51 protein-coding genes and 1 pseudogene (2 of these 52 running past the window's edge) are annotated in these 57,671 nt (G+C 56.9%); 30 read left to right on the forward strand and 22 right to left on the reverse strand.

Annotated elements, in window-relative coordinates:
* The 3 genes in view from ADG72_RS03925 to ADG72_RS03935 are tightly spaced (at most 45 nt apart) and all read right to left on the reverse strand, a layout consistent with a single transcriptional unit that may run on beyond the window.
* Positions 1–311 carry the 5' portion of a low molecular weight protein-tyrosine-phosphatase gene (locus ADG72_RS03925; RefSeq protein ID WP_048713011.1) on the reverse strand. The gene continues 160 nt to the left of window position 1, outside the view, so the window shows 311 of its 471 coding nt (coding positions 1–311); the start codon lies at positions 309–311; its stop codon lies off the left edge, out of view.
* Between the two features lie 27 nt (positions 312–338).
* Positions 339–1,103, reverse strand: coding sequence for a 5'-methylthioadenosine/S-adenosylhomocysteine nucleosidase (gene mtnN, locus ADG72_RS03930; protein ID WP_048712409.1), 765 nt, complete (start codon positions 1,101–1,103; stop codon positions 339–341).
* Positions 1,104–1,148: 45 nt separating this feature from the next.
* Positions 1,149–1,631, reverse strand: a complete 483-nt coding sequence (locus ADG72_RS03935; RefSeq protein WP_048713013.1) for an S-ribosylhomocysteine lyase — start codon at positions 1,629–1,631, stop codon at positions 1,149–1,151.
* A gap of 173 nt (positions 1,632–1,804) precedes the next feature.
* Here ADG72_RS03935 and ADG72_RS03940 point away from each other — a divergent pair, with 173 nt between their 5' ends.
* Entirely contained in the window at positions 1,805–3,445 is a 1,641-nt protein-coding gene (locus tag ADG72_RS03940; RefSeq protein ID WP_048712416.1) for an L-serine ammonia-lyase, iron-sulfur-dependent, subunit alpha, read from the forward strand.
* On the opposite strand, the gene ADG72_RS03945 is transcribed toward ADG72_RS03940, so the two are convergent.
* On the reverse strand, positions 3,426–4,454 hold the full coding sequence (locus ADG72_RS03945) for a class C sortase (RefSeq protein WP_080978652.1): 1,029 nt from the start codon (positions 4,452–4,454) through the stop codon (positions 3,426–3,428). The two genes, ADG72_RS03940 and ADG72_RS03945, sit on opposite strands and share 20 nt — an antisense overlap.
* Positions 4,455–4,550: 96 nt before the next feature.
* Complete coding sequence (locus ADG72_RS03950; RefSeq protein ID WP_048712417.1) at positions 4,551–6,155, reverse strand: SpaH/EbpB family LPXTG-anchored major pilin; 1,605 nt, start codon at positions 6,153–6,155, stop codon at positions 4,551–4,553.
* Between the two features lie 502 nt (positions 6,156–6,657).
* On the opposite strand from ADG72_RS03950, the gene nrdH reads away from it, so the two are divergent.
* From nrdH to ADG72_RS03985, 7 genes are all read left to right on the forward strand, one after another.
* Positions 6,658–6,918 carry a glutaredoxin-like protein NrdH gene (gene nrdH / locus ADG72_RS03955; RefSeq protein ID WP_009407829.1) on the forward strand — a complete coding sequence of 87 codons (261 nt, stop codon included), beginning with the start codon at positions 6,658–6,660 and terminating at the stop codon, positions 6,916–6,918.
* Between the two features lie 91 nt (positions 6,919–7,009).
* Positions 7,010–7,426, forward strand: a complete 417-nt coding sequence (gene nrdI, locus ADG72_RS03960) for a class Ib ribonucleoside-diphosphate reductase assembly flavoprotein NrdI (protein ID WP_048712420.1) — start codon at positions 7,010–7,012, stop codon at positions 7,424–7,426.
* Positions 7,396–9,552: a class 1b ribonucleoside-diphosphate reductase subunit alpha gene (gene nrdE, locus ADG72_RS03965; RefSeq protein WP_048712422.1), complete on the forward strand. Its 2,157-nt coding sequence runs from the start codon at positions 7,396–7,398 to the stop codon at positions 9,550–9,552. The genes nrdI and nrdE overlap by 31 nt, the downstream gene beginning before the upstream one ends.
* A 261-nt stretch (positions 9,553–9,813) precedes the next feature.
* Positions 9,814–10,293 (forward strand): hypothetical protein, encoded by a 480-nt coding sequence (locus ADG72_RS03970; RefSeq protein ID WP_048712424.1) that lies wholly within the window; start codon positions 9,814–9,816, stop codon positions 10,291–10,293.
* A 4-nt stretch (positions 10,294–10,297) separates the two neighbouring features.
* Positions 10,298–12,091 (forward strand): ABC-ATPase domain-containing protein, encoded by a 1,794-nt coding sequence (locus tag ADG72_RS03975; RefSeq protein ID WP_048712426.1) that lies wholly within the window; start codon positions 10,298–10,300, stop codon positions 12,089–12,091.
* Between the two features lie 81 nt (positions 12,092–12,172).
* Positions 12,173–12,904, forward strand: coding sequence for an ABC transporter ATP-binding protein (locus ADG72_RS03980; RefSeq protein ID WP_048712427.1), 732 nt, complete (start codon positions 12,173–12,175; stop codon positions 12,902–12,904).
* Positions 12,905–12,909: 5 nt separating this feature from the next.
* Complete coding sequence (locus ADG72_RS03985) at positions 12,910–15,456, forward strand: ABC transporter permease (protein ID WP_048712428.1); 2,547 nt, start codon at positions 12,910–12,912, stop codon at positions 15,454–15,456.
* A gap of 131 nt (positions 15,457–15,587) precedes the next feature.
* On the opposite strand, the gene ADG72_RS03990 is transcribed toward ADG72_RS03985, so the two are convergent.
* On the reverse strand, positions 15,588–16,484 hold the full coding sequence (locus ADG72_RS03990) for a patatin-like phospholipase family protein (protein WP_048712430.1): 897 nt from the start codon (positions 16,482–16,484) through the stop codon (positions 15,588–15,590).
* Between the two features lie 63 nt (positions 16,485–16,547).
* Positions 16,548–17,027 (reverse strand): GtrA family protein, encoded by a 480-nt coding sequence (locus ADG72_RS03995; RefSeq protein ID WP_048712432.1) that lies wholly within the window; start codon positions 17,025–17,027, stop codon positions 16,548–16,550.
* 90 nt (positions 17,028–17,117) lie between these two features.
* Here ADG72_RS03995 and ADG72_RS04000 point away from each other — a divergent pair, with 90 nt between their 5' ends.
* The 6 genes from ADG72_RS04000 to nrdF all read left to right on the forward strand — a co-directional run bounded on the left by ADG72_RS04000 (position 17,118) and on the right by nrdF (position 24,035).
* The gene (locus tag ADG72_RS04000) at positions 17,118–19,301 is read left to right on the forward strand and encodes a S9 family peptidase (RefSeq protein ID WP_048712434.1); all 2,184 of its coding nucleotides are present in this window, start codon (positions 17,118–17,120) and stop codon (positions 19,299–19,301) included.
* 11 nt (positions 19,302–19,312) lie between these two features.
* Positions 19,313–20,236, forward strand: coding sequence for a ribonuclease H family protein (locus ADG72_RS04005; RefSeq protein WP_048712435.1), 924 nt, complete (start codon positions 19,313–19,315; stop codon positions 20,234–20,236).
* Between the two features lie 104 nt (positions 20,237–20,340).
* Entirely contained in the window at positions 20,341–21,030 is a 690-nt protein-coding gene (locus ADG72_RS04010) for an AzlC family ABC transporter permease (protein ID WP_048712436.1), read from the forward strand.
* On the forward strand, positions 21,030–21,359 hold the full coding sequence (locus tag ADG72_RS04015) for a branched-chain amino acid transporter permease (RefSeq protein ID WP_048712437.1): 330 nt from the start codon (positions 21,030–21,032) through the stop codon (positions 21,357–21,359). The genes ADG72_RS04010 and ADG72_RS04015 overlap by 1 nt, the downstream gene beginning before the upstream one ends.
* Before the next feature lie 262 nt (positions 21,360–21,621).
* Positions 21,622–22,932, forward strand: a complete 1,311-nt coding sequence (locus tag ADG72_RS04020) for an alpha/beta fold hydrolase (protein ID WP_048712439.1) — start codon at positions 21,622–21,624, stop codon at positions 22,930–22,932.
* 140 nt (positions 22,933–23,072) lie between these two features.
* Positions 23,073–24,035 carry a class 1b ribonucleoside-diphosphate reductase subunit beta gene (nrdF, locus tag ADG72_RS04025; protein ID WP_019126625.1) on the forward strand — a complete coding sequence of 321 codons (963 nt, stop codon included), beginning with the start codon at positions 23,073–23,075 and terminating at the stop codon, positions 24,033–24,035.
* 84 nt (positions 24,036–24,119) lie between these two features.
* On the opposite strand, the gene ADG72_RS04030 is transcribed toward nrdF, so the two are convergent.
* On the reverse strand, positions 24,120–26,759 hold the full coding sequence (locus tag ADG72_RS04030; protein WP_048712440.1) for a SpaA isopeptide-forming pilin-related protein: 2,640 nt from the start codon (positions 26,757–26,759) through the stop codon (positions 24,120–24,122).
* A gap of 221 nt (positions 26,760–26,980) precedes the next feature.
* Between ADG72_RS04030 and ADG72_RS04035 the strand changes: the two genes are divergently transcribed.
* Genes ADG72_RS04035 through pknB form a run of 7 tightly spaced genes read left to right on the forward strand, consistent with a single transcriptional unit; the run spans position 26,981 to position 35,949 of the window.
* Positions 26,981–27,682, forward strand: a complete 702-nt coding sequence (locus tag ADG72_RS04035) for an FhaA domain-containing protein (protein ID WP_048712442.1) — start codon at positions 26,981–26,983, stop codon at positions 27,680–27,682.
* The gene (locus tag ADG72_RS04040; protein ID WP_009408012.1) at positions 27,679–28,155 is read left to right on the forward strand and encodes an FHA domain-containing protein FhaB/FipA; all 477 of its coding nucleotides are present in this window, start codon (positions 27,679–27,681) and stop codon (positions 28,153–28,155) included. Before ADG72_RS04035 ends, ADG72_RS04040 begins: the two co-directional genes overlap by 4 nt.
* A gap of 1 nt (position 28,156) precedes the next feature.
* Positions 28,157–29,521 carry a PP2C family protein-serine/threonine phosphatase gene (locus ADG72_RS04045; protein WP_048712444.1) on the forward strand — a complete coding sequence of 455 codons (1,365 nt, stop codon included), beginning with the start codon at positions 28,157–28,159 and terminating at the stop codon, positions 29,519–29,521.
* Positions 29,521–30,939: an FtsW/RodA/SpoVE family cell cycle protein gene (locus ADG72_RS04050; RefSeq protein WP_048712445.1), complete on the forward strand. Its 1,419-nt coding sequence runs from the start codon at positions 29,521–29,523 to the stop codon at positions 30,937–30,939. The genes ADG72_RS04045 and ADG72_RS04050 overlap by 1 nt, the downstream gene beginning before the upstream one ends.
* Positions 30,936–32,393, forward strand: a complete 1,458-nt coding sequence (locus ADG72_RS04055) for a peptidoglycan D,D-transpeptidase FtsI family protein (protein ID WP_048712446.1) — start codon at positions 30,936–30,938, stop codon at positions 32,391–32,393. The genes ADG72_RS04050 and ADG72_RS04055 overlap by 4 nt, the downstream gene beginning before the upstream one ends.
* On the forward strand, positions 32,390–33,979 hold the full coding sequence (locus ADG72_RS04060) for a serine/threonine-protein kinase (protein WP_053090550.1): 1,590 nt from the start codon (positions 32,390–32,392) through the stop codon (positions 33,977–33,979). The genes ADG72_RS04055 and ADG72_RS04060 overlap by 4 nt, the downstream gene beginning before the upstream one ends.
* Positions 33,952–35,949 carry a Stk1 family PASTA domain-containing Ser/Thr kinase gene (gene pknB / locus ADG72_RS04065; protein WP_048712448.1) on the forward strand — a complete coding sequence of 666 codons (1,998 nt, stop codon included), beginning with the start codon at positions 33,952–33,954 and terminating at the stop codon, positions 35,947–35,949. Before ADG72_RS04060 ends, pknB begins: the two co-directional genes overlap by 28 nt.
* A 131-nt stretch (positions 35,950–36,080) precedes the next feature.
* On the opposite strand, the gene ADG72_RS08700 is transcribed toward pknB, so the two are convergent.
* Genes ADG72_RS08700 through ADG72_RS04080 form a run of 3 tightly spaced genes read right to left on the reverse strand, consistent with a single transcriptional unit; the run spans position 36,081 to position 37,715 of the window.
* Complete coding sequence (locus tag ADG72_RS08700) at positions 36,081–36,233, reverse strand: hypothetical protein (RefSeq protein WP_019126632.1); 153 nt, start codon at positions 36,231–36,233, stop codon at positions 36,081–36,083.
* A gap of 14 nt (positions 36,234–36,247) precedes the next feature.
* Complete coding sequence (locus ADG72_RS04075; protein ID WP_009408019.1) at positions 36,248–36,994, reverse strand: class E sortase; 747 nt, start codon at positions 36,992–36,994, stop codon at positions 36,248–36,250.
* Positions 36,987–37,715 carry a DUF881 domain-containing protein gene (locus ADG72_RS04080; protein WP_239667653.1) on the reverse strand — a complete coding sequence of 243 codons (729 nt, stop codon included), beginning with the start codon at positions 37,713–37,715 and terminating at the stop codon, positions 36,987–36,989. Before ADG72_RS04080 ends, ADG72_RS04075 begins: the two co-directional genes overlap by 8 nt.
* A 311-nt stretch (positions 37,716–38,026) precedes the next feature.
* Here ADG72_RS04080 and ADG72_RS08910 point away from each other — a divergent pair.
* A pseudogene (locus tag ADG72_RS08910) lies at positions 38,027–38,296 on the forward strand (cell division protein CrgA); the annotation flags it as partial.
* Between the two features lie 575 nt (positions 38,297–38,871).
* Here ADG72_RS08910 and ADG72_RS04090 read toward each other — a convergent pair.
* From ADG72_RS04090 to ADG72_RS04100, 3 genes are read right to left on the reverse strand one after another with little or no spacing between them, the layout of a single operon-like run.
* Entirely contained in the window at positions 38,872–39,633 is a 762-nt protein-coding gene (locus ADG72_RS04090; RefSeq protein WP_048712450.1) for a Rossmann-like domain-containing protein, read from the reverse strand.
* A gap of 12 nt (positions 39,634–39,645) precedes the next feature.
* Positions 39,646–40,548, reverse strand: coding sequence for a rhomboid family intramembrane serine protease (locus tag ADG72_RS04095; RefSeq protein ID WP_048712451.1), 903 nt, complete (start codon positions 40,546–40,548; stop codon positions 39,646–39,648).
* A 20-nt stretch (positions 40,549–40,568) separates the two neighbouring features.
* The gene (locus tag ADG72_RS04100) at positions 40,569–41,090 is read right to left on the reverse strand and encodes a peptidylprolyl isomerase (RefSeq protein WP_019126637.1); all 522 of its coding nucleotides are present in this window, start codon (positions 41,088–41,090) and stop codon (positions 40,569–40,571) included.
* Positions 41,091–41,241: 151 nt separating this feature from the next.
* Here ADG72_RS04100 and ADG72_RS04105 point away from each other — a divergent pair, with 151 nt between their 5' ends.
* Positions 41,242–41,841 (forward strand): hypothetical protein, encoded by a 600-nt coding sequence (locus ADG72_RS04105; RefSeq protein WP_048712452.1) that lies wholly within the window; start codon positions 41,242–41,244, stop codon positions 41,839–41,841.
* A 118-nt stretch (positions 41,842–41,959) separates the two neighbouring features.
* Here ADG72_RS04105 and ADG72_RS04110 read toward each other — a convergent pair whose 3' ends face one another.
* Together ADG72_RS04110 and ADG72_RS04115 are read right to left on the reverse strand one after the other, a co-directional pair.
* The gene (locus tag ADG72_RS04110; protein ID WP_048712454.1) at positions 41,960–42,346 is read right to left on the reverse strand and encodes a hypothetical protein; all 387 of its coding nucleotides are present in this window, start codon (positions 42,344–42,346) and stop codon (positions 41,960–41,962) included.
* A 69-nt stretch (positions 42,347–42,415) separates the two neighbouring features.
* Positions 42,416–43,351 carry an HAD hydrolase family protein gene (locus ADG72_RS04115; protein ID WP_239667654.1) on the reverse strand — a complete coding sequence of 312 codons (936 nt, stop codon included), beginning with the start codon at positions 43,349–43,351 and terminating at the stop codon, positions 42,416–42,418.
* Between the two features lie 152 nt (positions 43,352–43,503).
* Between ADG72_RS04115 and ADG72_RS04120 the strand changes: the two genes are divergently transcribed.
* From ADG72_RS04120 to ADG72_RS04150, 7 genes are all read left to right on the forward strand, one after another.
* A complete protein-coding gene (locus tag ADG72_RS04120; protein WP_048712455.1) occupies positions 43,504–44,961 on the forward strand; it encodes an adenosylhomocysteinase in 1,458 nt (485 codons plus the stop codon).
* Between the two features lie 4 nt (positions 44,962–44,965).
* The gene (locus ADG72_RS04125) at positions 44,966–46,342 is read left to right on the forward strand and encodes an amidohydrolase family protein (RefSeq protein ID WP_048712457.1); all 1,377 of its coding nucleotides are present in this window, start codon (positions 44,966–44,968) and stop codon (positions 46,340–46,342) included.
* Entirely contained in the window at positions 46,339–46,815 is a 477-nt protein-coding gene (locus tag ADG72_RS04130; RefSeq protein ID WP_048712458.1) for a cupin domain-containing protein, read from the forward strand. The genes ADG72_RS04125 and ADG72_RS04130 overlap by 4 nt, the downstream gene beginning before the upstream one ends.
* A 94-nt stretch (positions 46,816–46,909) precedes the next feature.
* Positions 46,910–47,155, forward strand: a complete 246-nt coding sequence (locus tag ADG72_RS04135; RefSeq protein WP_048712459.1) for a hypothetical protein — start codon at positions 46,910–46,912, stop codon at positions 47,153–47,155.
* A 225-nt stretch (positions 47,156–47,380) separates the two neighbouring features.
* Positions 47,381–48,262 (forward strand): ABC transporter substrate-binding protein, encoded by an 882-nt coding sequence (locus tag ADG72_RS04140; protein WP_009408034.1) that lies wholly within the window; start codon positions 47,381–47,383, stop codon positions 48,260–48,262.
* Between the two features lie 126 nt (positions 48,263–48,388).
* On the forward strand, positions 48,389–49,237 hold the full coding sequence (locus tag ADG72_RS04145) for an amino acid ABC transporter permease (protein ID WP_048713028.1): 849 nt from the start codon (positions 48,389–48,391) through the stop codon (positions 49,235–49,237).
* Positions 49,237–50,019 (forward strand): amino acid ABC transporter ATP-binding protein, encoded by a 783-nt coding sequence (locus ADG72_RS04150; protein WP_048712464.1) that lies wholly within the window; start codon positions 49,237–49,239, stop codon positions 50,017–50,019. Before ADG72_RS04145 ends, ADG72_RS04150 begins: the two co-directional genes overlap by 1 nt.
* A 72-nt stretch (positions 50,020–50,091) precedes the next feature.
* Here ADG72_RS04150 and ADG72_RS04155 read toward each other — a convergent pair whose 3' ends face one another.
* From ADG72_RS04155 to modA, 6 genes are all read right to left on the reverse strand, one after another.
* Entirely contained in the window at positions 50,092–51,027 is a 936-nt protein-coding gene (locus ADG72_RS04155; protein ID WP_048712467.1) for an alpha/beta fold hydrolase, read from the reverse strand.
* 87 nt (positions 51,028–51,114) lie between these two features.
* Positions 51,115–53,019, reverse strand: a complete 1,905-nt coding sequence (locus ADG72_RS04160) for an ABC transporter ATP-binding protein (RefSeq protein WP_048713034.1) — start codon at positions 53,017–53,019, stop codon at positions 51,115–51,117.
* Between the two features lie 142 nt (positions 53,020–53,161).
* Positions 53,162–54,910, reverse strand: coding sequence for an ABC transporter ATP-binding protein (locus ADG72_RS04165; protein WP_048712469.1), 1,749 nt, complete (start codon positions 54,908–54,910; stop codon positions 53,162–53,164).
* A 412-nt stretch (positions 54,911–55,322) separates the two neighbouring features.
* Positions 55,323–55,949 (reverse strand): hypothetical protein, encoded by a 627-nt coding sequence (locus ADG72_RS04170; RefSeq protein ID WP_107070841.1) that lies wholly within the window; start codon positions 55,947–55,949, stop codon positions 55,323–55,325.
* A 2-nt stretch (positions 55,950–55,951) separates the two neighbouring features.
* Positions 55,952–57,604, reverse strand: coding sequence for an ABC transporter permease (locus ADG72_RS04175; RefSeq protein ID WP_048712472.1), 1,653 nt, complete (start codon positions 57,602–57,604; stop codon positions 55,952–55,954).
* A gap of 40 nt (positions 57,605–57,644) precedes the next feature.
* A protein-coding gene (gene modA, locus ADG72_RS04180; protein ID WP_048712474.1) for a molybdate ABC transporter substrate-binding protein crosses the window boundary here: on the reverse strand, positions 57,645–57,671 show its end. Its footprint extends 798 nt past the window's final position; 27 of the gene's 825 nt are visible here — the last part of the coding sequence; its start codon lies off the right edge, out of view — the gene reads right to left on this strand; it ends in the stop codon at positions 57,645–57,647.

Below are 57,671 nucleotides of genomic sequence, written 5' to 3' on the forward strand. Positions count from 1 at the left end.
CGGAACATGCGAATCTTCGGATCAGGTCCGCCTGCAAGCCTTTCGAGGGCGCGAAGGTGCGAGGAGGTCATCGCAAGAATCAAGTCCCAACGTTGAAGCTCCCTCACCTCGACTTGGCGGGCTCGATGCGAGGGCACGCGGTACCCTCCCTCTCGCAGTGCTCGGGCAGCGCGAGAGTCGATCCCGTGTCCATGTTCCTCATCGCTGATCCCGGCCGAATCAACCACAACATCAAGCCCGCGCTGTTCGACGGCTTCACGCAGGATTTCTTCGGCCATGACCGAGCGGCAAATATTGCCGGTACACACCATAAGGACGCGATAGGACACGGGATCAGCTCACTTGCAGAAAAGTGAGAGGTAGGCGCAAATCGCCTCGAAGGAGTGGTATGCGGCCTTCTCACCATTCATGTGGAAGTCCTCGTCAGCACCTTCTCCCGTCAGATCCGAAATCGCGCGCAGGCAGATCCAATCCACGCCGTTGGACCAGCACACCTGGGCCATGCCACAGGTTTCCATGTCAACAGCCAGCGCATCGGGGAAGCCGGCGCGAATACGGGCAACAACCTTTTCCGAGGCGAAGGAGTCGCCGGTAACGATGCGGCCGGTGCGCACGTGGTGCGGCTGGGCATCATTGAGGCCCGCGAGCGCGTCGATTGCCCGCTGCGAGGAGTGGTAGTCGACGGGCATACGCGGAATCTGGCCGAGCTCGTAGCCGAAAACGGTGGCGTCGGCATCGTTGTAGATCGTGGAGATCGCGCCCGCGATGTCGCCCACTTGGATTCCTCCCTCAAGACCGCCCGCGGTGCCACCCGCGATGACGATCTTCGGGGTGGCCAGGGTTAGGCCTCGGGCCACTGCTGCTGCCGCATTCGCAATGCCAACACCCGAGGTGATGACGACGACGGTGTGACCTTCGAGCTGGCCAAGGGCATAGCTCTGCTGGTGATGTCCATCGGCGCCCACAACAAGGGTTTCAACCGCGTCAGAACCGGGAAGAGGCGCAAGAGCGTCCAAGAAGGGCTGCGCTTCCATCACCATCGCGCACTGAATGAAGGCGTCGACCTCGGGAAGCTGACGCGAAGGGGTCAAGGTCAGGGACATGAGTACCTCTCTGAGAAGTGTCTGGGGGCCGTCAGGTCTGAATAATTACTCTGCTGCCGCAGCGTCATCCTGGGTAACAACCAGCCACTTGTCGCGATGATTCAGGAACTCGCGAACGGCTTGTTGCGCACCTTCCAGGGAGTGGTTTGCACCCCACCCACACTGAACCTCGTTTGCAGCGGGAACTTCAGTGGCATTGAGGATGTCTTCGAAAGTTGCCTGCAAGATGGGCAGAAACTCCTCAGTCTCAACGCCTAGGAGCAGGGCATAGAAGCCGGTCTGGCAACCCATGGGGCCGAAGTCGATGAGCTTATCGGTGTGGTTGCGCATCAGTTCAGCGCTGAGGTGCTCAATGGAGTGAACCGTGGGCATCTCAAGGTGTGCCTTATTGGGCTGGGTAAAACGGACGTCGTACTTGATCAGGACGTCGCCGCCGGGAAGAGTCTTCCGATCTGCGACGCGGACGTAGGGAGCAAGGACAGTGCGGTGGTCGAGGTTAAAGGACTCAACATTCATACGTTCACTCATGAAACCCAGTTTATCGGGATTTAGATGGCGTGCTCGGGCGAGTCTCGGATGCCGCACGTTGTGTAGAACACCATCATTGGTCGGTTTTTCGCTGAAAACACCGCTTCGTCGCGGCAGGTGAAAGGAGTGATCACCGTCGTTCATCTCCAGTTATTTTCAGGCACAATAGAGGTATGGATCTTCAGCCGTCGATTGATGTCACCTCTCCGGATCAGTACAGCGCAGGCACCCCTACACCTGCAGCCATCGTCGCCGGTGAAGTTCCCGCCAGCGAGGCCCCTCGCCCGCTCTCCGCTTTCGATATGTTTTCGATCGGTATTGGCCCCTCTTCATCGCATACAGTCGGTCCGATGCGCGCGGGCCTTGCCTTCTCCACGGAGCTGTGTGCGCTTCCCGATTATTCACATCTATCTCACGTAACCATCGACCTTTTTGGCTCCCTTGGCGCAACGGGACGAGGTCACAACACCGACCGTGCAGTGCTGCTGGGTTTAGCGGGCTATGACCCGGAAACCGTGTCGATTGAAACAGTCGAGAGTCTGATTCCCCAGATTGCTTCCAGCGGTAGTCTTCCCTTCGCGGGTGGCCGGGAAATTCCTTTTGATATCGAGTCCGATATCCGTTTTCTTCCGCGCACGGTCCTGAGTTACCACGTCAACGCGCTCACAATCACTGCTTACGCAGGAGAGAGCTTGGTCCTTGAGCGCACCTACTATTCGGTGGGTGGCGGCTTCGTTATGGCCCAGACGAATAACGATCCCGAACACCCCAAGATCGCATCCTTGGCCTCTGCGCAAGAGACAACGGGAATGTGCACCCCCGCGCCCTATCCCTTCTCGACGGCCGCACAGCTTTTGACGCAATGCGCGCGCTCGGGTCTATCCATCGCCGAGGTTGTCCGTGCAAACGAACTTTCTGCGCGCTCTGAGGTGGCCTTGGACGCCTACCTCGACCAGATCGCGCACACGATGTTCCACGCAATTGAGGCGGGGATTTCCTCCACCGGTATTTTGCCCGGTGGACTGGACGTTCCTCGTCGTGCGAACGCTTTGGCCACACAATTGCGCGCGCGCGCTGAAAAGGCTTTTTCGGCCGGCGAGCGCCGAGGCTGGGCCGGGGTCATGCAAGATCCCCTGCGTGCCATGGACTGGGTCAACCTCTACGCACTGGCGGTGAATGAAGAAAACGCTGCCGGCCACAGAATCGTCACCGCACCAACCAATGGCGCAGCCGGCGTGATCCCAGCGGTGTTGGGCTACCTCGTTGCTTTTTGTCCCGAAGCCGGAGCAAGTTTCCCCGACTTCTCCCCCTCAAATTTGGCTGGGATTTCAGAACTTCCTCTGGACGAGTCCTCAGAGTCCGCAACTTGCCGTCGCGCATCAGTTCACGAGTTTTTGCTGGCTGCAACTGCAATTGGTGCTTTGATCAAGACGAACGCGTCGATTGCCGGCGCTGAGGTTGGCTGTCAAGGAGAGGTCGGTTCGGCCTCGGCAATGGCGGCTGCAGGGCTTGCTCAGGCTCTGGGCGGCACCCCACAGCAGGTAGAGAACGCTGCTGAGATCGCCATGGAGCATTCTCTGGGATTGACCTGCGATCCCGTTGGAGGCCTTGTTCAGATCCCCTGCATCGAACGCAATGCGATTGCTGCTGTTAAGGCAATTAACGCTGCTCGCATGGCCCTGTGGGGCGATGGCCGCCACACCGTATCCTTGGATGTCGCGATCGAGACAATGCGTCAGACAGGGAACGACATGCTCTCGAAGTACAAGGAGACCTCAGCGGGCGGCTTGGCCGTCAACGTTGTGGAGTGTTGATCGCAGTTTCTTCGCCGTTTTCGCTTGCTGCAGATACTTCTGCTGCTGCGGCTGCTTCAGCCTCACGCTTCTTGCGGTTCTTGCGGGCAAAGCCCCATAGGACTGCGGTCGCAATGAGCACGGCAATAATGCCGACGACAACGGCAATCATCCAGGTCTGAACGACTGCGGGTTCAACCTTTGCCGATTCTGCAGCAACTTGCTGATCATCCATGGGAACACGCTCACCGGTGACGAGCAGTCGGTGAGTATTAATGCCGTAGGGCGTACAGGTAATCAGAGTTGCAAGGTCTTTTCCTGCGACCTTGTTCAGGCTCTCTGTTTCATTGGGAAGAACAGTCCGAATATCAGTGACCTTGTATTTGAGGTGACGGCCTAGAACTTCAATGTAAAAGACATCGCCGACTTTAACGCGGTTGAGGTGATCGAACATAGTTGCACTGCCCAGTCCGGAGTGGCCGGTCAGAACCGTGTGAGTTCCTTCGCCACCAACAGGGAGCGCCGTTCCAAAGAGGTGTCCAACGCCTTTTTCAAGAGTTGAGGTTTCGGTGCCGTGATAGATCGGAAGGCTGATATCTGCCGAAGGGACCTTAACGGTTGCCATCACGGGGTTGACATCGAGCTGCGAGAGGTAGTTGGAGTACTGGGGAGTGTTGGGGCGCTGCGATTCCAACCAGGGGTCCAGAATGGGAGCTTCAGCCGCCTGACGGTTGTATTCGTCAGCGCGTGCGAGTTCGTCTTTCAGTACATCGGGACCAAGGTTGGTTTGTTCGGCACTGAAGGCCTTGGCAATGCGCTGTTGTTCGAGGTTGTTCTGATAGGTCGCGATAACGGGGTAAAGCAGAACCAGAATCCCCAGCACCAGCAGAACGGGCGGAAGAATTGTGAAGAGGCGACGGCGACGTTGGGCCTTGCGAATGCGTTGATCACGTTCTCCCACAGTTTCAGGTGCCTCCTGAACCTGGGTGCTTGAGAGGCTGTCGTCTGCGTGGATCTCGTTCTCACTCATGAGTCGCCTTTTAAATGGGGGTTGCGTTGATTGTATAGAAACGGGTGCGGGAAGACCCACGGGTCTTCCCGCACCCAGCTAAATCTCACTTAGAGATCAGTCGTTTTCCTTGCGACGCTTGTTCGCAATGGCGATAGCACCAGCGCCGATAACAAGTGCGGAGCCAGCTGCGATCAGCACGCCCACACCGGCAGCACCGGTAATGGGCAAGCGGAATCCACCATTGTGAGGAGCATCCTTGACCGTGGTCTCCAGGGTGTAGTGGTTATCAGCGGTCGAGTTGGTCTCGAGGACCTGGAAGGCAATCGGGCGAGTCTGAAGCTCGAAGCCTTCGGGAGCCTTGGTCTCAACGAGGCAGTACCAACGGGGGTTGGCGACCTTGGCGTTGTTGGCCCAGTCGTTGTTGCGCAGACCATCGATGACGACCTCACCGTTTGCGTCGGTCACGTAGGTGGTAACGCCAGCGGGGCTTAGCTTCGTGTCCAGGCTTGCGTCAACCGAGTCGAAGTTCTTGGCGGGAGTGTTCTGAGGCGTGCACTGGTACACCTCGAACTCTGCGCCCTTGAGCTTCGCGCTTGTATCTGCTGCAGAAACCTTAGTGATCTTCACCTTGCCGAACTTGGAGACAACCTCAGAATTCGGGTAATCCGGCGGGGGAACCTCACCCGAGTTAGGCTTCCAACCGTTGGCGGGAGCGTTGGGGAGCAGGATGCCCTTGTTCTTGAAGATACCGTCGGTGCCGACCTTTTCCTTGACGGTACCAGCCAGGTCCATCTGGACCTTGGTGGTGTCGTCCTTACGGTTCGCAACCAGCTTGGCGCGGCCGGCCTCGGTGAATTCTGCGGTCCAGAACATGGTCTTAGTGTCGGTGCCGGTGGCGCCGATCAGCTTGTAGTCAGTGCCCTTGGTCAGAGCAACCTCACCGGTCTTGCCGTTGATGATCTTCAGCGTGATACCGGCTTCGGGCAGTTCCACACGCTTGTCGTACTGGTCGACGACGTCGTAGAAGTCAAAGCCCTCAACTGCAGGAACGTCAGACTTGATGGTGTAGGAGATCTCCGAGCCCACCGCGGGGGTGTTCTCGTCGACAAGGGTCTTCTCGATGCCGGCCTTGGCGTTCTTCGGGTATGCGTGAACGTCGTAGACCCACGTGTTCAGGTCCTTCGGGTTCGTCATCGGAACGGTGATGATGAAGGGCTTGGAGCCGACGTAGCCCGCGGGGGTTTCGGTTTCGGTCACGACGTAGGCGCCCAGGGGCAGGTTGGAGAAGGTGGCCAGACCGCCGCCAGAGGTGGTCTTCTCAACTGCTGCGTCAATGCCGTCTGCCTTGGCGGTGGCAACGTCCCCGTCGAAACCAACGAGCTTCTCCCACCCAGCCTGAGTGCTCAGGTCGACATTGATCAGACGCTCGACGGTGAACTTTGCGCCGTCAAGCGGGGTACCGGTGACGGTGCTGTCCTCAAGACCGGTGCCTTCGGTGGTGCCGTTGGTAGCATCCTTCACCAGCTTGTGGATGGTAATGGAGCCGGTCTTGTTGGTATCCAGATCAACCAGTGAGGGAAGACGCTCAGCGGTGGCAACAACACCGAATGCCGATGCCGAGGGGGCTGCCGTAGCCATACCAGGAACCGCTGCGGCGCCGGCGGCAACCGCGATGACGGCGAGGAGGCTGACGCCTCGACGGGTCTGAAGAGTTGTCATTTTATGTTCTCCTGTTGTACGGGATCTTTAAACAGATTAAGTGATGGTGATTGAACTAGTCGTTTACAGGATTCCGTGTCTCAGGCAAATTTATCTTTCTGAGACACTGTTTCATGGTGACCAGCGGCGATCCATTCGGAACAAAGCCCCAAATACTCATGTGGTAGGTGCGACACGCCGACATGGGCGCAAAATTTTTCGAATTTTTCGTGCGCTTACCCACAGCCTCAACCCACTCTGTGGAGAAATTGAAGAGCTCTATCCACAGGCCCCCTCGGGCACAATTTCCTCAAATTACACCGATGTAAGCCACCCTCATCCACACCCCATCCACAGGGGACCAGTCACCTATCCACATCTAGGGTTAGGAACACAGTTAGACACAACATATTGGGTCTCGTGACGAAAGCACACACAAGGTGTAGTGTTGTCGCATGTTCCGCTCCCCCGGGTAAACAGCGGAGAAAACACACATCAACACACGACATTGAAAGGTCCGACCATGTCTATCACCGTCTACTCCAAGCCCATGTGTGTCCAGTGCGATGCGACCTACCGCGCACTCGACAAGCAGGGACTGGACTACACGAAGGTCGACCTCACCGAAGACCCCTCGGCACTCGAGTTCATTAAGGGCCTGGGCTACCAGCAAGCTCCCGTCGTTATCGCCGGCGAAGACCACTGGAGCGGCTACCGCCCCGACCTCATCAAGGCCGCAGCACAGGCCTCGGCAATGGGAACGGCACGCGTCGTCAACGCCTAAAAGCAACCCACCCGGTCCCCCAAGCAAACCGGGGGACCGGGTCACTTTTTGCTCCCTGCCCAGGGGCGACCTCGTGAAAGGAAAAGACCAGATGGTCAACGTCGTCTACTTCTCGTCGGCGACGGGCAATACCCGCCGTTTCGTGGAAAAACTCGGATTCCCCGCTCAGCGAATCCCACTTCTCCCCCGCGACGGATTCCTTCACGTCAATCAACCCTACGTCCTCATCGTTCCTACCTACGGCGGAGGCAACGTCAAGGGAGCAGTCCCCAAGCAAGTCATCAAGTTCCTCAACGATGAACACAACCGCGGCCTCTGCCGCGGAGTGATCTCTTCTGGGAACACCAACTTCGGCACGGCCTACTGCCTGGCCGGAGACATCATCTCCGCAAAATTACACATCCCCCACATGTACAAATTTGAGCTCCTCGGCACTGCCGAAGACGTCTCACGAGTTCGCGAAGGATTGAGCGAGTTTTGGCAGAAAACCTCACTGACACAGGAGTAGAACCAGCCCCCTCCCCCGAGCTGGATTACCACGCGCTCAACGCGCAACTGAACCTCTACGACGCCGACGGCAAGATCCAATTCGAAGCCGATCGACAGGCGGCACGTCAGTACTTCCTCCAGCACGTCAACCAGAACACCGTGTTCTTCCACGACCTGGAAGAGAAGATGGAATACCTGGTCGAGCAGGGCTACTACGAGAAGCACGTCCTGGACCAGTACGACTTCCAGGACATTAAGGACCTTCACAAGCAGGCCTACGCTCACAAGTTCCGTTTCCCCACCTTCTTGGGCGCTTTCAAGTACTACACCTCGTACACGCTCAAGACTTTCGATGGAACTCGCTACCTGGAGCGCTTTGAAGACCGCGTTGTCATGGTCGCGCTCTACCTAGCACAGGGCAACATCGAGATGGCGCGCCACCTGGTCGACGAAATGATGACCGGACGCTTCCAACCCGCAACCCCGACCTTCCTCAATGCCGGCAAGGCCGCCCGAGGCGAGCTCGTCTCCTGCTTCCTCCTGCGCATCGAAGACAACATGGAATCCATCGCCCGCGGCATCAACTCCGCACTGCAGCTGTCAAAGCGCGGCGGTGGCGTGGCCCTGCAGCTCACCAACCTTCGCGAGGCCGGCGCCCCGATCAAGAAGATTCAGAACCAGTCCAGTGGCGTGGTTCCCGTTATGAAGCTTCTCGAGGACTCCTTCTCCTACGCGAACCAGCTGGGCGCACGTCAGGGCGCGGGTGCCGTCTACCTGCACGCGCACCACCCGGACATCATGCAGTTCCTGGACACCAAGCGCGAGAACGCGGACGAGAAGATCCGTATTAAGACCCTTTCCTTGGGTGTGGTCATCCCCGACATCACCTTCGAACTGGCCCGCAAGAACGAGGACATGTACCTCTTCAGCCCCTACGACGTCGAACGCGTCTACGGTGTGCCTTTCTCGGAAATTTCGGTCACCGAGAAGTACCACGAGATGGTCGACGATGGTCGTATCCACAAGAAGAAGATCAACGCACGTCGCTTCTTCCAGACCATCGCTGAAATCCAGTTCGAGTCCGGCTACCCCTACATCGTCTTCGAAGACACGGTCAACGCTGCGAACCCCATCAAGGGCCGCATCACCATGTCGAACCTGTGCTCGGAGATCCTCCAGGTGTCCGAGGCCTCGACCTACAACGATGACCTTTCCTACTCGCACATTGGTAAGGACATTTCCTGCAACCTTGGCTCGCTCAATATCGCGAAAACCATGGATTCCCCGGACTTCTCCAAGACCATTGAGACCGCGATCCGCGGTTTGACCGCCGTCTCCGATCTGTCCGATATCGAGTCGGTGCCCTCGATCGCCCGCGGTAACGCCATGAGCCACGCCATCGGCCTGGGTCAAATGAACCTCCACGGCTACCTCGCTCGCGAGCACGTCTACTACGGCAGCGAAGAAGCCCTGGACTTCACGAATATGTACTTCATGGCCGTCGCCTACGAGGCCATTAAGGCCTCGTGCACAATTGCCCGCGAGCGCGGCGTGAGCTTCGAAGGCTTTGAGGATTCCCAGTACGCCTCGGGCGAGTACTTCCGCAAGTACATCGACCAGGTGTGGGAGCCGCAAACTGAGCGTTGCCGCGAACTTCTTGCGGCCTCGACAATCCACCTGCCCACGCAGGAGGATTGGGCGGCTCTGGCTGCCGACGTCGCCCAGTACGGTATGTACAACCAGAACCTGCAGGCGGTCCCGCCGACCGGTTCTATCTCGTACATCAACGGCTCGACCTCGTCGATTCACCCGATCGTCTCGCGCATCGAAATCCGCAAGGAAGGCAAGATCGGTCGCGTCTACTACCCGGCGCCCTACATGACGAACGAAAACCTGGAGTACTACCAGGACGCGTACGAAATCGGCCCCGAGAAGATCATCGACACCTACGCGGTGGCGACCCAGCACGTCGATCAGGGCCTGTCGCTCACGCTGTTCTACCCCGATACGGTAACCACGCGTGACCTCAACAAGTCCTACATCTACGCGTGGAGGAAGGGCATCAAGACCCTGTACTACATGCGACTGCGCCAAATGGCACTGGAAGGCACTGAAGTTTCGGGCTGCGTGTCCTGCATGCTGTGACGTCAGGTCCGTATAGCGGGTAAAGCGGGGGTCGGGAAACCGGCCCCCGCTCTGCATGTGTGCTGGTGCGGGGGCTCGCGGCCTCGTCCGAGGCCACGGGAAGACACACGGGGGGCGGCCTCGTCCACGGCCACGGAAAGTCACACGAAGTCAGGAAAAGACACAGGGCATAACCTGTGACAAACACCGACTTCGTGTGGAGCAGGCTTAGAGGATGCTTGGAACGCGCCTGAACCTCAAGCCATTGCCTATGATGGAGGCATGACGCAACCTGATCCGCAAAACTCCGGACCATTCACAGCCCCCGTCCCAATGAACGCTCCGGGATACGCGGAATCCGCGCAGGTACCGCAAGTGCCAGCGCCGTCCCCTGCAATGCCAGCGCCAACTCCCGCTGCACCCCAGCAGCCCCCGGTTTCCTCTCAGCCCCAAGTCGGCGCACCTCAATTCACCTACACGCCGACCACCCCGACGCTGGAAGCACGCGCAGTCCCCAGCAACGGCCCACTGGTTCTTGCTCTTCTCGGCCTGTTCCTCATCGGTCTTTTCGGCTCGATTCCAGCGTGGGCATGGAGCACTTCCGCGATCAAGAACGCTCGCTCGGCGTCACTTCCCGAAAACTCTTATCAGAAGGCCCTTATGGCCCGTTCTCTGGGCATCGCGGGCACAATCATTCACTCTTGCCTGGTAGTTTTCCTCATCATTTACGCGATCATCACGATCTCGCACGCGATTGGCTGAACTCATGAGCACCTCAACCAATCCAGAGCGCGCACAGCGTCTTTCCGGCCAGAGTTCTACCGCTGAGTTCCGTAAACACACCGGCAGCGATGAAGAGCTCATCCGCACGCTTCACAAACTTGATGGACGTTCGTATCCGGCTTACAAGTCCGTCGTTGGAATGTGGGATTTCGGGAGTTTCTCGCTTTCAATCGACCGAATTCAGGCTGATCCCTATGCTCCGCCTTCAAAGGTACGTGCCATTTCAACCCCGCAGGAAATGGGGCTTCCGCAGGCAGCGATCGCCTCACCCGATGCTCGGGCAGCGTGTGCGGATTACTTACTCCGTGCTTTTAACCGTTCTCTGCGCGAGCGACGCCTTCATGACATTCAGGTCATGTCCCCCAGCGTCGAGATTCTTGATCGCAGTGCCTGCACCGTCAAGCCCGACCGTGTTGAATTGCGTTTTGAAGTTCGCATGCCCGCACGAGGCCGCACAATCCTTGGCCACCGCGCCGCACAGATTTTCGACCTCGACGTTCCGGATGCGGTCCAGGACACTTTCGACTACCTGAGCGATATTCCCGAAGTTGAGCGCGAACGCGAGGGCTTGTTGCGTCATATCGCGGTTTATGAAGACTACCGGACCCTGCAGCAGATCCTCATTGATCGCGGCTGGGTATCCTTCATCGCCAACGGTTCTGTTCTTGCCCGCCGCAGCGGAGTCTCGCAGTCCCCCATGGAGGGTGCACTTCCCTTCACCTCCCCCGCTACTCTCGAGGCCGAGGTCGAGCTTCCCCACGCGGGCATCCTTCGCGGGATGGCAATCGAGCCCGGAGTCACGGTGATTGTCGGCGGTGGATATCACGGTAAGTCCACGCTTTTGGGCGCGATTCAGCGCGGCGTTTATGCACACATTCCTGGAGATGGCCGCGAATACGTCGCGACCCTTGAGGATGCGATGAAGGTACGCGCTGCCGATGGTCGGGCGGTCACTGGCGTTGATGTTTCATCCTTCATCACTCATCTTCCGGGAAATGCCGACACAACGCGTTTCTCCACCGAGAATGCCTCAGGTTCGACGTCGCAGGCAGCATCCTTAGTTGAGTCAATCCAATTGGGTTCAACGCTCCTACTGATTGACGAAGACACCAGCGCAACGAACCTCATGATCCGTGATGCCCGTATGCGCGAGCTAGTCCAAGCCGAGAAGGAGCCGATCACTCCCCTGGTTGATCGGATTTCCTCTCTTCACAAAGACCTGGGTGTCTCAACGATCCTCGTCATGGGAGGATCGGGAGATTATCTCGATCAGGCTGATCGAGTCTTGATGATGGACCACTATCGCTGCCTAGACGTGAGCGATCGGGCCCGTCAAGTCATCGAAGAGCTTCCTCGCGTACATCAGAACCTGACAATGAGCGCTCCTTTAGCGCGGCGCACTCCTGCGCGCTTGCATTCCTCCGATCGTCCGAAGACAAAGGCAGCAGGTTTATCCTCGATCACCATCGACAAGATCAACCTTGACTTGGGCGATGTTGAGCAGATTGTGGATCCGGGACAGACCGAGGCGATTGCGTGGATGCTTCGCGGATTGCTGTATTCCTACGCGAATGGGACAAGTAGCCTCACTGATCTTTTGGCACGCCTTGAACGCACACTGAACTCTGAAGGTTTAGATGCTGTCGTCAAGTTCGGAGCGCACGGCCTGCCGGGACGCCTTGCTCGCCCACGCCTCGTCGATGTCGCGGCGGCGCTCAATCGCTTCCGGGGACTGAGGCTGAGCGAGGAAGAACCCTCCAGCACCACCAAAGACTAAGGGACGCACCGGGGGAAATCAGGGAAGGCCCAGGGCATCCCCCCATAGCACTCGCTCTACTCGGACAGCCATGATGGAGGCATGAATACAGATCCATCTGCGACCCCGATCGTTCGCCTCGCTAACGTTTCCAAGGTTTACGGCATGGGCGATACCCAGGTCACCGCCCTCAATAACGTCACCGTTGACTTCTACTCTGGTGAATTCACCGCAATCATGGGCCCCTCCGGCTCGGGTAAGTCCACCATGATGCATATTCTTGCGGGACTCGATTCGCTGACCTCAGGTCGCGTGCTTATCGAAAAAACAGAGATTACCGCTTTGAAAGATGCTGATCTGACGAAACTTCGCCGCGATCGCATCGGCTTCATCTTCCAGAGCTTCAACTTGATTCCCACCCTGGATGCCAAGGCAAACATCCTTCTCCCCTTGGAACTTGCGGGGCAGAAAGTCGATGAAGATTGGTTCACCTTCATTGTTTCTTCGCTGGGGCTCGAACAACGCCTCAGCCACAGACCATCAGAACTTTCGGGTGGCCAGCAGCAGCGCGTGGCCGTTGCTCGTGCACTGATGAGCCGTCCGGCAGTCATCGTTGCTGATGAACCGACCGGTAACCTAGATTCTCACTCGACCTCAGAGGTTCTTGATCTATTGCGTCGAGCGGTTACCGAGCTGGGTCAGTCCGTCATTATGGTCACTCACGATGTTCACGCCGCAACCTACGCTGATCGGGTCTTGGTTGTCCGTGACGGCCAAATTGTCTCTGACCTGCGCAATGCTAGTGAAGAGCAGCTGAACGCTGCGTTGAGGTGACATCCGTGAGCGCAACAACACGGCTGTTGAAAGCCAATCTTCATTCCCACGGTCGCCGCTATTTCTCAACTGGCTTGGCGGTTGCCATCTCCACCGCGTTCATCGTCATCACGCTTTTGTTCTCAAATACGATGACCTCCTCGCTTACCGGTAACGTCCGTAATTCCTATCGCGGGACCACATCGGTGGTCACCTACAGCCCTTCAGAAGACGAGGCGCTGAACATGACGGCCGCCCAGGTCGGCAATGATTTCGATGCCATCACCCAAAAGATCGCAAAGATCCAGGGCGTGACGGCGGTTGGAATTACAACGCAACACCCCATTGCAGTGAAGGCCGGCAACGATCAGACAACGCTCTTCCTCTCTCCAGCGCTCGCGGACCCCCTCAGCGCAGTGAAGATGAGTGAAGGCAAAGCCCCTGCCACGGCCTCGGAAATCGTCATTCCCCAGCGCACGGCAAAGGAATCTTCCCTCAAAATTGGCGACAAACTGACAAGCCTGTCCCGTGACGATGCGGTTTCTACGCACGAGTTCACCATCGTCGGAATCTACTCTTCTGGAAATCGCGCTTTTGCACCGTCCTATGTGACGACAGAAGGTTTCGAGGCGAGCACGGGAATGAAGCCGACCGGCGAAATTCACGTTGCGACCAATGCGCCTGCGGTGAATAAGTACGGCAATCCCTCAACCGATGATCAGGAACAGTGGACCCACAAGCTCACAACTGAACTGGCTTCAGTCAAGGGCGTCAAGGTAACGAGTGTTTCCGCAACCGTGGATAAAAGCCTGCGAGAGATTCAAGTCTCAGCGGCGATGCTCACCGCGATTGCGCTGATCTTCCCCGCAATTGCGATCTTGGTTGCCTCGGTTGTCGTCTCTTCGACCTTCCGAGTACTGCTCCAACAGCGCAGGCGTGAATTGGCACTTCTGCGCGCACTGGGAGGAAGCACGAAGCAGGTGCGTTCTCTGGTTCGACGCGAGACCTATGCGGTTGGCGGGATTTCCTCGCTCGTCGGCATCGTCTTGGGACTCCTACTGGGCGGCTTGCTGAGCACACTCACAGAGGACACAAGTTTTATCGATGTGGTCTCTTCGATTTCGCCCCTCTATGTCGTGCTCGTGTGGCTCTTCGGTACCCTACTGACCGTTTTCGTTGGCCGCCGACCTGCCCGCGCGGTTTCTCAAGTTCCACCGATCGCTGCCCTTTCCCCGATTAACGAGGCCGATGCGACTTCCCAGAAGAGCCACCGTTTCGCGTTGACCCTGGGACTGCTGATGACGGTGCTGAGCGGTGGAAGTTTGTTCGCCTCACTTCGTATTCACAATGATTCGCAGAAATTCTTGGCCTCTTTCGGCCTGTCATTGCTGTGCTTGGTGGGCATTCTCATTACCTGCACCGTCATTGTCCCCGCGGCAACAAAGCTCTTTGGGAAGCTGTGGCCGGGAATGCTTGCGCGAATGGCACGCGAAAACACGGTCCGTAACCCCGGTCGAACAGCCGCAACCGGTACATCGATTGTCATTGGCGTCACCTTAGTTGTCACCATGATGGTCGGCGCCTCGTCGATGCGCGACTCCCTGATTAACGAAGTCAATGAGCGTCGTCCTTTCGATATTTCGGTGTCGAGCTTCAGCGACGAGGCCCTGAGTAGCGATATCCAGTCGCGCATCTCTTCGACCGATGGAGTTGCCGCTACAGTCCCTGTCTATTCCACCGTCGGCGGCGCTAATGCAGAGGATGGAACCATTGCCCCCGGCGGTAGTGGTTCTGAAGAGCCCGGAGCGATGCAAATTTTAGGAGAGCCCAACTACTCAACGGTCGCGCACTCGAGCGTCGACCAGATCGACGATGCGACTGTGATGGTCAGTTTGGGTTCCCTGGATGGGAAGAACATCAAGCTGTGTGCAGCCGAAGGGTCTTGCATGACCCTGAAGGCAAAGTACGACAAGAATTCCACAGCACCGTATAAGGTCAGTCAGGCGAATCTACTGAAAATTGCTCCCAAGGCTCCAATTACCGGAATGATTGTCAAGCTCAAGGATGGTGCCTCTGCGACAACTGTCCAGAAGAACCTGGAAAAGATTGACACCGGTCTGTCTGTTGGCGGTTCAGCGATCGAACGTGAGATGTACACGGGCATCATTAACCGGATGCTGCTCATTGTCGTCGCTCTACTGGGAGTGTCTGTCCTGGTTGCACTGGTGGGCGTTGCGAACACTCTGTCACTGTCAGTTGCCGAACGCACCCGCGAAAATGGCCTGCTTCGAGCCCTTGGCCTGACCAAGAGGCAGATGAAATCCATGCTCGCTCTTGAAGCATTGTTCATCTCGGTGACAGGAGCGCTTATTGGAACCGCCTGCGGAATCTTCTTTGGAGCGATCGGCATCCTTGCGCTTCCCCTGGAAGGCGTAACGGTCTTCATCACCATCCCATGGATGCAGATCCTTGCGGTGGTCATGATCGCGATCCTTGCTGCACTCCTTGCCTCGTGGCTACCTGGTCGCAGAGCAGCAAAGGTCAGTCCTTCGGTCGCCCTGGCTACCGAATAAGACCGGAATATTCAGGCTTTCTGCCAGATCACAAGTAAGGGTGTGGGGCCGGGCGGTTTTCCGTCCGGCCCCACACCCTTGTTATTCAAGGTGCTGAGTTTCTTCACCGCTGATGAGCGCTGAAGACTACCTTAGAGCCCCAAAAAAGCTTCCCAACGGGGAAGATCCCGACGTGCCAGAGCAACTCCGGCGTCAAAGGCATCTTCAAGGCGGTCAACATTCATCTCCATCTTGTCGATGGCTAGATCTTCGGGGGTCACGATCAGCGCACGTCCCTGTTCCTCCAGCTCAAATAGCTTCCGGCGGGCAGCGTTGTAGGCAACGGTACGGCGGGCCACGGCCTCGGCAATGGAGGGAAGATGGGGGAAAGCCAGCCTGAGGGTGGAGTAAACGCCGGGCTTGATCGGGGACTTGACGAATTCTCGCGGGCGCGTAAGGACGACGAAGAACTTGCGGTAGCCATCGCGCATGGGTGCATCCAGCGGGATTCCGCCATCGGGCCCAAGGGCTCCATCAACGTAGGTATCGCCATCGATCGTGACCGTCGGCATGATGATCGGCAGCGTCGAGGAGGCGCGAACGCAGCGGCCTATTTCTTCCACCGTGCGCATATCCTCCTTGGTGAACCAGACTTCTTCACCTCGGGTCGCATTGAAAGCTCCGATGCGAACCTCTGCTGGATTCGAAAGGAAAGTATCGAGGTCCAAAGGTGCATCGCCGTCGGGCTGAGCGATTTCGTCATACAGATAGTCGACGTTAAACATCCCACGGCCGTGCACCCAGTGCTTGATACCCCCAAATTCGGGGCTGTCGGCGACTGTCGTGAAAGTATCGTGAGCACGCTGAGCATCACGAGACACATAGTTAACGGTGTTCGATGAACCCGCCGAAATCCCCGAAACATGAGGGAAATCAATTCCTTCGTCGATCAGGGTTGCGGTGATTCCAGCGGTGAAAGCACCGCGCATACCGCCACCTTCAAAAACCAGGGCTGTGTCATCAATGTGCTTGAGAGTTTTCGCGTTCACCCTTCGACTCTACGGCGCAAAGTGGGGGCACGCGAAGGGCTGGGGACGAATATATGGCGAAAATTACCTGTTTTTTGTTCCCGTGAATACGACGTAGTGATAGAAAACGAAACGGAAAGCCGTTCCCAGTGCAAAGCCGACGACATAGGCAGAAATATTGTCAGCCAGAGGTGAATTCAAACCGAGGATGTGGTGCGTGAACAGCAGGCAGAACTGCGTAATTCCAATGCCGCACACATTCGCAAAGAAGAATAGAAATGCTTCACGTCCCGCGTTTTCCTGAGTACGCCCGCGGTAGGTCCACACGCGGTTCATGATCCACGAGTAGATGGTTGCAATGCTGGCTGCAAGCGCGTTCGCGGTGTTGACATGGCCTGAAAGGAATCCCAGCGGTCCGTGCTGAAAAAGGTTGAACAGCCCCATGTCGATGACGAAAGCGGTTGCTCCAACCAAACCGAATTGGATGAATTCTTTAATCCACGCGCGCAGAGTTTCAGCGAGGCTCTGGGGGGGTTGTGTAGTGATGTGTTGATCTGTGGGCACGGTACTGATTTTAACGTTTAATTTAAGGGCGTTTGGCCAGCATGTCCCGAACGGTCTCCAGATGCGTGTGCACTCCCTTACAGTATCCGTATGACTAAAGAAGCAGCTCCTCTTGCCCCGCAGCGTTTTGGGACGCGAATTCGTTCCATCCATGGGGACTACTTTGATGACCCCTGGGATTGGCTGCGAGACCGTAATGATCCGCAGGTTGAGGCTCATATCCAGGCGGAAAACCGCTGGGCTGACAAGGTGTGCGAACCTACACGGGAATTGGCCGACACTCTTGTTTCGGAGTTCGATTCTTTCACTGCACCGGTTGTGTATTCGGCTCCTCAGCGGATTGGTGACTGGTGGTACTTCCAGCGCCAACTCCACGAAGATTCCTATGCGAAGCATTATCGAGTTTCCGCCTTGCAATACACCGAAACTCCGGTGCTGGCAGATGAGGAAACCCTGGAAGGTGAGCAGCTCCTTCTCGACGAAAACCTGTGTGCCCAGGGCGAAGAGTTCTTCAAAGTTGGGGAATTGGTTCCAACCGCAGATGGGCGCTTGATCGCCTGGTCTCGCGATACCGAAGGGGACGAACGCTGGACGTGGATCATTCAGGACGCATCCAGCGGCGACATCATTGACCAGGTCGTGAGTGACGCCGGCTATGGCTTTGCGTGGGCGGCTGATTCACAGTCCTTCATCTACACGCGGGTTGATGATGCGTGGCGGCAGTTCCAGCTCTGGCATCACCGCGTGGGTATGGATGCCGACGGGGATTCCCTGCTGTTGGAAGAGCCGGACGAGGCCTTCGATCTGTGGTTTTCCGCATCGAACGACCCGTGGCACGTCGTTGTTCATTCGACCTCGACAACCAGTGGTGGTGCATGGCTGTGGGATCCTTACGCACCCAGTGCTTCTCCACTTCCCCTTGTCGCCAAGCGTGATGACGTCCAGATCAACGTTGAACCCGCAGGCGATCATCTGCTTGTCATTCACACAGCACTTTCACGCGAAGGAAGTTTGGCGTGTATCCCTTTGCCTTCAGCGGGCGACGCTGATTCGATCATTGACCCCGATCGCTGGGTGACGCTCTATACCGCCCACGATGGCGAGCGTCTGACGGATATAGAGGCCTATCGCGATTTCTTCACCCTGTCCTACAGGCGTGACGCGCTTCCCCAGGCGCGCTACTACCGACGCACGCGCCCTCTTGAAATTGCTGACGGAAAGCCGGTTCCTGCCTCAGATTGCAGTGATCTGTGGGCACTGGGAGAAGAACTCAATAAGGAAGGGACAATCCGCAGCCTCTACCCCCTCAGTTCTGGGCGTTTTGAAGACTGCCTTGTTCGTGTGGGGTATCAGAGTGTTTTGACTTCACCCACCGTGGAAGAACTCGATCTTCAAAACGGGAAGACTCGCATCCTCAAGGTTACTGAGGTCCCCAACTGGGATCCGTCTAATTTCACGGAAGAACGAGTGTGGGTGTGTGCCCTGGATGGGCACACACAGATTCCCGTGACCTTGGTTCATCGACGTGATGCCCAGCCTGACGGAACACATGCGGGGTGGATCCACGGCTACGGATCCTATGAAATTTCCTTCGATCCCGAGTTCGATATCTTGCGTCTTCCTGCCCTTAAACGAGGGGTCGTGCACGCAATCGCCCATATCCGCGGCGGCGGAGAAATGGGACGCGCATGGTACGAAGACGGCAAGAAACTGGTGAAAACCCACACCTTCACCGATTTCCTGGACGTTTCGAACTACCTGGTCAACTCCGGATGGGTTCACCCCGATCGTCTGATCGCCGAGGGCCGTAGCGCGGGGGGACTTCTCATGGGTGCGGTCACGAACGCACAGCCCGATCGTTTTGCCGCGATAATCGCGGGAGTACCTTTTGTTGACGCATTGACAACAATCTTGGATCCCTCACTTCCCCTGACTGTTGGCGAGTGGGAAGAATGGGGAAATCCCATCGAGGATCCTGACGTTTTCGCGCTCATGCGCTCATACACCCCCTATGAAAATGTCCGCCAAGACGTGCGCTATCCGGCAATCATGGCAACGACCTCAATCAATGACACACGCGTCTTCTACGTTGAGCCCCATAAGTGGGTTCAACGTCTTCGACAAGCTACCGCTCAAGTCCCCGATCAACCACCCATCGTGATCCGAACCGAAATGGTCGCTGGACACGCGGGGGCATCTGGACGCAAGGGACGCTGGAATGCCAGGGCGCAAGAATTCGCCTTCGTGCTGCACCAGGTCGGTATTACCAAGTAGAGGAATTTTCTATGACAATCACAGCTGCAGTAGACGGTTCTTCTTTAGGCAACCCCGGACCTGCTGGATGGGCATGGGTAATCTCAGAGGACTGTTGGGATGCGGGTGGTTGGCCCAGCGGTACCAACAATTTGGGCGAACTCAACGCAGTCCTTGAGCTGCTCAATGCCACCGCTCAGGCCGGCTTGGCCGACGAAGACCTCCACATCCTCGCGGACTCTCAGTACGCAATTAATGTGATCTCCAAGTGGTCACCGGGGTGGAAGAAACGCGGGTGGGTTAAGGCCGATAAGAAACCCATCAAAAACCTTGAGCTCATTCAAGAAATCGACCGAGCCATGCAGGGGCGCACAGTCACCTTCGAGTGGGTCAAGGGCCATGCCGGACATCCGCTCAACGAGCGCGCCGATGACGCAGCACGTTCCTGCGCGGAAGCTTACCGCGATGGTCGGGCTATTCCTCGAGGCCCGGGGTTCGCTTCACCTGCGGAAAGCGCGGCGACGGAATTCGAACCGTCCACGCCCACAGCTGAGGCTGCCTCGGCAGGCAGAGAAATTCCGGGAGACTCAACGGATGTGCAAACGCCGGAAGAAGCACTCGAACGCCAATTCCTTGAGGCTTGGCTTCGCGCAAACTCTCTTGCCCTCAAAGCGCTCGAAGCCCCTGGCTGCATACGCATCTGGCACAACGGTTCACTTACTCGGGGTTTGGAAGGACGTGCACCCGAGCATGTGGAGTGCTCGAATTTCCAGGTCAGCCGCGTGCAGAGCGCAAACGACCATCACAACACCGCTGAAAGCTATCCGGACGCATGGGTTATCACTTACGTTTTGACCTGGACGGGCGGAAAACTGCGCGAAAGCAGCACCTGGGTTACAGGGGAAAACGGGCCTCGAATTCTCATGCACCAGTCATCACCAATTTCAGCTCGATAACTCGTATCGCTAAAGAGCTTCGTCCTTCCGGGTTAACGGATTGATGCTGTTCCGATGTGTGAACAGCGAATGCACATCCTGTTTTGGCCGAGAAAAATAGAGGGATGCCATCTTCAACCCGAGCGGAAATCCTCACCGGAATCCGCATGACCGCACCCATTGCGGCGGGCTACATTCCTCTGGGGATTGCATATGGCATTTTAGTCATGCAGCTTGGTATGCCCTGGTGGATGGCACCGGCACTCTCTCTCGCTGCCTATTCGGGGTCGGCGGAGCTCTTGGTCATTACTTTGGCGGCTTCGCACACCCCCATCGCCGTCATTGCGGTGACGATGTTGCTCGTCAACTTCCGACATCTCTTCTATGCGTTTTCATTCCCTCTTCACATAGTTGAGGGCAAGCTCGCGCGCCTATTTTCCATGTACGCCCTGGTTGACGAGGCCTACGCGATCACCGCTGCACGTCCCGAAGGCTGGACGAAACCTCGTCTTCTTGCCATGCAAGTCACCTACAACGCGACGTGGGTGGCCTCGGGTTTAATTGGCGTTCTTGCGGGCTCGTTCATCCCCACTCAGATCCAGGGCTTGGATTTTGCTCTCACGGCACTGTTCATTACTTTGACCCTTGACTCAATTCGTTCCCTCAAGGACATTCCCTCGGTTGTTTTGGCGGCCGGATCATTCCTCATCGCAATGCTGGTCTGGCCACAACAACGGCTTTTGCTGGCACTGCTGCTATTTGTCGGCTCCCTTGTAGTGCGCCACATGTTTGCAGCAAGACGTGAGGAGGCCTGATGTCCCCCTCACTCCCCTACCTCCTCGGAATCCTCCTGGTCGTCTTCGTCATTGACTTCACCTTGCGAGCGCTCCCCTTCAAAATCCTTGAGCCACTGCGCGAGTCTAGCTTTGTTCGCAATATGGCTGTGTGGATGCCCCCAGGAATTTTGCTGATCCTTGTTCTGGCAACCCTGAGTGACAACGCAGGCACTGCGGGCTCCCAGTGGTGGGCAGCCATTGTCGCAACCGCCATTACTGTTGTTGTCCACCTCGCAACAAAACGACGCCTCCTGTGGAGCGTCGGCCTCGGGACCCTCAGCTACATCCTCATGCTGAACTGGCTCTAGAAGCCTGACGTACGCTGCCCGCGCCGCGTTCGACGCCTCAGCCACCGCCTCGCCCTCCACACGAAGTCAACGAATGACACAGCTTATTTCCCTCGACATTCACAGACTTCGTGTGACATTGCGGCAGGAGACGCGCCGCACTCCCCGCCACCCACCGTTTCCAAGCCGACTTCGTGTGATTTTCGGGGAGCGGCAGGCGGAACGGCGCCCGCAGCCGACTCCGCGGCGCACGCCGCGCGCTCCGCGGCGCTACCCTTGTCCCATGCGTACGACCTCTTACACTCACCACGCTCACACCGTTTACGAGCACCGCCTTGACGTTCCCCTCGATCACACTCGCCCCCTGGGCGCTGACAACCCCAGTATCGAGATCTTCGCGCGCGAGGTCGTGCGTCCCGGCAAGGAAAACGCGCCCTACGCAGTCTTCCTCCAAGGCGGCCCCGGCTACCCCAGCCCTCGTTTCGGCACCTTTGACAGCGGGTGGATGAACCGCCTGCTGCAGGATTACCGCGTGGTCCTTCTCGATCAACGAGGCACCGGCCAGTCCACCCGCATGGACGCCCAATCCCTTTCCTTCCTTCCTTCGGCGCAGGAAAAGGCCAACTACCTGCGTTACTTCCGGCAAGACCAGATCGTCTACGATGCCGAGGCCTTCCGTCGCGAGCTCGCCGGAGAAGAGCCGTGGACAACCCTGGGCCAATCTTTCGGCGGATTCATCACCACGTCTTACCTCTCGCTTGCTCCCCAAGGCCTCAAGGCCAGCCTCATCACGGGAGGCCTACCCGGCCTCGTCCATGTCGATGAGATCTACCGCCTGACCTACCAGCGAACGGCTGCGCGCAACCGCGTTTTCTTCCAGCGTCACCCCGAGGACGAAACAACAGTCCGCGAGATCGCCGCACACCTGCGCGATACCGAAGAGCTTCTTCCCACCGGCGAGCGCCTCAGCAGCGCACGCTTCCGCCAGATCGGCATGATGCTGGGCGGACAGGGACGCACCGACCAGCTCCACTACCTGCTCGAGGGCCCGTGGGTGACCGTCAAGGGCCAGCGCCGTCTCTCCACCCAATTCCTCGAAGCAATCGCAGACGCAACGAACGTCGCCCCGATTTACGGTGTTTTCCAAGAATTCATCTACGCCTGCGCAACACCCGAATTGCACGGAACCGCAACGAATTGGTCGGCTGATCGCCTTGCTGAAGAGATCCCCGGATTCGCGAAAGATGCAGATCCCCTGGATACTTCCGAGCCCTATTACCTGACGGGCGAGCACTTTATGCGCCGAGTCTTCGACGAGGACCCGGGACTCGCTCCCCTGGCGGAGGTTGCCGATATCCTCGCGCAGGTGAAGGATGCAGCGCCGGTTTATCTTCCCGAGGCCTTGGCTGAGAATTCCGTTCCCATCGCCGCCGCGGTCTACTACGACGACATGTTTGTGCCGCGCGAGCTCTCGCTTCAGACGGGCGAACTCATGGGCGCTCACCACTACATCACGAATGAGTACCAACACGACGGCTCTGCCTATTCGGGAGGAAAGGTTGTCGACCACCTGCTGGGACTGCTCGCAGACTAATGCCTAGAGGCAGTGAGACACTTTCGTGAATATTCTGACGAGGCGCAGACGTGCGCGCGTCAACACGGTAATCTTAAAAACTGTCAGGCCCGCCGACCATCACGCCGAGGCCGTGGAAAACATTCGTGTCAGGAGGACGCGTGAGCGTAACGCCCGCTTTTGAAGCGATTAACTGGAACCGCATTGAGGACGAGAAGGACCTTGAGGTCTGGGATCGTCTCACCGGTAATTTCTGGCTTCCCGAAAAGGTGCCCTTGAGCAACGACTTGGCATCATGGAAGACTCTGAACGCCGAAGAACAGCGCATGACGAACCGCGTTTTCACGGGTCTGACGCTGCTTGACACCCTTCAAGGAACCATTGGTGCGGTCTCTTTGATCCCCGATGCTCGCACTCCCCACGAAGAGGCCGTTTACACGAATATCGCCTTCATGGAGTCGGTGCACGCGAAGTCCTACTCGTCGATCTTCTCCACCCTGCTGTCCACGGAGGAAATCAACGAATCCTTCCGCTGGTCGAACGAGAACGAGGCCCTGCAGCGCAAGGCAGAGATCGTGAAGTCCTACTACCAGGGCGACGATCCCGAGAAGCGCAAGGTCGCTTCGACCATGCTTGAGTCCTTCCTGTTCTACTCGGGCTTCTACGCTCCCATGTACTGGAGTGCTCACGCAAAGCTCACCAACACTGCTGACCTGATCCGTCTGATCATCCGCGACGAGGCAGTTCACGGCTACTACATTGGCTACAAGTACCAGTTGGCCGTTAACGAATCCGATGAAGCACGTCGTCAGGAACTCAAGGATTACACCTTCTCCCTGCTCTTCGAACTCTACGAAAACGAAGAGGAATACACCGAGGACCTTTACGATCCCCTTGGCCTGACCGAGGACGTCAAGAAGTTCCTGCGCTACAACGCCAACAAGGCCTTGATGAACCTGGGTTACGAGGCCCTCTTCCCCGCCGATGCGACGAACGTGAACCCCGCGATTCTTGCGGCCCTGAGCCCGAACGCGGATGAGAACCACGATTTCTTCTCTGGTTCTGGTTCTTCCTACGTTATGGGTGAAGTTGTCGACACCGAAGATGAGGACTGGGACTTCTGAGCTGCGCTCTACCAGTTCACCTGACTGAGCGTTAAAGGAGGGGGCGCCCGCCACACGGCGGGCGCCCCCTCCTTCATCTATTTCTTAGGCTTCAAGCCCTTCACGACGCTTCATCCACAGAATCGCACCGGCTGCGACCATCAGTACCGCACCGGCACCGAGGTACGGGTAGATACCCGTTGACCCCGACAAAGGCAGATGTCCAACTTGCGTATCGACGACGCGGATACCCGGAAGAGCCGTATCCCCACTACCGGCCTTTGCGGGCAGAACTCGCACGGAGGTGAATCCTTCGTCGGGGTCGAAATCGGTCGAAATTACAGTCGAGGCAGCGGAATCAGTTCCAACGCTGATATGGAAGGGAATGGGACGCGGTAACAAAACATGGCCGGCAGGGGCACGCGTTTCGACCAACCAATACGAACGGCCGACTTCTAGTGGCGCACTGACGAAAGCAGATCCACCCTCGAGGACGCTCACGGGGGTACCGCTCAGAGCCTCGTTGTCATAGATCGCAAAAGCCGCACCCTCCAAGGGGTAGGTCCCGTCCTCGTTCCTCTGACCGATGGGCTGAGTCCCGGCCTTCTCGACGCGGATGGTACGCGGACGAACCGGAGCACATGCCTCGTTATTGCTCACACCATCATGGTCATAGGGGCCGTTAACGACGTTATACAGACCATTCTTAGGAGTCAGGCGCTCCTTCGTCATCTTGCAGTCCAAGGACGCCTCGTTGTAACCCGATGCATTGCGATCCCTGCGGACCTTCATACGGATATACCAAGTAGCAGACTTGCCAGCTTCAACATTGGTCCCCGTTGTGAGCACGTAGGAGGAGGCACTACCTTGCTGGCGTGCGCGCCCAAGACCATCAAGAGATTCAGCAATCGCTACTGAACGTAATGAAAGTCCGGGGGCAAACTGCGGGGCATCAACCAGGCGGCCGGTTGTTCCTGCGATAGTGCCATCATTGGTTGCAGTAATGCGGTAGGTAACGGTGATATCGTCCGTCGTCGCACCTTCAACGCTCTCAAGAGCCTTCTCAATGCGCAGCTTGGGAGCCTTTTGTTCATTGGTGAAGGTACAGGTGATGGGCAGCGCAGCGACAGAATGTGCCGGCGCAACCTCTGAGAAGTCCACGCCACCAGTGAAGGCATCACGAGAGACATTCACGCGCTCGCCCACGCCATTCAGGCAGGTCACATCTTTGAGCTGCCAGCGAGCAGCGTTTGGGTCGTCGCTCACCTTCCATGGGCCAAAGTAGCCGGGTTCACCAAATCGCAGGGGTCTTCTACCCGGGATCGTCGGACCGGTTTCTGCAATAACAAACTCTGAATACCCGGGAATGAAGGCCTGGTAGCCACTTGTGACGATACCGTTTTCGCCATAGCCGGTTGGGGTCAGTGGCGAATCCGCAAAAGAAGACCAGTCGACGAAGGAGTCCACCTGTTCATAGAGCGACAGAGGGGTCCCGGTCGGAGAAGTCCAGTCCCCCACACCCAGGGTTGTAAAGCCGAATCGGGGAATTGTCGTCCCAACTGCCGCAGACTCGTCGCTAATCTTCTTCGCCACTCGCACGTAACGTTCTTGACTAAAAGAGCCGTAGAGGCAGCCGAAGGAACTCTGGTTTTCCTTCGTCGTAAAGGTAGAAACCGGCGTTGCATCCGCCGGGGGCTTTGCGGGGCAGGTTCCATCGGCACTGGGGACAAAACCAAAAAGCACTAGGCGGTAAGGGATCCCGTCAACAGTAATGGTCCGATCGGAGGTCGTCTTCGTAATGGATAAGACGTCATCAGATGCGGGCGTCTGATCGGGCTTCCCCGCTGACTGCGGATAGTAGTTGGGGTGATCGGTGTAGATATCGCGGTCGCCCTTACCTTCACCCACAAAGCTATAGCAGTACCAGACTCCGTCGCCATTTTCGCGGGTCAGAGCATAGTAGGGAGCGTTCGTTGGACAGGTTCGGGGAGCAGAAGCACGCGAAATCAACTTATAGGGACCACCCGTGCGAGCAACCGCAGTCGTGTCGGTGTCGTTGTCGGTTTCATGTTGATCGAAAGGGAAAGATTCTTCGAGGTCTCCCAGACGGATATCGAAGGAGGAATGAACCCAGTGGATCTTTGAGGAGATCGGGAAGTTGTTGTGTCGCACCGTGCCAATGAGGAAGGTGTCATTCAAGGACACTGTTCCGGGATTATTGGGCTTATAGCCCAGCGCACTGGTCGTTGATGCGGAAATTGCGTAAGGAGTGTAATCACCGTAATAGGGGTACTGGTCGACACTGGCCAGGTGATACTCCCATGCAATACCGCGAGTGATGTAGGACCAGTAGTCATTCTGCGCAACAGATGCATCCAACCACTTTTGGGAATACCCAGCCCTGTAAGGAACAGAGCTTTCATTCGAATCAGCGGAATTGTAGGATTCCATCCCTTTGATCACGCCGAAGTAGGAATTATCCGGCACAACCGTTGTGCGGTCGGTTTCTGAGTCATTGAGGACGGCCTGACCAATACGCCCCTGAGAACGCGAGAGTGTAATGCTTGCGGCACCCGGTGTCTCTAGGGGAGCATCTGCTTCTGCCCTTGATTGAAAACTCGCTACTCCCGGAAGAGCAACCAGCGTTGTCAGGATGCACGAAACCAGAGCATTGCGAGCACGATTCCTCCGTCGAGGACTATGCTGCGCATGCTGCGGTTGGGGGGCACTACTGAGCCGGTTCATGCGTCTCCATTTCAGTGATCTTCCACGAGTTTAACAGCGCTAGTTGATACAGCAAACAGGTGGCAAAACACATTTCGACAACACCTTGACATGGCTCCACACGGTGACTTCACCCCGCCCAATTAGCACCGAAACGGTAAAATACCCGTGTAGACCTGTCGATACATTGAGCGTCGATATGTCTGAGGAAAGAAGAAGACCGCGAACAAGGAACAGATGACATGGGCATTTTTGACCGTTTTGAAAACGCCGTTGAGCGCGGCGTAAACGGTGCTTTTTCTCGTGTGTTCCGTTCTGGGATCAAAGCCGTTGACGTCACCTCTGCACTCAAACGAGCGATGGACGACCATGTCCAGGAACTGTCTACGGACCGCGCAATCGCACCGAATCACTTCACCATTCGTATGGCGCCGGCGGACATGAACGCACTGGGCGACCTTGATATTCTTTCCGATGAATTCGTTCAGCAAGCCACCGACTACGCACAGTCCCAGGGCTACTCACTTCTCGGGCCGATCTCTATCGACTTCACCAAAGATAGCGACGAATTTACCGGTCAGCTCCAGGTTCAAGCACGCAACGAACGCGGTGCAGCAGCCCCGGCGACAGCCTCGTCCCCTTCACCCGAACACCCCATCATTGATGTCGACGGAGAAAAGTGGCTCCTCACCGAACCCGTCACTGTTATTGGCCGTGGGACTGAGGCCGACATTACCGTCGCCGATTCGGGAGTTTCCCGCCGTCACCTGGAACTTCGTATCACTCCAACCGGCGTTATCGCTACCGATTTGGGCTCGACAAATGGTACCTTCGTCGAAGGACACCGCATCGACGCGGCGACCCTTCTTGACGGAAACCAGATCACCATCGGCCGCACCCGCATCTTGTTCTGGACGCACCCGCAAAGTGAGGATGCCCAGTGACTTCTGATCTCACCTTTACCCTCTTCCGATTGGGATACCTTGTATTCCTGTGGCTCCTAGTCTTAGGAGCGGTCTCAACCCTGCGCCGAGATATTTTCGGCACTGTTGTGACCCCGCGTGGAAAAGGGCGAAAGGATGCGGATCGCAAACGACGTGAGTCTCGTCGCGCAAAAACCGGTACAGCTCCACGCAACCTGCTTCTCACCGGCGGCCCCCTTGTGGGAACAATCATTCCCCTGGGTGCCTCCCCCATCATCATTGGGCGTTCCCCCTCGTCAACTCTCGTTTTGGAAGACGAATACGCCTCTTCCCAGCACGCCCGACTCACCCCTGCAGATGGTCAGTGGTGGATCGAAGACCTTGGTTCGCGAAACGGAACTTTCGTGGATGACGAAAGACTGACTTCGCCTCGGGAATTAAACGTTGGGGACATCGTCAGAATCGGCCAAACCACCCTTGAATTGGTGAAGTAACATGCCCCAATCCAAGCCCGTCGAGTTCCACTACGCCGCTCGCAGCGACGTCGGCTTGGTGCGTCAAAATAACCAAGATTCTGGCTACGCAGGCGCAAATTTACTGGTTTTAGCCGACGGCATGGGCGGTCCCGCGGGCGGCGATATCGCCTCGTCGGTCGCAATGGCTCACCTCGTCCCTCTGGACACCGACTCTCACCCGGCAGAATCTCTTCTTCCCCTCCTTCGCGATGCCCTGATGGATGCTCACGAAGAGCTCTCAGAGCGCTCACAACATGACCCTGAGCTCGCAGGTTTGGGAACGACCTGCATTGCAATCTTGCGTTCGGGTCGGAAACTCGCGATGGTCCACATCGGTGACTCACGCGCATACCTCCTTCGCGGGGATACTCTGACCCAGGTCACCACCGATCACTCTTTCGTTCAATACTTGGTTGATAGCGGCCAAATCACCCCTGAAGAGGCCGAACACCATCCTCAGCGCAACGTCGTCATGCGCATTCTGGGCGATTCCCAAGCGGATGTCACCCCCGATGAAACCATGCGCGAGGCGATCGTCGGCGATCGCTGGCTCCTGTGCTCCGACGGGCTTTCCGGCGTTGTTTCTGCCGATACAATCGCCGAGGTCCTCACCGACGTCCATGACCCAGGTGAATGCGCCGAAGAGCTCATCCGCCTAGCGCTTCTTGCCGGTGGCCCAGATAACGTGACCTGCGTTGTCGCCGATATTGTTCCCGCGGGAACCAACCCTCCCGCCGCACCCCAGGTCGTCGGCGCAGCCGCAAAGGACCGCTTAGCTCCAACCCGAGGCGGAGGAGGCGCAGCCGCGCGTGCAGCCGCCCTTTCAGCACCTACAAAGTCACTTCCTCAAGATGACGAGGCCGAGCCTGAGCTCCCCCGTCGCGCACGCTTTGGGTGGGTACTTCCCCTCGTCTCATTGATCACGGCCATTGCTGTTGTTGTCGGTGGATGGTTCGGCTGGAAGTGGAGCCAAACTCAGTACTACGTGCTGGGCAAAGATGGTGCTGTGGTGATCTACCAAGGTATTCCGCAATCGATTGGATCGTGGAATCTCTCGCATGCGGTGGAAATTACCGATGTGAAGCTCGATCAGCTTGCCGCGGTCGACCAGCAACGTTTACAAGAACCCGTCACTCGTACTTCTCGCAGCGATATCGACGCCTACGTGTCAGTCCTGCGATCGAATGCCCGCGAGCGCGCTTTGGAGAAAGAACGCGAAGCGAAGCAGCAAAAGGAACAGCAGGAACGCGAGCAAAACCAGAACAACCAGCAGGGACAAGAAGGTCAAGGTTCCACAGGCGATAATTCCGCCAATTCCTCGGCCAATCAGGAAGGGGGACACTAATGGCAACCGTGTCCATTAACCCCGTTCGTCCCCGACGTTTCCTTGAGCTTGTCCTTATGCTTCTTGCCCTAGCCGTCGGCATTGGTGGCTATGTCATCACCAGTATCAACCGGACGGGCGAGCTCCCGGCAAACCTCGGCCTTCACATTGGAATTTTGCTGGCCATTGCAATCCTTGCGGAAATCGGAGTCCACTTCTTGGCTCCCTACGCTGATCCCGTTATTTTGCCGGTCGCCGTTGCGCTCACCGGCATGGGTTTGGCAATGATTTACCGTATTGACCTCTCATTGAACGCGCTGGGCATGGATACAGTCGGCATGCGTCAAATGATGTTCGTCGGTATTGCAATTGCCTTGGCCGCAGTCATTTTGGTTGTTATTCGTGACCACCGGATCCTGCGTCGCTACACCTACACTTTCGGCCTGCTTTCGCTTGTTTTGCTCCTTTTGCCGATGATTCCCGGACTGGGTAAGGAAACCTACGGTGCTCGCGTGTGGATCAGCCTGGGACCGTTGTCAATGCAGCCCGGTGAGCTCGTCAAGATCACACTGGCAATCTTCTTCGCGGGTTACCTGGTGAACAACCGCGATAACCTCGCGATTGGCGGCCCCAAGGTTCTGGGCATGCGGATGCCCCGCGCTCGCGACCTCGGACCAATCTTGGTCGTATGGCTTGTGGGGGTAGCAATCCTGGTTCTTCAACGGGATTTGGGGACCTCGCTGCTCTTCTTCGGCCTTTTTGTTGCGACCCTGTATGTCGCAACAAACCGCGTTTCCTGGCTGGTCATTGGCTTCCTCATGTTCGTCCCCGCTGTTCTTGTTGCCATCAGCACCTTCAGCCACGTTCGCGCTCGTTTCTCCGTCTGGCTCAATGCTCTTGACCCCGAGGTCTACAACGCTCAAGCCGGCGGCTCCTATCAGCTGGTCCAAGGCCTCTTCGGCCAGGCCTCGGGCGGGCTTATGGGAACGGGCTGGGGTCGCGGTTATCCACAGCTTGTGCCTCTGGCTAACTCGGACTTCATCCTCTCTTCTTTCGCTGAAGAACTTGGAATTACTGGCCTTGCGGCGATCTTGGTCCTGTACTTGATTCTCATTGAACGAGGAATGCGCGCGGCAATTGGCGTGCGTGACGGTTTCGGGAAGCTCCTTGCCACGGGCCTGAGCTTCTCCTTCGCAATCCAGATTTTCGTGGTTTTGGGCGGTATTACTCGACTGATTCCACTCACCGGCCTAACCGCTCCTTTCTTGGCAGCCGGCGGCTCTTCGATGGTGTCCTCATGGCTGGCTGTTGCTCTTCTGATCCGCGTATCGGATGCTTCACGTCGTCCTTCGGTGCCCTCAACCTGGACCTCGGGCAATCTCCCCGTCGTTGATGCCAAGAAGCGTCACACCCCCGAACACGCGGGAGGTCGCCTGTGAATACCCAGATTCGTCGTCTTTTCGTCGTCGTTTTGACGATGTTTGCGGCCCTTGGCCTGATTGTGACGAATAATCAGGTCATTCAGGCCCCATCTCTCAATGCCGATGGGCGCAATCAGCGAACCATCCTCCATGCCGCCGAAGTTGACCGCGGTCCGATCATCGTTGCTGGAGAAGCCATCGCTTCGTCAAAGAAGATCGAGGATTCTTCGCGCTACCAGCGTTCTTATGCCCAGGGTCCCCTCTACGCCCAGACCACGGGATACTTCTCTGCCGCTTTCTCTCAATCGACTGGGATGGAAGCAGCGGCTGAGGACATTTTGGATGGACAGTCTCAGGTTCTCCTTGCCCAGCGCTTCCGTAACCTTTTCACTGGGCAAAACCGCCAAGGTGGTGGCGTCGTTTTGACGCTCAACCCAAATATGCAAAAGATCGCGGCTGAAAAACTGGGAAATCGCAAGGGCGCAGTTGTCGCTCTCGATGCCAAGACCGGTGCGGTCTTGGCCATGTATTCTTCGCCTTCCTACGATCCCAATTCGCTGGCGGTCTTTGATTCACAGGAAGCCAATACCGCTTACACGAATCTCATTAACGATCCCTCTAAGCCCCTGTATAACCGCGCGATTGCAGGCGACTTATATGCTCCCGGATCGACCTTCAAGATCCTGACAAGCATTGCTCTTCTTGAAAAGGGCGCGGTCACTCCGGAAACAGAGATGGACTCCCCCGTCTCGACCACGCTTCCCGGAACGGCCACCTCGGTGTCAAATATTGAATCAACCGAATGCGGCAACGGACACCCAACCCTTTCCGAAGCCTTTGCGCGTTCATGCAACACAACCTTTGTCTTGGCCAGCGAGAAACTGACGCACACGGATTTGGCCGATGTAACAAACCGTTTTGAGTTCGGAACCTCCCAGAAAATTCCGCTCAGCGTCACCCCTTCTCAATTCCCCGATTCAACGGATTCTGCACAGCTGGCAATGAGCGCAATCGGCCAGTACTCGGTCAAGGTCACCCCTATGGAAATGGCGATGATCGCACAGACCATTGCCAATAAGGGAACAATGATGCGTCCCTACCTGATTTCTCAGATCGTTGATTCTGATCTTCAGGTTCAATCGCAAACCTCACCAATCCGCGTGGGTCAGAAGATCACCCCCGAGATCTCCTCCCAACTGACGCAGATGATGACCGGCGTTGTCTCCCAGCCCTATGGAACCGGAACCTCCATGGCAATTTCGGGCGTTCCTGTTGCAGCCAAGACCGGAACCGCTGAATTAGGCGATGGCTCCGGCCGCGCAAATGCCTGGGCAGTTGGCTTCGCCCCCGCCGATAATCCGCAGATCGCCTTCGCGGTAGTTGTTGAAGGCGATGAATCCCATCCCGTCCCGCACGGTGGAACCGATGCGGGCCCCATCGCACGTGCACTTCTCCAGGAGGGTCTGAAGTGAGCGATCCCAAACCGACACGGGCACCAAACCAGCTGGCCGGGCGAGTCCTGGCTGGAAGGTATCTGTTGCTTTCCCTCATTGCCCAAGGAGGGATGGGCGAGGTCTGGAAGGCACGCGATCGCGTCACCGGACGTATCCTTGCCGCGAAGGTCTTGCGTCCTGAGTTATCCGGGCAGGAACTTTCGCTCTCCCGCTTGCGCATTGAAGCACGTAACGCGATGAGCGTTGAGCATCCGAATATCGCCAATGTCTTGGATTCGGGCGAAGAAAATGGTCGCGGCTGGATCATTATGGAGTTGGTCGAAGGACGTCCCTTGACCGATTACCTGCGCGGTGGCCAGTCTTTGGCTCCCGAATACCTCATGCCTATTCTCATGCAGATTGCAATGGCGTTGGGGGCGGCGGCTCAAGCAGGTGTCGTCCATCGCGATATCAAGCCCGCAAATGTACTCATTCGACCCGACGGTATGGTCAAACTGACGGATTTTGGTATTTCTCGTACAGATTCCCAGATCGATCTGACCGCCGATGGCATGGTGATGGGAACCGCCCAGTACCTTCCCCCCGAGCAGGCAATGGGAGAGAAAGCCACCTCACTGGGTGACCTTTACGCTCTGGGTGTGATTGCGTACGAGGCCGCGGCAGGAGTTCGTCCTTTTACTGGGAAGTCCCAGGTTGATATTGCCTTTGCCCACGTCAATGAACCGGTTCCCGCGCTTCCTGATACGGTTCCCGCTCCCCTTGCCCAAGTGATCTACCGCTTGTTGGATAAAGATCCACAGCAGCGTCCCGCATCGGGCTCTGCGCTTGTTCGTGAATTGGTTGCGGCAGCCAGTGAGATGGGCGTGTCCCTTCAGGCACGTCCGCTCCCTGCTCCAACCGTCCCAGCTCCGCAGCACGGTGCACCATCGGCTGCGAGTGAACCCGCGGTTGAAACTCGTGTCAACCCGGTGGCTCGACGCAGTGCACCGATTCGCCACACACACCGTCGTTCCCTTCCCGAGGACATGCTTGAGCCCGTCGATTTTGACGCACAGGCAGCACAGCCGTCCCTGGCAGCCCGCTCGGTGACGCAGACGCGTACGCCCGAGGCCTCGCACAAGGATTCCCCATCACGCCCTTCCCTCTCCTCCCGTATTGCCGCGGCCTCGCGAAGGGAAGAACCAGGTGACGGACCGGGGCGCAGGACACAAAGCCGCAGGACAGCTCCCGCGACGCACACTCCCGCCCCCGAGGCCTCGGCACGCAAGGCGCCTACAGCCCCATCGCGTCCTAAACGGCCTGCTCAGACCACAAGAATCAACCCCGCGCTTTTCCGCTGGCATGCGATCACGGAAGAGAACGGAACAATCCTCACGAGCGCTCCAGCAAAGACTCGCTACAATCGTTCTGTTGTGGCGCCGGAGCCAAGCCGCAGTGAGCAAATCGGAAAATGGCTGGTCATCTTCCTGATCTCTCTCACAATTTTCTTAATTGCGGTTGCTACTATCCACAACAGATTAGGGTCGCTCCTGCACAGGACAAGTGCAGACGTCTCACTCAATCAGGAGGTTTCGACATGGCAGAATCCGCCCCTCGAGTTCTAGGGGGACGCTACGAGGTGCGCTCGCTCATCGGGCGCGGCGGGATGGCCGAAGTTCACCTCGGGTTCGACAAGCGTCTGTCGCGAATCGTTGCAATTAAGACTCTTCGCACCGACCTGGCGATGGATTCCGTCTTCCAGGCGCGCTTCCGTCGCGAGGCCCAGTCCGCAGCTTCGCTTAATCACCCAAACATCGTTGCGGTCTACGACACCGGTGAAGAGCCAACCATCCTTCCCGATGGGCGTCGAGTCTCAATTCCTTACATCGTCATGGAATACGTTGATGGGCGGCCGCTGAAGGACCTGCTCTCTGACGATGCGGGCCCCTTCCCCATTCCCGAAGTCGTTGACATTGTTGCCGGCGTTCTCTCTGCGCTGGAGTACTCACATTCTGCTGGCCTGATTCACCGCGACATCAAGCCCGGCAACGTCATGCTGACTTCCAAGGGCGAAGTCAAAGTCATGGATTTCGGTATTGCCCGTGCAATCGCCGATTCTCAGGCAACAATGACGCAGACGAACGCAGTCGTTGGCACCGCACAGTACCTTTCCCCCGAGCAGGCACAGGGTAAGCCCGTTGATGCGCGCTCGGATCTGTACTCAGCGGGCGTCCTGCTCTTCGAGCTTCTCACCGGAAAGCCCCCATTTACAGGGGATTCTGCGGTAGCCGTCGCCTACCAGCACGTGCAGACTCTTCCGCCGCTTCCTTCATCGATTGCGCCCGATATTCCAGCTGAAATGGACCGCGTTGTCATGAAGGCTCTGGCTAAGAACCCTGACGATCGCTATTCTTCAGCGGCTGCAATGAAGGCTGACCTTCTGCGCGCGGCTCATGGCTCTCACGTGAACGCGCCCGACACTGCGGTGTGGACGACCCAGGCAACGCAAACGCTTCCCGCTGTTGCCACGCCTCCGGCTTTCCCCACAGCGTCCTCACCTTCCGAGGCCCAGGAGACCCAAATTCGACCTCGTGGGGCTGCGGCAACTGCGGTTCGTCAAAATGATGAGGAGCAAGAGGACGAGAAGAAGCGTCCTGCGGCTCTGATTGTGGGAATCATCGGTGTTGTTCTGGTTGCGGTTATTGGTATCGCGTGGCTTTTCCTGACGCATACTCGAGCTGATTCGACGACAGAGGTGCCCAACGTTGTCGGTCAGACCCAAGCCGAGGCCATGAAGACCATTACGGATAAGGGCTTCGAGTGGGCTGTTGCGAACGAGCAGGTTGCTTCTGACAGTGTTCCTGCCGGTTCCGTTGTTTCAACCGATCCGAAGGCCGGAACCGCTGCCAAACCCGGTTCCCGCGTGATTGCAACGATTTCTTCGGGTCCTGCGTCCATTACTCTGCCGGACAACCTTGTCGGCATGACCCCAACGCAGGCTCAGCAAACTGTTGAGGCTTTGGGCTTGAAGTGGACTCTGTCCGACCAGAAGGAAGCCTCCGATTCGGTCGAAAGCGGAAAGATTGCACGCGTCAGTCCTTCTGCAGGCTCGAAGGTCCGCGCCGGATCAACCATTACCGGTTACGTGTCCTCTGGCTCTGAAAAGGTGACAATCCCCGATGTCACTGGCATGAGCCAGGATCAGGCTCGTACTGCACTGACTCAAGCCGGCCTGTCGGTTGGAAACGTCAATACCGTCGATGAGGGCGGTGCCCAGCAGGGCCGTGTCGTCTCGACCTCTCCGGCTGTGGGTTCCGAGGCCAAGCGCGGCGATACTATCGCCCTGAACATCGCTTCGGGTAACATCACTGTTCCTCAGAACCTGACGGGTGCAAACTACACCGAGGTCGCCTCTCAGCTTGAGGCCTTGGGATTGCGCGTGACCGTCATCCAGATGCCCGACCGTAACGCAGCTGCTGGTGTTGTCACCGGAGTAACGCCCAGTGAGGGTTCTGCAGTGCGACAGGGCAGCTCCATCACTCTCTACGTGTCACAGGGTGGGTCTTCGGCCTCCCCCAGCCCCTCAGGCCACTAAGGCTCACGAGGCCCGCTTCGGACTAACAAACAGTCTGCTTGGGGACCTCGCCCGAAGGGCAGACAATCTGAACTGAATATACTGTGGGGGCCGGCATTGCCGGCCCCCACTCTATGCTCATTTTCGGTCAATCAGACCGCAGCGCCACCCAACCCAAAGAAACGCTCTGCCCATGGGAAAACATAGGCAAAAAGCACGGCGACAGCGAAGGCGGCAATCACTAGGCACAAGAAAACTCGGAACCACGTGGGTCCCGGAAGGTGGCGGAAAAACCATCCGTACATATTGAATTCCTTCCTTACTCCACGGGCTCATCAAGTAGTTCGGCGGGGACACCCGTACTCTTCGGAGTCCACGATTCCAACTTGAGGTGAACAATAAAACGCTCGGAGTTGCCGTACTCGGGGTTGCAGGTGGTCATTGTCATCAGACGTTCAGTCGGCTGCTTTGAGAAGGTCAGATCACCGGGAACCGGGGCAATGACACGGATATTAGTTTCATCGCTAGCGGGAACGATCTCATTGGACTGGTAGGTGTAGACCAGATAGACGTTATCGGTCTCGACAACAACCTTGTCATTGTCCTTGAGCAGGTCAATGAAACGGAATGAATTGCCGTATGAACGACGGTGTGCGGCAACCGAGAAGTTACCCACCTGGCCGGGCTGCGCGGTGTCCTTGTAATGGCCGGCCCAACCTTGATCGATCACGCTGCCTGTCGTACCTTCACCCAGGGGGATCTTCATCCAATTCCATGAAGGAACATGGATCACTCCGTAGAGTTCATCGATTGCCGGGTTCAGGGTGAACTCCGGCGGATCGTCGGTATGGCGCTCACCCAGGGTTCGGTTCGATGGGTGCTTGCTGGAGAAGTCCGCGACTGCTTGCGCGCGGGGGCCTTCTACCTTGTATGTCGTCCAGTACAACTGCCAAACGGCAAATAACCCCAAAATGACGGCAATCGTAATGAGGAGCTCGCCGATGACCGAGAGGAAGGTGACGCGATAGCGACGGGGGGCAGCCGCTTCTTTCACATGTTCACCCATTCTCTTTCACCACCTGTGCGTATCGAAGGGATAGGTCTTGGTCTGATGCCGGAAATTCGAGTTTCTCTGAAGTTTTCAACTCCCAGCCCAATCCGTAGCGTGCCACATAACGCTGATAGTTGACGACTCGAGGGTTCGTTTCGACTGAATTTCGGAGCTTATTCACATTTCCGATCGCCGAAATCTTGTAGGGAGGGGAAAAGGATGTGCCACCGACCAAAATGACGTTTCCAATGCAGCGCACAACGGTTCGCGGAGCGATACGAACACCTTGGACGGTCATCGCCTCTGCGCCGCCTTCCCACATTGCATTCATGACATCGTCGATGTCTTGCTGGTGAATGACCAGATCGTTGGGGTTGACGTTGTCCGGAATGCTGTCTGTAGGCGCATCTGAAAGGGTCACCGTAATACCCGGACCCGAGACGGGAACTTTAGAGAGCTCACCGACGTTATCGCTGCTCTGCTGGCCAGCTGCCGGAACATGGCCCGCAATCTGATCTTTCAGGCTGCGGACCCCGTCTTGGAGGTCTTTCACTTCATTTTGACGGTGTGCGACAAGCCCAGCCAGATCGACAGCGGTTTGTGAGCGGGTTTCCGAGTTTGAGCGCGCACTGGCAACAAAGAGCATTCCCGAGGCCGTAGTGACGATGAGAACAGACAGAGCCGAGCGCAGGGTACGACCCGTCGGGCGGGTGAGCGGTCGGCCGAAAAGTTTCACATCATCTCCTGTTGGCGACTAGGCGTACCTCTAGTATCCCCTGTTTGAGGGTGCAACGCCCAGTTGCTTTTGATGTTTGGCTCAGTCCCGCTAGGCTAGAGGAAGGCCGCCTGTCGCGGCGTTTCCCGGGGAGATCCCGACACTTGCCGCATGAAAGGATAATCGTGGCTGAGCCGAAGAAGAGCGAAGAGCGCGAGGAAGAGAAGAAAGACGCACAGACCGAGGAGCGTTCCGAGAAGCGCGAAGAGCGTCACGCACATGAGGACGAGAAGAAGGACTCGAAGCGCGAGGAACACGGCAAGCGTTCATCAAGCAAGAAGCGCGATCACGAATCTCGCGTTGAGAAGCGCGCAAAGGCCGAGTCAGAAAATGAAATCCATGCCTGGACCGATGGCATTCCGCTTTCGCCTGTGTGGTGGGCACCCGTCTTCACGACCCTGATGATTGTCGGCCTGCTCTGGATTGTTGTCTTCTATATTTCCGGAGCCACGTACCCGATTCCGAAGATCGGTCAGTGGAACTTGGCAGTCGGTGGCGGTATCGCATTCGTCGGCTTCCTTATGACTATGCGTTGGCGCTGAGCATATCGCCGAACGTGAATTCTCCTTTCTCATGAACTGAATTCACGGTTGAGTCTCAAGGGGCTGGGACACCCGTAAGGGGGTCCCAGCCCCTTTGCTTTCACGCGTCACTAGATTTTTCTTTGTCAGATCTTAGATATCGACGATTTTGGGCGCTTTAGAGGCGTGAATCCACATCCACAGCCAAAAGTTATCCACAGGCAAATCCACAGCTGGGGACAAATACCATCGATGTAATTACCCAGCATCGATTCCCAGATTTACTAATGAATTTAGTTTCATGAAGATTGAATTGAAACTTCAGACTTGCGGTATATCAACGAAAACTCACTTTTTTGCCACAAAAACAACAAAATGATGTCCGGCAGCACACTTTTCAGCTTCGCACAATGATTTCGCGCTGTATCCACACGTTATCCACAACATCCACAGGCAAAATGAGCAAGCTTCCATTTAGCTTCCAGCTTTCGCCCAGAATGAGCTAAGAAGCGGCTAAAACGAAGCCATGTACGGACAAGCAGCGGGTCACTACACTCCCCGCATCACCTAGATATGGGGCAATAACTCCACGCAGACTAGGCGTGGAACTCGATACGCCGACCGGCCTCGTACATGCCCCCAAGGCGCTGGCCCCCCAAAGCGGGCTGGAAGGAAGCAATATCTGTCGTCGAGAAGGTCGTCAGCGAATTCATGCCGTACTCGGTCAGCAAGGTCGCAGCGGGAGCCGAAGGGCCAACAATAATCGTCTGTGCACTCCGGGAAAGCTCCAAAAGACGCGGCATCGTCTTATTCACAAAAGCAGAACCCGTGATAAAGACGTAGTCACAGGTGGGAAGAACATATTCTGCGGCTGTATCTGGCAAATCTCCATCCAGCACGTTGCGCTCGAAGATGAAGAGTTCAGAGGCGGCAGAAAGGGCCTCGGCAGCGAAGGGAAAATGCCCAATAACAGCGACGCGCTTACCGGCAACCTCAGCCGACCAAGGATCAAAAAGGTTCTGCCAATTATTCACCTGGCACGGAACAAAACCTGCGGCCTCGGCCCGCGAGGGAAGCGCATACCAAGAATTCACAGCCGCCATCCCCAGGGCAGCCTCGGCGAAATTCCAACTCTTCGCATAAGCGGCAACCTCGCGCAGACTCATGCCAGAGGGATCGGTGGGAAGACGGCGAGCAATCGACTCAACGGGCATATGGAAGGCCATACCCGCGCCGGCCTCGGAATTCTCGATGAAGGCCCACTTACCAAAACGTCCACTAGCGGTAACTTGAACGGATGGGTCGATCTGCTCAATCAGCCGATCATAGATCTCCCACGGATTCCACAAGTCCAGCATCGAAACTCCCACTTAGATATTGAGAAGCACCATGTAGGTGACAACAAGGATGACAAGCTCAGCAAGGAACATCCCCGCGATACCCAGATACAAACGGCGGCGTTGTTTCTTCGCTGTCATCCCGGAACGCGGCTTACCCAAGGCGAGCATCCCCCAGGTTGCGAGCATCCCGAAAATCAAACCGCCAAGATGAGCCTGCCACGATACTCCTGAAACGATGAAGCCATACAGGAGGTTAACTGCAAGAAGGCCGACGACGGCGCGCACGTCAATCCCAGCGGCCCGCTGCAGAACGAAAACAGAGCCAAAAAGGCCGAAAATTGCGCCCGAGGCACCGACGGTCACCGTCAACGCAGATGAGGGGTCAATCAGCACCCACCCCAAAACGCCGAGGGTTCCACCCAGAGCACTTAAAAGATAGAGACAGAAGTAGGGACCGCGCCCCAACGCTGGCTCCAAGGCACGTCCTATTGCGTAGAGCGAAACCATATTGAAGGCAATGTGCATGAGGTTCACATGCAAGAACGCCGTCGTCAGGATGCGCCACGGCTGATACAGGCCATGAATCGGAGTGAATCCCAGGTATTGGGTGATCACACCCTTGGTAAGAATGTCACCTACCCACAGAGCCACGCACACGCCAATGATTGCGTAGGTGACGACAGGGGTTTGTGCACTGACCCGGACGCTCCCCCATTGACGAGGCCGGGCGGTGCGGGCGCTTCCGAAAAGGTTGCCTCGGCCTCGGCCCGCGCAGTCCACACAGATTGAACGGACTTCCGTGGGAACGACACACTGAGTGCACATGGGGCGATTGCAGCGCTTGCAGTAATCGACGCTGCGCACTCCGGGGTGGCGCGGGCACTCGGGTGCAGCGTAGGGATCAGAACGCTGACCGTACAGAGGCTGAGACATATAAACCTTCCGGTTTGTGGTCACTCAGTGATGTCGATCGATTCGATAACGACATCTTCGACGGGACGATCGTTACGACCGGTACGAGTTGTTGCGATTGCATCGACAACTCGCTTGGAGTCTTCGTCGATAACTTCACCGAAAATGGTGTGGTTTCCGTTGAGCCACGGGGTAGGCGCAACGGTAATGAAGAACTGAGAGCCGTTGGTTCCCTTGCCCATACGCTTACCGGCGTTTGCCATGGCCAGCAGGTAGGGCTTGGAGAAGGTCAGATCCGGATGGATCTCATCGTTGAACTGGTATCCGGGACCACCGGTTCCGGTACCAAGGGGGTCACCGCCCTGAATCATGAAGCCGTCAATGACGCGGTGGAAAATCGTGCCATTGAAAAGGGGGCGCGAGGTGGGCTGACCGTTGGTGGGGTCAATCCATTCGCGTTCACCCTGTGCAAGTGAGGTGAAGTTCTTAACGGTGTTGGGGGCTTGCTCGGGGAAAAGCTCGAGTCGAATATCGCCCTTATTGGTGTGAATTGTTGCTTCCATACCTCCATGGTTCCAGATTCAGGTGAAATCGGCACGCTATTTTGCTCGGTATTCGCTTGATGAAGCTGCATCTAATGGTCAAAGAGTGCACAATAGAAGGGTCCATGCGTTCGCTCAACGGACGCGATTTTTTTACAGATTCGGAGACATCATGGCAAGGACCCCGAACATCGACACCGATAAGCTCAAGGCACAGGGCCTGCAGCTCCGTGACGCAGCGGCTGTACACGCGGGCCGTCTCGCCGTACGAGCCGCCGATCTGGCAGAGCAGGGACTGGACTGGGCAGCTCCTCGCGCACAGGCCGCGCTCTCAAGCGCAATTGAGCGCGCGACTCCCCTTGTTGAGTCCGCAAGCGAACGTGCACAGTCTGTTGCCGACCGCGCTCAGCCCTTCCTTTCCGATATTCACGGCCACGTCGTGGACGACTACCTGCCTCGCCTGAACAAGGCAGTGTCCGAGTCCGCCACTGCTCTTGCTGCTGAGGGCGACCTGAGCTCGCGCGCACGCGCCGCTCGTTCCGCATCCGCAAAGGCCCTGACGACTCCGGCTCGTAAGAAGAAGTGCTGCAAGAAGGGCCGCCTGCTTCGCGCCCTCTGCTTCACCGCACTGACCGCTGCCGCTGCTGGCGCAGGCTACGTCCTGTGGAAGCGCAGCCAGCCGATCGAAGATCCGTGGGCCGAGGACTACTGGGCAGACCTCGAGGTCGAAGACTACAGCGCTGACCAGAACCAGGAAGCTTCTGCCGAGTAAGACAGAGCGCCTCTGAGAAGGCTTAACGTTTTGGGGGGTCGCGACGCAATGCGTCGCGACCCCCCAAACATTTCTCTGTCCAGATCTTCGCAGGCGAAGATACTCAGCTGAAAATGCGCTAACCGGCGATGAAGAAGAGCCCCACGAATCCAAGGATTCCCAACGCCAAGGAACTCACATTCAGAACGATCGCCCACACATTGAGCGTGCGCTGTGGCGCCGAGATCTGGACTGCGCGACTCGGAATCGATAAGACCACGCCGAGGATATTAATCGGGCCGATTAGGCCGACCCACATGATCAAGATCAGGATCCACACCCAGCCGGCACCTTCGGGATGTCCGCTCTTGATAGCGCCTTGGATGATCAGGTAGGGGAACAAGAACGAACAAATGACAAGAATCCAGCCGATGACGCCAAGGATCAGCGGGAAACGCTTGAGTTTCGCTTCACCTTGTCCAAACGATGTTCCAAGCTTTTGACCAGCTGGCTGCGGAATGCTCACCTTGTCCTCCTCGTGGATAAATATTGCGAAGACTGAGCCTATCGAAGGCTCCAAACCCTGTAAAGGTGACTACTCGAGAAAAGAGCTGAGCACCCGCACAACCCCGGCCTCGTTATTCGAAAGCGCAACAAAGCGAGCGGCGGCAAGGATATCGGGGGACGCATTCGCCATCGCAAAGGAAAATTCAGCGCGCGACATCATCCCAAGGTCGTTTCCCGCATCTCCAAATACTGCGGTTTGTGCAGGTGAGACCCCAAGATACTTCTGCAGCTCGCTGACAGCTTGGCCTTTATCGACTCCACGCATCTGCAAATCAGCCCAGTTATCGCCAGAAAGCGCGAATTGATGACTTTCCTTGAAGCTTCCCAAAGTTCGTTCAGCCAAGGGCTTCACATCGCCTGCACTGCGCAGAGCAAGCTTGATGATTGCGTCATCCAATTCACCGCGTTCAATCTCATCAAGTACCTCAATCAGGTCTTCAACAACCTGAGTTCGCGCGTAATACGGCAAGATTGCATGCAAGAAAGGCTCATCACTGCGCTCGATATACGCTGACTTCTTCCCGCAGACGACAAGGCCACCGTCCCACTGCGCAGCTTCTACATCCTGAACTTTCCCGTCTTGAACATCGGTATGCGCAGCAAAGAAACCGCCCTGACGCACGTGATGACGGACCAACTCGACACACCTGCGCACCGTCTCTAGGTCAAGGGGGCTTGAGGATATCTCTTCCCCATCACGCATAACAATCGCGCCATTTTCACCGATAAAAGTCATCCCCACGCGCCCCGGGAACATGTTGATCAGAGTCCAGATTTGCCGACCAGACGCGGGCGCAAAAGTCACGCCACGCGCCTCCATAGAATCGAGGAGCTGCTCCAATCCCACGGGGAAGTTTTTCTGATCATCCAACAAGGTCCCATCCATATCGACCGCTGCCAGACGGATATCAGCATCCGCATATGTGGTGGGATCACTTGCCTGCGGCATTGACGCTTCGCGCATGTGTAGTACTTCCTCACGACCGAAAATGACGTCCTCAAGGGCACCCATTGAACAGAAAAGAACCTGCGACCAGACTAACAACCACGCCTTTCATGGACCTAATACCTCCTACCCGTCAACCTCGTGAAGGCTCATCTGCTAGTTTGAACGGCATGACCCATGCGCAAGTGCTTCTGCGTGAATACGCCCGCGCAACAAATATGTTGATCGCGGGACGACCTTTCGTCACTTCAGACCCTGAGCTCGCTTCTCTTCTTGAGGCCTTCGGCGCTCAGGTCGCTCCCCACCCCAGTAGGGAAGGATCCTTGGGCCTCGAGACAGTATTTGATCTCTCAGACCAGGCGCGCCCCCACCCGGGTGCAATTACCGTCGTCGCACCCTCCGGTACCTTCGAAGGGGTCTACTCCCCCGACGGTTCCCCAATTTCTGGACCAGGGGACCCCGAGCGCATTGCGTGGGCCCGTTCGCTCATGCCCGTGACCGAGGCCGCGGTTCGCCGCATTGCCCACCTGCTCCCGGGCCGCCGGATTGGCCTCGCCCTGGTTTTGGAACCAAAAACTGCTGCGCTTGCCCTGATGCTTGCCGAGGCCGGTGCTGAAGTTTCCGTCTTTGGGCACGCAAGCGAGACCCGAGATGACGTTGCCGATGCCCTGCGCCGCGCGGGTCTGAAGGTCTTTGCCGACTCCCACGCAACTCCGGAGCAGGAAGAAGCACTCGCCCGCGACTTCCTCGCGGAAAACAACGAGTACCTGCTGGATGACGGTTCGCATCTTATTCGCATGGCTCACGATCCGGGTCGCGCTCCCACAGCGCTTTCCGCTTTGCGCGGCGCTGCCGAGGAAACGACCTCGGGACTGCGACCGCTACGCCATTTCCCACTGCGTGTTCCTGTGATTGCCAGCAATGACGCACGTTCCAAGACACTCTTCGATAACGCCTATGGAACCGGCCAATCCTGTTGGACAACAATCCTGGACATCATTGACCCCGCGAAAATTGGCGCCGCGATCCCTGGAATGGCGATCGGAGTCATCGGCTACGGTGACGTCGGAAAGGGCTGCGCTCGCTTTGGCCGCGCACTGGGAGGAAAGGTCAGTGTCGTCGAACTTGACCCGGTTCGCGCTCTCCAAGCGCGCATGGATGGTTTCACTGTCGCTTCACTGTCTGAGGTTGCCGCATGCGCAAGCATGTTGATTTCCGCGACGGGAGAGCCCTCGACCATTCCGCTCAGTGCGCTTGAGGCCCTCCCTGAAAATGCGATTGTCACTGTCGCGGGCGGAGTGGTCGGTGAAGTTGAGTTCGAGCAGGCGCTCGCCGCGGGGTGGACGCTGAACGAGGCGGGCGACCCCCATGTGCAAAGGCTGACCGATCCGAAGGGTAAGTCCCTGCGTCTTCTGGAAAAGGGTGAAGGCATCAACTACACAGCCGGCGAAGGAAACCCCATCGAGATCATGGACATGAGTTTCGGGGTTCAGGTTGCCGCCCTCACCGAGCTACTCACGCACGGAGACAAACTTGACCCCGGTCTCCATAACCTTCCCATCCAAGCCGATAATGCGGTGGCTCAAGCTGCGCTTGATGCACTTCGTGGGACAGGCAATGCACAATAGTTCCATGACTTCGACGCTTTCCCAGGATGACGCAGAGATCCTCAGCCCCCGCCCGCATTCCGACGTCGTCGAGGTCTACTCAGCTGGGCTCGTCATTCCGATCACCGCTCCATCCGTCTTGGACGGTGCTATTGCGGTTTCCGGTGGACGAATCGAACACGTAGGATCTCGTGACTGGGTGATTCACGCGCTCGAGCAGTCGGGGCGCACCTTCGTCGAGCATCACGTCGACGGGGTACTGATGCCCGGCCTCGTCAATGCGCACACCCACCTGCAGTACACGGGAATGGCGGAAGTTGGAGCGAAACGCTACACGGGTTTCCCCTCGTGGGCGCAGGCTTTCGACGCGGTCTATGACCACACAGAGTTTGATTGGAAGGCCGAGGCCACGCGGGGTGCGCGCCTCTCGATCCGCTATGGGACAACCAGCGCTGCCGACGTCGTCACCGATCCCGAGGCCGCGGGCGCGCTCCACGACCTGGGCCTGCACGGCGTCGCCTACTGGGAAGTCATGGGGTGGTCGAACGAAGATTGGGCGGCTCGTGGTCCGGCAAGCGTCAACGCTTCCTTGGACGCAATGCCCACTCCCCCGCAGATCGGCATTTCCCCGCACGCCCCATACTCATTGGACGCGGAACCGCTTTTGGATCTTCCCGACCTTGCGCGTCGGCGTAACCTTCGCCTGCATATCCACTTGGGTGAATCCCATTCCGAGGCCGAGTGGAAAGAAGGCCGAACCGCGCAATTGGACGATTTGTGGCGCAGTGGAGCGTCGACCTCCTTCACGGAAATGCGTTCCCTGGGCGGAGGCTTCTCGGCAACACAATTCGTCGACCAACTGGGGGTTTTGGGTCCTGATTGCCATGTGGCCCACGGCGTGTACATGACCGCAGATGACCGGCGTCGCTTGCGTTCTCGCAATACTGCTGTTGCTTTGTGTCCGCGCTCGAATCGTGTGATTGGCTTGGACGCTCCCCCTGTTGCCGCCTACCTGAATGAGGGCAATTTGCTGGCCGTGGGGACGGACTCTCTGTCCTCTTCTCCCAGCCTCGACGTCATGGAAGACGTTGCGCTCTTGTATAAGATCGCTCGGGCTCAGGGCTACGGGGAGAGCGATTTGGCTCGTCGTCTACTCCACACCGCTACTTTGGGTGGGGCCGTCGCATTGGGATTGTCGACGGGTTCTCAACGCGTGGGCCAGCTTCAGTCTGGCGCGGTTGCAGACATAGTGTTTTTCGATGTGCCCGTAACGACGATTGTCGACACTATCGAGGAGCTCGTCCAAACCGGTGCTTCTCGTCAGATTGCAACGGTTATAGATGGAAACCTGCGCTGGGTCGATCCGCGTTTCACCGACATCTTTGAGGGAGACGTGCAATGACTACTCTCACTCCGCTCGCTTCCACGCTCGTCAAGCAACTTGACCTTGCGCCCCATCCCGAGGGCGGCCACTTCCGTCGCACGTGGACCGCACCCACGCATGTGGAAACCTCTCGCGGCCAGCGAGCCACGGCCTCGGCAATCCTCTTTGTGCTCGATCGCGACGAGGAAGCTGCCTGGCACTTGGTGCACTCTGATGAGCTGTGGATTTGGTCGGGTCCGGGAGCGCTGGAGATTCACTTGGGTGGAAATGGCGAGGCCCCAAGTTCCGAGCCGCAGATCGTGATCTTAGCCTCGCCGGATGCTGGCAATGCAGAACTCTCCCCTTCTGAGCCTTCGAACCCCGTGCAATTCCTTGTCCCCGCCGGTTCGTGGCAGCGTACTTTTGCACGGGGCCAAGCAGCACTCGCAACATGCATTGTGTCACCCGAGTTCTCTTTCGAAGACTGGAAGCTTGCGGAAACCAATTCCTGAAGCTTTTCTAAGTGTCGACAATGCTCATAGCAATGCCGTAGCCTAAGTAAGCAATCCAGTAATCACTGGAAACCCCACTATTGAAGGAGTCATCGTGGATCTGGAAAACCTGAAGAAGCAGGCCGAAGAAGGCTTTGAAGCTGCAAAGGACAAGGTCGGAGACGTCGTCGAGGCAGTTAAGGACAAGGTCGGAGACGTCGTCGAGGCGGCTAAGGACAAGGCCGGAGACGCTAAGGACAAGGCCGAAGATGTCGTCGAGGCGGCTAAGGACAAGGCCGGAGACGCTAAGGACAAGGCCGGAGACGCCGTCGAGGCGGCTAAGGACGAGCTGGATAAGTGACCATTAGCATCAAATAAATCAGAGGGCAGATCCAATTGGATCTGCCCTCGGTTATTAGACCCATCATAGCGAGGATCCACGCAGACCATATCTCACATCTAAAGTTTGAGACTATCTCTTTCCATTAGCACGTAGTTGCCCTTAGCCTTAGAGCGTGGGTGCTTTTCCCATGGGTTGACAAGCACTCAAAATTGTTCTGTCCCAATATCTTCATAGGGAGCACACGTGGTTCGTCCCAAGATCCGTTTCCGTAAGTCCGCACTCGTCGCAATCGCAGCAACTGCCGTCATGGCGCTGGGTGCATGCGCGGGCGGAACCACTTCCAGCAGCACAACTTCCGCAACCGCCGATGCTAACGCAACCGGCGAAGCACTCCCCACCGTAACCAAGGGTAAGCTCACCATCGCCACCGGCGATCCGGCCTACAGCCCCTGGGTCCTCAACGACAACCCCGAATCCGGTGAAGGCTACGAGGCCGCAGTTGCCTACGCAGTCGCCGAGAAGCTGGGCTTCTCCAAGGATCAGGTCGTGTGGAAGCGCACAACCTTCGATTCGGCAATCGCACCTGGCGCAAAGGACTGGGACTTCAACATCCAGCAGTTCTCCATCACCGATGCTCGCAAGCAGGCAGTGGACTTCTCCAGCCCCTACTACACGACCTCCGAAGCGGTTGTCGCCGTGAAGGGCACCCCCGCTGCCGAGGCCAAGAGCCTCGAAGACCTGAAGAAGCTGAAGTTCGGCGTTCAGACCGGTACGACTTCTCAGAACTACGTGATGAACAAGCTCAAGCCCAGCACCGATCCGCTGATCTTCAACGGTTCTGCTGACGTGGTCCAGGCTCTCAAGGGCGGCCAGGTTGACGCAATCGTCGTGGACCTGCCCACCGCATTCAACGTCATCGCAACCCAGGTTGAGAACGGCACCGTGGTTGGCCAGTTCACCGCGAACGAGGATGGCAACAACTTCGGTCTGCTGCTTCCTAAGGGAAGCGCTCTGACCCCCGCGGTCACCAAGGCAGTCGACACGCTGCGCGATAACGGCACCCTGGCCGAACTTCAGAAGAAGTGGCTGGCCGACGCCGCATCCGCTCCGATCTTCGAGCAGTGATCTTCTTCTCCGGCTTGGGATTCGTCCCAAGCCGGAGAATTTTCATTTCCCTTGTCCTGATTGCTTTACGCATTCGAAACCCACTCAGAGGACCCAGTGCTCACCGATTCCCACTCAGCAGACCCCATGGCTGAATTCCCAGTCTCCGAGGTCGAGCGCCAGCGCCGTCGTTACCGGCGCACGCGCACCACTCGCTCACTCTTGATCTCCGCGATCTCCACTCTGATCATCGCGGCACTCATCGTTGTCATCTTGGCCTCGTCTCCGGGGTGGAAGACAACCCAACAAACCTTCTTCAACTGGGAATACGCAAAGAGCTCCTTCCCCGCGGTCCTCTCCGGCATGTGGCTCAACATCCGCATGCTGCTGGTTGCAGCGACTGGCGTGGCGGTCTTTGCAACTCTTCTTGCTGCCGCACGTACCTTGGGCGGACCGGTATTCTTCCCAATCCGATTCCTTGCTGCCGCATACACGGACATCTTCCGCGGTGTGCCTTTCATTGTGGTCCTGTACATCATCGGTTTCGGAATTCCCGCTTTGAACCCGTCCAGGCGCATCGATGTCACGCTGCTGGGAACCATCGCCCTGGTCATCACCTACACCTCCTACGTTTCCGAGGTGCTCCGTGCTGGCCTCGAATCCATTCACCCCTCGCAGCGCTACGCAGCGCGTTCTCTGGGCCTGACCCACGGACAGACCATGCGTCACATCATCGTGCCGCAGGCAGTTCGTAAGGTCACCCCCGCTTTGATGAACGACTTCATTTCCATGCAAAAAGACGTGGGCCTGATTTCTGTTCTGGGCGCAACTGACGCAATCCGAGCAGCACAGGTTCAGCAGGCAACGACCTACAACTTCACTTCCTACGTGGTCGCGGGCCTCCTCTTCATCGTTTTGTCTTTCCCCTTCATTCGCCTGTCCGATTGGTACACCGCGCGACTACGTAAGCGCGAGCAGATGGGAGGCACCGTCTGATGAGCACGGAAACCACCACCCCCGACGAAAGCTTGGCAACCTCCGCGGAGCACCCCGTCCTTTCTGTTCAGGGCGTCGTTAAGCGCTTTGGTTCCAACATCGTTTTGCGCCGCCTAGATCTTGACGTTCACCGTCACGAGGTCGTTGTACTCTTGGGTGCCTCAGGCTCGGGAAAGTCGACCCTCCTGCGCTGCGCGAATCTGCTTGAACGCGTCGATGACGGCCAGATTTTCCTTTCGGGAATGGACATCACCGACCCCAGCATCAACGCCGATAAGGTTCGCGGACAGATCGGTGTCGTGTTCCAGCACTACAACCTGTTCCCGCACATGTCAGTGATCGATAACGTGACACTGGCTGCACGCAAGGTCCACGGGTGGGCACCGGAACGCGCAACAAAGCGTGGTATGGAATTGCTAGAACGTATTGGTCTTGCTCAAAAAGCCGAGGAATACCCCGACCGGCTTTCGGGTGGCCAGCAGCAGCGCGTCGCTATTGTTCGTGCACTTGCAACCAATCCCGAGCTTCTTCTGCTCGATGAAATCACCTCAGCATTGGACCCCATGCTGGTCGGCGAAGTTCTTGACCTCGTCCGCGAAGTTAAGGACTCGGGTTCCACGATTCTTATGGCAACCCATGAAATCGGTTTCGCACGCCAAGTAGCAGACCGCGTGGTGTTCTTGGAACGCGGAAAAATCGTTGAACAGGGCACCCCTCAGGAGGTCATTGACAATCCGAAGATGCCTCAGACTCAGGAATTCCTGGCTCGCGTCTTCCACTGAGCGCCCAAATACACTGCGTCCCTCTTGTGAGCGGTTCCAAAGCCGCTTGCAAGAGGGACATTGTTTGAGTCCTCAGTTTCTCCCGGCCTCGACATCAGCCCAGAACGCAGCAAGAACATCAGCCAACGCAGCCGGATTTTCTAATTGAGCGCTGTGTTTTGCATCTGAGATCACCTCATAGCGCGCACCTAATAACGCGGCTTCTTCACGATGCATCTGCTCCGGCCAAACTGTGTCCCCCACTCCGTGAGTGATCAAGACAGGAAGTCCACTTTGACGCAAGGGAAGCGACACATCTGGGTAACGAGCCAAAATGAAAGCCGCACCCATGAGCGAGTCCTCGCTGGTGACCATCGCGCGCTCGGCAATCAACTCATCCCGAGGATCACTGCTCAGGAACTGGGAAATGTACCATGCCGATAGTTTCTTTCCCGTTGTTGAGGACAAGAGACGCTGACGCAGGGGTGTCCAACGCATCGCTTCAGGCGGCCGAGGGCCTGTAGAAAACAGTGTCACGGAACGGAATAGTTCAGGTGCAACCACTGCAGCTTGCCTGGCAATCACACCGCCAAATGAATGTCCCAGCAGGTGAATTGGACGCTCACTTGCGCCCATCGCACGCGCAATCTCAATCAGGTCACCGACAAAGTCAGCCAATCGGTAATTCTCAACGCCTTTGGGAGCCGCAGAATCCGCCTGTCCGCGCTGCGAATAAGCACAGGCGCTGCGACCGCGCTCAGCCAGATACGGCAAGAAGGGAGTGAAATCTTCCTTGGAGCCCGTAAACCCCGGAACTAAAAGCGCCGGAACAGGCTCGGGCTGCTCACCAGCGTGGGGCACCTCGTGTACCTCCAACGCGCTCTCCGCCTTGGGAACAATGCCCGCCACGGCCTCGTCAATGAAAGCGGCAGTCAGTACGCCCGCGGACGTAGGGATCCCCACGCAGGTCACCTCCTGCGGAAGTTCCCCCACAAATGGTGCCTGAGGGACAACACCGTGAATCTGCATTCCAACCCCCTAAAGGTGAAGCCGGCGGAAAACCGCCGGCCCCACACTGCATCCCCTCAACGTATTCGTTACAAGGGAGCAACGTGATTACTCGAGCTCGAAAGCACCGGTGTACAGCTGGTAGTACACACCCTTTTGAGCAATCAGTTCGTCGTGACTTCCACGTTCAATAATACGGCCGTGATCCAGAACCATAATGGCGTCGGAGTTACGGACCGTTGACAGACGGTGTGCAATGACGAAGACCGTACGCCCCTCCATGAGGTTATCCATGCCATTCTGGACCAGCGACTCGGTACGCGTATCAATCGATGAGGTCGCTTCGTCCAAGATCATCGCCGGCGGATCGGCAACAGCTGCACGCGCAATAGACAACAACTGTGCCTGCCCCTGCGAAAGGTTTGACCCATTGCCACTGAGCTCGGTCTGGTAGCCATCGGGAAGACGCTCAATGAAGGAATGAGCATTCGCAAGCTTTGCTGCTGCGATGCATTCCTCATCGGTCGCGTCCAGTCGCCCAAAGCGGATGTTATCCATGACGGTGCCGGTAAAGAGCTTCACATCCTGAAGCACGACGCCCAGCGAGCGACGCAGATCAGACTTGTGGATCTTCCTGATGTTGATGCCGTCAAAACGGATCTTGCCGTCATCGATATCGTAGAAACGATTGATCAGGTTAGTGATAGTCGTCTTGCCGGCGCCCGTTGCACCGACGAAAGCGATCTTCTGCCCAGGCTCTGCCCACAGCGAGATGTCGTGAAGAATCGTCTTTTTCCCGTCGTAGGAGAAGTCGACGTCTTCCATGACCAGCTCACCGCGTAGACGCGTGTAGGTGACCGTTCCGTCGCTGTGCGGATGACGCCATGCCCATACACCCGTGCGTTCTTCAGTGGGATGGACATCGCCATTTTCATCGACCCGCGCGCGGACCAGGGTCACGTAGCCCTCGTCTTCTTCACTCTCTTGCTCCATCAAGGCAAAGACTCGGGAAGCACCGGCAAGACCCAGGGCGATCATCGGGACTTGCATCGAGGCCTGTCCCAGCGTCTGTGTAAAGTTACGGACCATCCCCAGGAAGGAAACGACGACGCCAACGGTGATTGCGCCCATACCCGCGAAGCCGAAATTCGGAGTCTGGAGCTCAACCATGATGCCGCCAACCAGAGCAACGGCAACATAAAGGATATTCCCGATATTGCCCAGGGTTGGCATGAGCATGTTGCCGTATTGGTTCGCACGTTCTGAATCGTTGAACAGTTGGTGGTTGTAGCTCAGGAAATCATGTTTAACAGCATCTTCGTGATTGAAGACTTTAATGACCTTCTGGCCATCCATCATCTCTTCGATGTAGCCCTCTTCTTCAGCCAACGAGCGCTGCTGCGCAACCATGAACTTCGCTGAACCGCCACCCATTTTCTTTGTCACGCCAAACATCGCGACAGTCGACGCCGCGACGAGAAGAGTGAGCCACAGCGAGTAACTGAGCATGGTGATTGTCAACGCAAGGATCGTGAGTACGGACTGGATCAGGGTCGGGATCGATTGGCCAATAAGCTGGCGAATCGCGTCCGTATCGTTCGTGTAGGTCGACATGACCGCACCGTGAGGGTGCGTATCGAAGAACTTCAGCGGAAGCGTCTCCATGCGATCGAACATGTCATCACGCATCTTCTTGAGCGTGCCCTGAGTGACGATTGCCATCAGACGCGTGTAGATGAAAGCGCACACAATACCCGAGCCAAAGATAATGCCCATGATCACAACCAGTCGCACTAGCTGCGACATCACGGCCGGGAGCCCCTGGCTCATACCGGGAATAATCACGGTATCAACGATCTGCTGGAGGAAGATCGCGCCAACCGCAGATGCGATACCAGAAATCACAATGCAGATGCCAACAACACTTAAGTGGATCTTATAGTTCGCCCACAGATAGGCCATCAGCCTTCCAAAAGGACGCGGCACTCCATCAAGCTTGTTGGGGTCTTTCATTCCCGAGGCCGCGCCTTCTTTTTGTTTTTGGCTTTCCTCGGGTGCTTTCTCAGCTTGATCCTGCGGAAGCACCTCTACCGATGCGGAAGCGTGAGCGGCAATCTGATCTGCTTGTTCTTCTTCGTAGCGTTCAACCGACATTTCAGGCCACCTCGCTTTCATGTGTACTGTTTTGAGTGTCGTAAAGTTCGCGGTACTCGCCACCCAAGTCAAGGAGTTCCTGGTGAGTGCCGTGCTCCTTGATACGCCCGTCATCCAAAACGATGATTTGATCAGCATGCTGGACTGAAGAAATGCGCTGCGCAACGATGATTGTTGTCGTATCCGGGATTTCCGTTTCGAAAGCCTGACGAATCAGCGAATCGGTTCGAGTATCAACCGCACTAGTTGAGTCATCAAGGATCAAGATCTTGGGCTTCTTCAGCAAGGCGCGCGCGATGCACAGACGCTGCTTTTGGCCACCCGAGAGGTTCGACCCGCCCCTTTCGATCATGGTGTCATAGCCATCAGGGAACTGACGGACAAATTCGTCAGCCTGTGAAAGCTCGCAGGCTCGGATGATTTCTTCATCGGTTGCATCAGGGTTACCCCAACGGAGGTTTTCCTTGATCGTTCCAGAGAAAAGAATATTCTTCTGAAGAACAACGGACACTGCATCACGCAGGGGTTCGAGGCGGTAGTCACGCACATCGATCCCGCCAACGCAGACCCTGCCTTCCGTCACGTCATACAGTCGTGGAATCAACTGGATGAAGCTGGTCTTACCTGAACCAGTTCCACCGACGACGCCCAGCGTCGAGCCTGCGGGGATATCCAAAGTGATGTTTTCAAGCGCGGGGCGTTCAGAGTCTTCGCGGTACTTAAAGGTCACGCCTTCAAAGGTGATATCACCGGTGGGCACTTCACGGATTCCATATTCGGGGGAGGTCAATGGAGATTCGTATTGAAGTACCTCAGCGATACGGTGTGCGGACTCTGCAGCGATCGTCACCATAACGAAAATAAAGGCCAACATCATCATGGCCGTGAGGATCTGAATACCGTAAGTGATCAGTGCTGACAGTTGACCGGTGGTCAATTCACTGCCGCCTGAGGCCACAATCATCTGCGCGCCGATGAAGTCGACCAACATGATCGCACCAAAGATGAAGAACATCATGATGGGGGTATTGAGAGCCATGATCTTCTCAGCAAAGGTGAAGTCTGCTCGTACTTCCTCTGAGCGCTTGGCGAAACGAGTCTTTTCATACTCTTCGTTGACGAAGGACTTCACAACTCGGATACCTGCGATGTTCTCTTGGACCGAGTTATTCAGAGCATCGTACTTCTTAAAGATTCGCCGGAATACCGGGAAAATGAAGATGATGATCCCGAACATGATTGCCGCTAGGAACGGCAGCATGATGAGAAAAATCAGGGACATGTGCCAGTTGATGCGAATTGTCATGACGATCGAGAAGACGACCATGAGCGGGACGCGGACGGCAACGCGAATAACCATGCCATAGGCGTTTTGGACGTTGGTCACGTCCGTTGTCATGCGGGTAACCAGGGAGGATGTCGAGAAACGATCGACGTCTCCGAAAGAGAAGTCCTGAACCTTGAAGAAGAGGTCTTGACGCAGGTGCTTTGCCAACCCCGCTGCTGCGGTCGCACCGAAGCGGGCGGCGAGGATGCCGAAGAGGAGGGAGAACATCGCCATGACCAGCATAAAAACGCCAAGGCGGACAACTGGAGTGAGCGCACCACCCTGAAGGTGATCGACCAACGAGGCCATAATCAGTGGGAGGAAGCACTCAAGAATGACCTCTCCCGTGACAAACAGCGGTGTCAGAAGCGAAGCGCGACGATACTCACGCACACTTCTCAACAAAGTACGAACAGTCGACATCTAGCGCTGGACCCCCGAAAAATCACTGCGTGTAATAGGAACCTACCCGTAGACCTTCAAAGGAATGCATCTTTGCGGCCGGGGTAGGCGGATTAATCATTTGATGTAGATCATCCCATGTTAGCCGCCTTTCCTAACGGCGGCGATACCATCTAGGCAATGACGCGATAGGCGAAATCAAAGGCTACACAAGCACAAAGTTTCATAGCTGATTCATAGCTTTAGCCCACATCAAGCACAGATTACGCCCGTAGATTTTCAGTATCAGACATAGGGGGTCGCAAGGCCCCGTCTCCTTTACCTGTTGAGGGACGCTGTTTAGAACGCATATTGTGTTGATGGGATGCACGTGGGGCCGGCTTTGCCGGCCCCACAGTGTTTATACAGCCGTACAAAGACCAATAAAGAGCTATCAGCGAACCTCACTGACGCTTGTAATTACACGTGTTCGGGGATACATCGAAACTGTAAATTCATCCTCGTAGGCGCAGTGCTTTCGAAGCTGTCTGTATGCATGGGTACCCGTGTAGTTCGTGCCGTCAGTGAACTTCACATCAATCCGTTCGCCCGTCTCCTTCATTAAGGTGACATAGGTGATAAATACGCGAACCTTTGAGCTTCCCTTTCGCATAACAGTTGAGGTCTCTTCTTTGTGCGCCACACAACGCACGCTGAGTTCCTCACTACCCGACACTGCATCTGCCACCACCTGAGCGGATAAGACAGACCCCATTCCAATAAGACCGCAGTCAATGGTCACCAGCGCAACACACAACACCTTGGAGATACGTGGAGACAAGCGACGCCGAAATCCCACCGCACCTTGCACACTACCCTGGGCATAGCGCTTGATTACCGGAATCAACACGATCGCAACAGCGATGGGCGTCGCACACACCAGAGCCCAGCTCAGCAAAGCGAAAGACCATAATTTTGGAGACTCCAGGAAGAAAAAGGGACCTGCAATCGCGGTGATGATGAAAAGCCACCGGTGGACCTTAGCGCGCCGACTCATTGAACGAAGCGACAGCCTTTTCACTTTTACTCCTGTCCGAGCGCCCTCTCCAATGCACTCAGCCCCATTGCCAACAGCGCCGAATCGCTCTCATCCGCGTGCGATATCGACTGGTTGATCAATTCTCGCCACAGCCCTTCGCGAAGCAAGCGGCCGCCCTTCAAGACGATGATATGCGCATCGAGTGCCGCAGCATCTTCAATCTGATGTGTCACCATGATGACAGTTCGCCCAAGGAATCGTTGCGCAATCAACTCACGCAGCCCACGTGCGGCCTCGACATCGAGCGCCGCCATCGGTTCATCAAGCAACAAGACCTCGGGAGCGACAACCAGCGCACGAGCCAAAGCGGTCCTCTGAGCTTGCCCACCAGACACCTGAGCCGGACGACGCTGCTCCAAGCCTGCTAAACCCACAGACTCTAGGGCTTCGCGCGCACGCACCTCGGCCTCGGCAGGGGAAATGCCGGCGCAACGCAGGGGGAAGGCAACATTGGCAAGCAGACTCATATGGGGGAACAAAACGGGCTTCTGCTCTAAAACTGCAATCTTCGGCTGGCGGCCTGAGATACCATCTGGCCACTGCCAGGTGCAGGTCATCTGCGGCGCATCGAGGGCACCAGAAAGCACCGACAAGAGCGTGCTCTTTCCCGCGCCGTTATGTCCCATCAACGCCGTGACGACACCGCCTTGGCAGGTGAGGTCAACGTTGATATGTCTCTCGGGAAGAGTTCCAGCAATCCGTACGCCGGGGACGGGCACGCGTGGAAGCTGGCCCTGTGCCTCTCCATCCTTATTCCCGAGGCCGCGGCTATGCTCGGTAGCCAAGCGCGAGGCCGTAGGAGCTTTCGCCTCGTCAGCGGAGGTCCCGCTCAAGAGACGCGAATACCACCACTGCGAAAAGGCCGAAGCGCCGCCGACCAGGACAAGCGCAACAAAGACCAAGATGACAGACAGCATCAGGGCCATATCGGTTGACTCTTCGCGCTGAAGATAGATTTCCAACGGAAGCGTACGGGTTACTCCAGCCAAAGACCCCGCAAAAGTAATAGTTGCACCAAACTCCCCCAGTGCACGCGAGAAAGCCAAGGCCGTCGAAGACACCAGAGCTGGGATCATCAGCGGCAGGGTGACAGACCACAGTGTTCGAGAAGGCGAGGCTCCCAACCCACTCGCAACGCGTTCCTCATTGAAACCGCGAGTGCGCAATGCACCTTCAAGTGAAGAAACAAAGAAAGGTAGTGACACAAAGGTCTGCGCCATAACGACCGCGACCGTCGTGAAAGCAATATTGATGCCGAAGATTTGCAGATAGGCACCGATCAGGCCTCGGCGACCCCAGGTGATCAAGAGTGCCAAGCCCGCGACAACCGGAGGAAGAACCATGGGCAAAGTGACCATGGAGCGCAGGACTCGCGACCACCATGTATCACGTGCCCTGGCACACACCAGCGCTAAAGGAAGCCCGACAATAATGCAGGCAAGGGTCGAGGCAATACAGGTACGCAGCGAGAGCGCAAGGGCCTGCGAACTTAGTGCTTGAGAAAATAGATGGGGAAATTGAACCCAATCAATGCGTATGAGAAGCGCAATGAACGGAACAAGAAGAAATAGAACAGCACAGGCTGCGGGGAGTGCGATCCAACGCGGGATCCCCGCATACCTGTGCTTATTCGTCATAAGATTATTCCGAAAGTACCGTACGTAAAGGAAGGCGATTTCAGCCCTTATCCGAGGAAGTCGGTTC

This window comes from Trueperella pyogenes (genome assembly GCF_001070855.1).
Classification (GTDB): Bacteria; Actinomycetota; Actinomycetes; order Actinomycetales; family Actinomycetaceae; genus Pauljensenia; species Pauljensenia pyogenes_A.

Coding starts and splice junctions, on each gene's coding strand:
- mtnN (WP_048712409.1), bottom strand. CDS start 1,103: ATGTCCCTGACCTTGACCCCTTCGCGTCAGCTTCCCGAGGTCGACGCC.
- ADG72_RS03935 (WP_048713013.1), bottom strand. CDS start 1,631: ATGAGTGAACGTATGAATGTTGAGTCCTTTAACCTCGACCACCGCACT.
- ADG72_RS03940 (WP_048712416.1), top strand. CDS start 1,805: ATGGATCTTCAGCCGTCGATTGATGTCACCTCTCCGGATCAGTACAGC.
- ADG72_RS03945 (WP_080978652.1), bottom strand. CDS start 4,454: ATGAGTGAGAACGAGATCCACGCAGACGACAGCCTCTCAAGCACCCAG.
- ADG72_RS03950 (WP_048712417.1), bottom strand. CDS start 6,155: ATGACAACTCTTCAGACCCGTCGAGGCGTCAGCCTCCTCGCCGTCATC.
- nrdH (WP_009407829.1), top strand. CDS start 6,658: ATGTCTATCACCGTCTACTCCAAGCCCATGTGTGTCCAGTGCGATGCG.
- nrdI (WP_048712420.1), top strand. CDS start 7,010: ATGGTCAACGTCGTCTACTTCTCGTCGGCGACGGGCAATACCCGCCGT.
- ADG72_RS03970 (WP_048712424.1), top strand. CDS start 9,814: ATGACGCAACCTGATCCGCAAAACTCCGGACCATTCACAGCCCCCGTC.
- ADG72_RS03975 (WP_048712426.1), top strand. CDS start 10,298: ATGAGCACCTCAACCAATCCAGAGCGCGCACAGCGTCTTTCCGGCCAG.
- ADG72_RS03980 (WP_048712427.1), top strand. CDS start 12,173: ATGAATACAGATCCATCTGCGACCCCGATCGTTCGCCTCGCTAACGTT.
- ADG72_RS04000 (WP_048712434.1), top strand. CDS start 17,118: ATGACTAAAGAAGCAGCTCCTCTTGCCCCGCAGCGTTTTGGGACGCGA.
- ADG72_RS04005 (WP_048712435.1), top strand. CDS start 19,313: ATGACAATCACAGCTGCAGTAGACGGTTCTTCTTTAGGCAACCCCGGA.
- ADG72_RS04010 (WP_048712436.1), top strand. CDS start 20,341: ATGCCATCTTCAACCCGAGCGGAAATCCTCACCGGAATCCGCATGACC.
- ADG72_RS04015 (WP_048712437.1), top strand. CDS start 21,030: ATGTCCCCCTCACTCCCCTACCTCCTCGGAATCCTCCTGGTCGTCTTC.
- ADG72_RS04020 (WP_048712439.1), top strand. CDS start 21,622: ATGCGTACGACCTCTTACACTCACCACGCTCACACCGTTTACGAGCAC.
- ADG72_RS04030 (WP_048712440.1), bottom strand. CDS start 26,759: ATGAACCGGCTCAGTAGTGCCCCCCAACCGCAGCATGCGCAGCATAGT.
- ADG72_RS04035 (WP_048712442.1), top strand. CDS start 26,981: ATGGGCATTTTTGACCGTTTTGAAAACGCCGTTGAGCGCGGCGTAAAC.
- ADG72_RS04045 (WP_048712444.1), top strand. CDS start 28,157: ATGCCCCAATCCAAGCCCGTCGAGTTCCACTACGCCGCTCGCAGCGAC.
- ADG72_RS04050 (WP_048712445.1), top strand. CDS start 29,521: ATGGCAACCGTGTCCATTAACCCCGTTCGTCCCCGACGTTTCCTTGAG.
- pknB (WP_048712448.1), top strand. CDS start 33,952: ATGGCAGAATCCGCCCCTCGAGTTCTAGGGGGACGCTACGAGGTGCGC.
- ADG72_RS08700 (WP_019126632.1), bottom strand. CDS start 36,233: ATGTACGGATGGTTTTTCCGCCACCTTCCGGGACCCACGTGGTTCCGA.
- ADG72_RS04075 (WP_009408019.1), bottom strand. CDS start 36,994: ATGGGTGAACATGTGAAAGAAGCGGCTGCCCCCCGTCGCTATCGCGTC.
- ADG72_RS04090 (WP_048712450.1), bottom strand. CDS start 39,633: ATGCTGGACTTGTGGAATCCGTGGGAGATCTATGATCGGCTGATTGAG.
- ADG72_RS04095 (WP_048712451.1), bottom strand. CDS start 40,548: ATGTCTCAGCCTCTGTACGGTCAGCGTTCTGATCCCTACGCTGCACCC.
- ADG72_RS04100 (WP_019126637.1), bottom strand. CDS start 41,090: ATGGAAGCAACAATTCACACCAATAAGGGCGATATTCGACTCGAGCTT.
- ADG72_RS04105 (WP_048712452.1), top strand. CDS start 41,242: ATGGCAAGGACCCCGAACATCGACACCGATAAGCTCAAGGCACAGGGC.
- ADG72_RS04115 (WP_239667654.1), bottom strand. CDS start 43,351: ATGCGCGAAGCGTCAATGCCGCAGGCAAGTGATCCCACCACATATGCG.
- ADG72_RS04120 (WP_048712455.1), top strand. CDS start 43,504: ATGACCCATGCGCAAGTGCTTCTGCGTGAATACGCCCGCGCAACAAAT.
- ADG72_RS04125 (WP_048712457.1), top strand. CDS start 44,966: ATGACTTCGACGCTTTCCCAGGATGACGCAGAGATCCTCAGCCCCCGC.
- ADG72_RS04130 (WP_048712458.1), top strand. CDS start 46,339: ATGACTACTCTCACTCCGCTCGCTTCCACGCTCGTCAAGCAACTTGAC.
- ADG72_RS04145 (WP_048713028.1), top strand. CDS start 48,389: ATGGCTGAATTCCCAGTCTCCGAGGTCGAGCGCCAGCGCCGTCGTTAC.
- ADG72_RS04150 (WP_048712464.1), top strand. CDS start 49,237: ATGAGCACGGAAACCACCACCCCCGACGAAAGCTTGGCAACCTCCGCG.
- ADG72_RS04155 (WP_048712467.1), bottom strand. CDS start 51,027: ATGCAGATTCACGGTGTTGTCCCTCAGGCACCATTTGTGGGGGAACTT.
- ADG72_RS04160 (WP_048713034.1), bottom strand. CDS start 53,019: ATGAAAGACCCCAACAAGCTTGATGGAGTGCCGCGTCCTTTTGGAAGG.
- ADG72_RS04165 (WP_048712469.1), bottom strand. CDS start 54,910: ATGTCGACTGTTCGTACTTTGTTGAGAAGTGTGCGTGAGTATCGTCGC.
- ADG72_RS04175 (WP_048712472.1), bottom strand. CDS start 57,604: ATGACGAATAAGCACAGGTATGCGGGGATCCCGCGTTGGATCGCACTC.